This window comes from Rhodococcus sp. KRD197, assembly GCF_017168235.1.
GTDB lineage: Bacteria > Actinomycetota > Actinomycetes > Mycobacteriales > Mycobacteriaceae > Rhodococcoides.
Genome location: NZ_JABFAO010000001.1, coordinates 314,442 through 372,112 on the forward strand (window position 1 = coordinate 314,442; position 57,671 = coordinate 372,112).

At 64.9% G+C, this 57,671-nt stretch carries 50 protein-coding genes, 2 tRNA genes and 1 pseudogene (2 of these 53 cut by a window edge); 36 read left to right on the forward strand and 17 right to left on the reverse strand.

Annotated elements, in window-relative coordinates; genetic code table 11:
* A protein-coding gene (locus tag J1M86_RS01460) for a ribose-5-phosphate isomerase (protein ID WP_075839409.1) crosses the window boundary here: on the forward strand, positions 1-259 show its 3' portion. The gene continues 236 nt to the left of window position 1, outside the view; only the last 259 of its 495 coding nucleotides appear in the window; the start codon falls outside the window, past its left edge; it ends in the stop codon at positions 257-259.
* Positions 260-261: 2 nt separating this feature from the next.
* The gene (locus J1M86_RS01465; protein WP_206508553.1) at positions 262-1,059 is read left to right on the forward strand and encodes an Fpg/Nei family DNA glycosylase; all 798 of its coding nucleotides are present in this window, start codon (positions 262-264) and stop codon (positions 1,057-1,059) included.
* Between the two features lie 13 nt (positions 1,060-1,072).
* Here J1M86_RS01465 and J1M86_RS01470 read toward each other — a convergent pair whose 3' ends face one another.
* Complete coding sequence (locus tag J1M86_RS01470) at positions 1,073-1,789, reverse strand: DUF1542 domain-containing protein (RefSeq protein ID WP_206508658.1); 717 nt, start codon at positions 1,787-1,789, stop codon at positions 1,073-1,075.
* A 210-nt stretch (positions 1,790-1,999) separates the two neighbouring features.
* Positions 2,000-2,073 (reverse strand) — tRNA-Gly (locus J1M86_RS01475).
* A 231-nt stretch (positions 2,074-2,304) separates the two neighbouring features.
* Between J1M86_RS01475 and J1M86_RS01480 the strand changes: the two genes are divergently transcribed.
* The 6 genes from J1M86_RS01480 (at position 2,305) to J1M86_RS01505 (ending at position 7,333) form a co-directional block, all read left to right on the forward strand.
* Positions 2,305-2,378: transfer RNA gene (locus J1M86_RS01480), tRNA-Pro, on the forward strand.
* Between the two features lie 151 nt (positions 2,379-2,529).
* Positions 2,530-3,906, forward strand: a complete 1,377-nt coding sequence (tig, locus tag J1M86_RS01485) for a trigger factor (protein WP_075839374.1) — start codon at positions 2,530-2,532, stop codon at positions 3,904-3,906.
* A gap of 81 nt (positions 3,907-3,987) precedes the next feature.
* Positions 3,988-4,638 carry an ATP-dependent Clp protease proteolytic subunit gene (locus J1M86_RS01490; RefSeq protein WP_075839373.1) on the forward strand — a complete coding sequence of 217 codons (651 nt, stop codon included), beginning with the start codon at positions 3,988-3,990 and terminating at the stop codon, positions 4,636-4,638.
* 46 nt (positions 4,639-4,684) lie between these two features.
* A complete protein-coding gene (locus J1M86_RS01495) occupies positions 4,685-5,326 on the forward strand; it encodes an ATP-dependent Clp protease proteolytic subunit (RefSeq protein WP_075839372.1) in 642 nt (213 codons plus the stop codon).
* Between the two features lie 334 nt (positions 5,327-5,660).
* Positions 5,661-6,941, forward strand: a complete 1,281-nt coding sequence (clpX, locus tag J1M86_RS01500) for an ATP-dependent Clp protease ATP-binding subunit ClpX (RefSeq protein WP_075839371.1) — start codon at positions 5,661-5,663, stop codon at positions 6,939-6,941.
* A 110-nt stretch (positions 6,942-7,051) separates the two neighbouring features.
* Positions 7,052-7,333, forward strand: coding sequence for a SelT/SelW/SelH family protein (locus tag J1M86_RS01505; protein ID WP_206508554.1), 282 nt, complete (start codon positions 7,052-7,054; stop codon positions 7,331-7,333).
* On the opposite strand, the gene J1M86_RS01510 is transcribed toward J1M86_RS01505, so the two are convergent.
* Genes J1M86_RS01510 through pcaH form a run of 6 tightly spaced genes read right to left on the reverse strand, consistent with a single transcriptional unit; the run spans position 7,330 to position 13,309 of the window.
* Positions 7,330-8,547 carry an acetyl-CoA C-acetyltransferase gene (locus tag J1M86_RS01510; RefSeq protein ID WP_206508555.1) on the reverse strand — a complete coding sequence of 406 codons (1,218 nt, stop codon included), beginning with the start codon at positions 8,545-8,547 and terminating at the stop codon, positions 7,330-7,332. The genes J1M86_RS01505 and J1M86_RS01510 overlap by 4 nt on opposite strands.
* Positions 8,540-9,385: an IclR family transcriptional regulator gene (locus J1M86_RS01515; RefSeq protein WP_206508556.1), complete on the reverse strand. Its 846-nt coding sequence runs from the start codon at positions 9,383-9,385 to the stop codon at positions 8,540-8,542. Before J1M86_RS01515 ends, J1M86_RS01510 begins: the two co-directional genes overlap by 8 nt.
* The gene (pcaD, locus tag J1M86_RS01520; protein ID WP_206508557.1) at positions 9,382-10,566 is read right to left on the reverse strand and encodes a 3-oxoadipate enol-lactonase; all 1,185 of its coding nucleotides are present in this window, start codon (positions 10,564-10,566) and stop codon (positions 9,382-9,384) included. The genes J1M86_RS01515 and pcaD overlap by 4 nt, the downstream gene beginning before the upstream one ends.
* Entirely contained in the window at positions 10,566-11,912 is a 1,347-nt protein-coding gene (locus J1M86_RS01525) for a lyase family protein (RefSeq protein WP_206508558.1), read from the reverse strand. Before J1M86_RS01525 ends, pcaD begins: the two co-directional genes overlap by 1 nt.
* A 16-nt stretch (positions 11,913-11,928) precedes the next feature.
* Positions 11,929-12,567, reverse strand: coding sequence for a protocatechuate 3,4-dioxygenase subunit alpha (gene pcaG, locus J1M86_RS01530; protein ID WP_075839406.1), 639 nt, complete (start codon positions 12,565-12,567; stop codon positions 11,929-11,931).
* Positions 12,560-13,309 carry a protocatechuate 3,4-dioxygenase subunit beta gene (pcaH, locus tag J1M86_RS01535; RefSeq protein ID WP_241259403.1) on the reverse strand — a complete coding sequence of 250 codons (750 nt, stop codon included), beginning with the start codon at positions 13,307-13,309 and terminating at the stop codon, positions 12,560-12,562. The genes pcaG and pcaH overlap by 8 nt, the downstream gene beginning before the upstream one ends.
* A gap of 93 nt (positions 13,310-13,402) precedes the next feature.
* On the opposite strand from pcaH, the gene J1M86_RS01540 reads away from it, so the two are divergent.
* Both J1M86_RS01540 and J1M86_RS01545 read left to right on the forward strand, forming a co-directional pair.
* Positions 13,403-14,149, forward strand: coding sequence for a CoA transferase subunit A (locus J1M86_RS01540; protein ID WP_206508660.1), 747 nt, complete (start codon positions 13,403-13,405; stop codon positions 14,147-14,149).
* Positions 14,146-14,826, forward strand: coding sequence for a CoA transferase subunit B (locus tag J1M86_RS01545; RefSeq protein WP_206508559.1), 681 nt, complete (start codon positions 14,146-14,148; stop codon positions 14,824-14,826). The genes J1M86_RS01540 and J1M86_RS01545 overlap by 4 nt, the downstream gene beginning before the upstream one ends.
* On the opposite strand, the gene fdhD is transcribed toward J1M86_RS01545, so the two are convergent.
* Complete coding sequence (fdhD, locus tag J1M86_RS01550; protein WP_206508560.1) at positions 14,820-15,647, reverse strand: formate dehydrogenase accessory sulfurtransferase FdhD; 828 nt, start codon at positions 15,645-15,647, stop codon at positions 14,820-14,822. The genes J1M86_RS01545 and fdhD overlap by 7 nt on opposite strands.
* A gap of 23 nt (positions 15,648-15,670) precedes the next feature.
* The gene (gene malQ / locus J1M86_RS01555; protein ID WP_206508561.1) at positions 15,671-17,800 is read right to left on the reverse strand and encodes a 4-alpha-glucanotransferase; all 2,130 of its coding nucleotides are present in this window, start codon (positions 17,798-17,800) and stop codon (positions 15,671-15,673) included.
* Positions 17,801-18,062: 262 nt separating this feature from the next.
* Between malQ and J1M86_RS01560 the strand changes: the two genes are divergently transcribed.
* The 12 genes from J1M86_RS01560 (at position 18,063) to proB (ending at position 34,081) form a co-directional block, all read left to right on the forward strand.
* The gene (locus J1M86_RS01560) at positions 18,063-18,485 is read left to right on the forward strand and encodes an anti-sigma factor (protein WP_075839364.1); all 423 of its coding nucleotides are present in this window, start codon (positions 18,063-18,065) and stop codon (positions 18,483-18,485) included.
* Positions 18,486-18,559: 74 nt separating this feature from the next.
* Entirely contained in the window at positions 18,560-19,270 is a 711-nt protein-coding gene (locus tag J1M86_RS01565) for a SigB/SigF/SigG family RNA polymerase sigma factor (protein WP_241259404.1), read from the forward strand.
* Between the two features lie 79 nt (positions 19,271-19,349).
* Positions 19,350-21,359 (forward strand): prolyl oligopeptidase family serine peptidase, encoded by a 2,010-nt coding sequence (locus J1M86_RS01570; protein ID WP_206508661.1) that lies wholly within the window; start codon positions 19,350-19,352, stop codon positions 21,357-21,359.
* 56 nt (positions 21,360-21,415) lie between these two features.
* Positions 21,416-24,088 carry a valine--tRNA ligase gene (locus tag J1M86_RS01575; RefSeq protein WP_206508563.1) on the forward strand — a complete coding sequence of 891 codons (2,673 nt, stop codon included), beginning with the start codon at positions 21,416-21,418 and terminating at the stop codon, positions 24,086-24,088.
* On the forward strand, positions 24,085-25,482 hold the full coding sequence (locus tag J1M86_RS01580; RefSeq protein ID WP_206508564.1) for a folylpolyglutamate synthase/dihydrofolate synthase family protein: 1,398 nt from the start codon (positions 24,085-24,087) through the stop codon (positions 25,480-25,482). Before J1M86_RS01575 ends, J1M86_RS01580 begins: the two co-directional genes overlap by 4 nt.
* Complete coding sequence (locus J1M86_RS01585; protein ID WP_075839361.1) at positions 25,479-25,898, forward strand: DUF4233 domain-containing protein; 420 nt, start codon at positions 25,479-25,481, stop codon at positions 25,896-25,898. The genes J1M86_RS01580 and J1M86_RS01585 overlap by 4 nt, the downstream gene beginning before the upstream one ends.
* A 55-nt stretch (positions 25,899-25,953) precedes the next feature.
* The gene (ndk, locus tag J1M86_RS01590) at positions 25,954-26,367 is read left to right on the forward strand and encodes a nucleoside-diphosphate kinase (RefSeq protein WP_075839404.1); all 414 of its coding nucleotides are present in this window, start codon (positions 25,954-25,956) and stop codon (positions 26,365-26,367) included.
* A gap of 515 nt (positions 26,368-26,882) precedes the next feature.
* A complete protein-coding gene (locus J1M86_RS01595; protein WP_307786498.1) occupies positions 26,883-30,446 on the forward strand; it encodes a translation initiation factor IF-2 N-terminal domain-containing protein in 3,564 nt (1,187 codons plus the stop codon).
* Between the two features lie 215 nt (positions 30,447-30,661).
* Complete coding sequence (gene rplU, locus J1M86_RS01600; RefSeq protein ID WP_075839359.1) at positions 30,662-30,973, forward strand: 50S ribosomal protein L21; 312 nt, start codon at positions 30,662-30,664, stop codon at positions 30,971-30,973.
* A gap of 78 nt (positions 30,974-31,051) precedes the next feature.
* Entirely contained in the window at positions 31,052-31,315 is a 264-nt protein-coding gene (gene rpmA, locus J1M86_RS01605; RefSeq protein WP_072802495.1) for a 50S ribosomal protein L27, read from the forward strand.
* Positions 31,316-31,489: 174 nt separating this feature from the next.
* Positions 31,490-32,938 (forward strand): GTPase ObgE, encoded by a 1,449-nt coding sequence (gene obgE / locus J1M86_RS01610; RefSeq protein ID WP_075839358.1) that lies wholly within the window; start codon positions 31,490-31,492, stop codon positions 32,936-32,938.
* 33 nt (positions 32,939-32,971) lie between these two features.
* Positions 32,972-34,081 (forward strand): glutamate 5-kinase, encoded by a 1,110-nt coding sequence (proB, locus tag J1M86_RS01615; protein ID WP_206508565.1) that lies wholly within the window; start codon positions 32,972-32,974, stop codon positions 34,079-34,081.
* A gap of 1 nt (position 34,082) precedes the next feature.
* Here proB and J1M86_RS01620 read toward each other — a convergent pair whose 3' ends face one another.
* From J1M86_RS01620 to J1M86_RS01635, 5 genes and pseudogenes are all read right to left on the reverse strand, one after another.
* Entirely contained in the window at positions 34,083-34,925 is an 843-nt protein-coding gene (locus J1M86_RS01620) for a Sir2 family NAD-dependent protein deacetylase (RefSeq protein WP_230555584.1), read from the reverse strand.
* A gap of 95 nt (positions 34,926-35,020) precedes the next feature.
* Positions 35,021-35,419 carry an ectoine synthase gene (locus J1M86_RS01625; protein WP_075839356.1) on the reverse strand — a complete coding sequence of 133 codons (399 nt, stop codon included), beginning with the start codon at positions 35,417-35,419 and terminating at the stop codon, positions 35,021-35,023.
* 43 nt (positions 35,420-35,462) lie between these two features.
* A complete protein-coding gene (gene ectB / locus J1M86_RS01630) occupies positions 35,463-36,737 on the reverse strand; it encodes a diaminobutyrate--2-oxoglutarate transaminase (RefSeq protein ID WP_241259491.1) in 1,275 nt (424 codons plus the stop codon).
* A gap of 48 nt (positions 36,738-36,785) precedes the next feature.
* Positions 36,786-37,286: pseudogene (gene ectA, locus J1M86_RS26195) on the reverse strand (diaminobutyrate acetyltransferase); the annotation flags it as partial.
* A 196-nt stretch (positions 37,287-37,482) separates the two neighbouring features.
* Positions 37,483-39,606 (reverse strand): RecQ family ATP-dependent DNA helicase, encoded by a 2,124-nt coding sequence (locus J1M86_RS01635; RefSeq protein ID WP_241259405.1) that lies wholly within the window; start codon positions 39,604-39,606, stop codon positions 37,483-37,485.
* Between the two features lie 83 nt (positions 39,607-39,689).
* On the opposite strand from J1M86_RS01635, the gene crcB (J1M86_RS01640) reads away from it, so the two are divergent.
* Together crcB (J1M86_RS01640) and crcB (J1M86_RS01645) are read left to right on the forward strand one after the other, a co-directional pair.
* Positions 39,690-40,214 (forward strand): fluoride efflux transporter CrcB, encoded by a 525-nt coding sequence (gene crcB, locus J1M86_RS01640; protein WP_241259406.1) that lies wholly within the window; start codon positions 39,690-39,692, stop codon positions 40,212-40,214.
* Positions 40,211-40,582 (forward strand): fluoride efflux transporter CrcB, encoded by a 372-nt coding sequence (gene crcB, locus J1M86_RS01645; protein WP_075839355.1) that lies wholly within the window; start codon positions 40,211-40,213, stop codon positions 40,580-40,582. Before crcB (J1M86_RS01640) ends, crcB (J1M86_RS01645) begins: the two co-directional genes overlap by 4 nt.
* 8 nt (positions 40,583-40,590) lie before the next feature.
* Here the strand turns inward: crcB (J1M86_RS01645) and J1M86_RS01650 are convergent, their stop codons facing one another.
* The gene (locus J1M86_RS01650) at positions 40,591-41,487 is read right to left on the reverse strand and encodes a LysR family transcriptional regulator (protein ID WP_075839354.1); all 897 of its coding nucleotides are present in this window, start codon (positions 41,485-41,487) and stop codon (positions 40,591-40,593) included.
* A 48-nt stretch (positions 41,488-41,535) separates the two neighbouring features.
* Complete coding sequence (locus tag J1M86_RS01655; protein WP_206508566.1) at positions 41,536-42,399, reverse strand: ribokinase; 864 nt, start codon at positions 42,397-42,399, stop codon at positions 41,536-41,538.
* Between the two features lie 78 nt (positions 42,400-42,477).
* On the opposite strand from J1M86_RS01655, the gene J1M86_RS01660 reads away from it, so the two are divergent.
* The 12 genes from J1M86_RS01660 to J1M86_RS01715 all read left to right on the forward strand — a co-directional run.
* Positions 42,478-43,743, forward strand: a complete 1,266-nt coding sequence (locus tag J1M86_RS01660) for an aspartate aminotransferase family protein (RefSeq protein ID WP_075839353.1) — start codon at positions 42,478-42,480, stop codon at positions 43,741-43,743.
* The gene (locus tag J1M86_RS01665; RefSeq protein ID WP_206508567.1) at positions 43,740-46,670 is read left to right on the forward strand and encodes an FAD-binding and (Fe-S)-binding domain-containing protein; all 2,931 of its coding nucleotides are present in this window, start codon (positions 43,740-43,742) and stop codon (positions 46,668-46,670) included. Before J1M86_RS01660 ends, J1M86_RS01665 begins: the two co-directional genes overlap by 4 nt.
* A complete protein-coding gene (locus J1M86_RS01670) occupies positions 46,667-48,130 on the forward strand; it encodes an NAD-dependent succinate-semialdehyde dehydrogenase (RefSeq protein ID WP_206508568.1) in 1,464 nt (487 codons plus the stop codon). Before J1M86_RS01665 ends, J1M86_RS01670 begins: the two co-directional genes overlap by 4 nt.
* A 68-nt stretch (positions 48,131-48,198) precedes the next feature.
* A complete protein-coding gene (locus J1M86_RS01675) occupies positions 48,199-48,918 on the forward strand; it encodes a GntR family transcriptional regulator (RefSeq protein WP_241259407.1) in 720 nt (239 codons plus the stop codon).
* Between the two features lie 229 nt (positions 48,919-49,147).
* A complete protein-coding gene (locus tag J1M86_RS01680; protein ID WP_294634568.1) occupies positions 49,148-50,326 on the forward strand; it encodes a Xaa-Pro peptidase family protein in 1,179 nt (392 codons plus the stop codon).
* A 3-nt stretch (positions 50,327-50,329) separates the two neighbouring features.
* Positions 50,330-51,559: a PLP-dependent aminotransferase family protein gene (locus J1M86_RS01685; RefSeq protein WP_075840382.1), complete on the forward strand. Its 1,230-nt coding sequence runs from the start codon at positions 50,330-50,332 to the stop codon at positions 51,557-51,559.
* Entirely contained in the window at positions 51,556-52,779 is a 1,224-nt protein-coding gene (locus tag J1M86_RS01690) for a M20 family metallopeptidase (protein WP_206508570.1), read from the forward strand. The genes J1M86_RS01685 and J1M86_RS01690 overlap by 4 nt, the downstream gene beginning before the upstream one ends.
* Before the next feature lie 94 nt (positions 52,780-52,873).
* A complete protein-coding gene (locus J1M86_RS01695; RefSeq protein WP_307786499.1) occupies positions 52,874-54,331 on the forward strand; it encodes an MFS transporter in 1,458 nt (485 codons plus the stop codon).
* Positions 54,328-55,290: a D-2-hydroxyacid dehydrogenase gene (locus J1M86_RS01700; RefSeq protein WP_075840383.1), complete on the forward strand. Its 963-nt coding sequence runs from the start codon at positions 54,328-54,330 to the stop codon at positions 55,288-55,290. Before J1M86_RS01695 ends, J1M86_RS01700 begins: the two co-directional genes overlap by 4 nt.
* A gap of 44 nt (positions 55,291-55,334) precedes the next feature.
* Positions 55,335-56,618, forward strand: coding sequence for a glutamate-5-semialdehyde dehydrogenase (locus tag J1M86_RS01705; RefSeq protein ID WP_206508571.1), 1,284 nt, complete (start codon positions 55,335-55,337; stop codon positions 56,616-56,618).
* A 47-nt stretch (positions 56,619-56,665) separates the two neighbouring features.
* Positions 56,666-57,553: a MoxR family ATPase gene (locus J1M86_RS01710; RefSeq protein WP_206508668.1), complete on the forward strand. Its 888-nt coding sequence runs from the start codon at positions 56,666-56,668 to the stop codon at positions 57,551-57,553.
* Between the two features lies 1 nt (position 57,554).
* Positions 57,555-57,671 carry the 5' end (the start) of a VWA domain-containing protein gene (locus J1M86_RS01715; RefSeq protein ID WP_206508572.1) on the forward strand. 1,299 nt of this gene lie beyond the right edge of the window, so 117 of the gene's 1,416 nt are visible here — the first part of the coding sequence; its start codon is at positions 57,555-57,557; the stop codon falls past the right edge of the window.

Consider the following 57,671-nt stretch of genomic DNA (forward strand, 5'->3'; position numbering starts at 1 on the left):
GCCCGGTGCCCGGTGCGCGTTGGCGTGGAGCGTCGAGACCGCCACGCTGGCCCGGGAGCACAACGACGCCCAGCTCATCGGCATCGGCGGCCGCATGCACACCCTGCCGGAGGCGCTGGCAATCGTCGACGCTTTTCTCGGCACACCCTTCTCGGGCGAGGAGCGCCATCAGCGGCGCATCGACATCCTGTCCGAGTACGAGCGCACCGGCGACGCGCCGGCGGTGCCCGGTGCGCCGGCTGCAGACAACCCTGCCTGACGGTGCCCGAGGGCCACACTCTGCACCGGCTCGCGCGGTTGCATCAGCGCCGGTACGGCGGATCCGCTGTCGAAGTGAGCAGCCCGCAGGGGCGTTTCACCTCGGGTGCCGCGCTGATAGACGGCCTCGTACTGGAGACGGCAGAGGCGTGGGGTAAGCATCTGCTGCACCGCTACGAGAGCGATCTGATCGTGCACATCCACCTCGGGCTCTATGGCAAGTTCACCGAGCAGCAGGTGCCGATGGCCGATCCGGTCGGGGCGGTGCGGCTGCGGATGGTCGGTAGCGACTACGGCACCGACCTTCGCGGGCCGACAGCATGCGAGATCTACACCGAGCAGCAGGTCGATGCGCTGAAAGCCCGGCTGGGTCCGGATCCGATCCGGACAGATGCCGACCCCGAACGCGCGTGGGGACGAATCACGAAGTCCCGCACTGCTATCGGGACCCTACTGATGGACCAGAAGGTGCTGGCCGGGGTCGGAAACGTCTACCGGGCGGAGATTCTCTTTCGGCACGAGATCAATCCCATGCGGCCGGGCAAGGACCTCGATCACGCCGAGTGGGATGCGCTGTGGCTGGACCTGGTGGAACTGATGAAGATCGGTGTGCGCCGAGGCAAGATCATCACCGTTAGACCCGAGGATGATCACGGGGAAGCGAGCTACGGGCGCAATCGGCCCCGCACCTACGTCTATCGCAGGGCGGGGCGACCCTGTCGAATCTGCGGAACCGAGATCCAACACTCGGTGATGCAGGCGCGCAACCTCTTCTGGTGCCCGGTCTGCCAGCCAGCCTGAGTACCGCGCCAGTTCAGATGCCGAAGTCACCGAAGCCGCCGTCGAAGCCGCCCATGTCGCCACCGTCGTCGCCGCCGCCCATGTCGGAACCGTCACCGCCGCCTACATCGCCACCGTCGCCGCTGCCCTCGGAGCCGTCACCTGCACCGCTCTCGAAGCCCTGCTCGCCATAGGGCACGCCTGCCATTCCGGAGAACATCGCCGAGAACAGGAACATAGATCCGATGCCCCAGGCGCCTGCGACGAGTGCGGGCCGCCACCACGGCTCGGAATACCAACCGGCGGGAACGGGCCGGCCGGCCACCTTGCCACCCGGGTAGTAGTTGGGGGTGCGGTCCGACGGAGTGGGCGACGCCTCGACCTGGCGGCCTTCGAAGTCGACCGAACGGTGCTCGGTGACCTCGCCCGCGGACTTCTGCCCGTCGAGTCCGGCGATGGGTGGACCGGGGTCCATGCCCATCGCGATGCGGGCAGCACGGATGTAGTAGAGGCCTTCGAGCGCTGTCTGCTTCGCAAGACGTGCCTGCTCCACCGTGGTGGCCTGGTCGATTTGTGAGCCGGCGGCGATATTGCGCTCCGACGCGTCTGCCAGCGCCTGCCGGGATGCGGTGTCGGTGCCGAGCAGGTTGTAGATCTGGCCGCCGAGCCGCTCGATGGCTTGGCGAGCGTCCGCTTTTGCGTCGTCGACAGTGCTCGCCGACCGCGCCGCAGCGTTCTTCTGACTCCGCATCACCAAGAACACCACAGCGGCGATCACGACGATGACAAGTAGGAAAGCTTCCACTGCCTATCCCTCCCGGGGCTTCGAATATGTACGTCAGGTATCCGCCGTCAGGCGGACAAACCGGGCACTATCGAGGGTACGTGTCCAGCCGGCGGGGTGGGTCTGGCGCGAAACGAAAAAGGCCCGTTCCTGCAAGTGCAGGAACGGGCCTTTCGATGGAGCCGATGACGAGAATCGAACTCGCGTAGCCTGTTTGGAAGACAGGGGCTCTACCATTGAGCTACATCGGCATGCGAGCGACGAGTTGGGATCGCCAAGTGCGTCGCTTGCGTGTCGAAACTCTACATAACCTTCCGCGCGGATTACAAACCGCCTGCATGTAGAGTCTGCGGAGACGGACGCGGTGGCCCGCTCGCGGGGACCGGAGTCGTCTGCTGTTCAATGTTGCCTGTAGGTTGAACAGCGTCGGTACGGCACGAACGCGGGTTTTTTCGACGTGTACGCGTTCGGAAGGCGAATGACGGGGTGTGGCGCAGCTTGGTAGCGCATCCGCTTTGGGAGCGGAGGGTCGCAGGTTCAATTCCTGTCACCCCGACAAGATGAGTTCGGACCCGGATTACGGGTCCGAACTCGGACACGATTCGACCGCATCGCCAGCGATTGCGCCGACGATCACGCACGGTTCGCCGAGAGTGACGGCGATTCGAATCGACAGCAAGGTACGACCACCAGAAGGAGCATGTCCCGTGAAGAGCACCGTCGAGCAGCTCAGCCCGACGCGAGTCCGTATCAACGTTGAGGTGCCCTTCGAGGAGCTCAAGCCTGATTTCGACCGCGCCTACAAGGCACTCGCGAAGCAGATTCGTCTGCCTGGCTTCCGTCCGGGCAAGGCTCCGGCCAAGTTGCTCGAGGCGCGGGTCGGCCGCGGCGCCGTGCTCGAGCAGGTCGTCAACGACGCACTCCCGGCACGCTACTCGGAGGCTGTGACCTCGGAGAACATCAAGCCTATCGGCCAGCCGGAGATCGAGATCACCAAGATCGAGGACGGTGACGAGCTCACATTCACCGCCGAGGTCGACATTCGCCCCGAGATTGCACTTCCGGATTACTCGACCATCAATGTCACGGTCGATCCCCTGAAGGTCGATGACGCGGCCGTCGACGAGCAGCTGCAGTCGCTGCGTCAGCGGTTCGGCACGTTGACCGGTGTCGATCGCGCTGTGCAGGACGGCGACTTCGTCTCCATCGATCTCTCGGCAACTGTCGACGGTGAGACGGTCGAGGAAGCATCTGCAAACGGGCTCTCGCACGAGGTCGGCTCCGGTCAGCTGATCGAGGGACTCGACGACGCCATCGTCGGTGTCGCTGTCGAGGAGTCCAAGGAGTTCACCTCCACGCTGGTTGCCGGCGAGCACGCAGGCAAGGAAGCGGTCGTGACCGTCAAGGTCGTCTCGGTCAAGGAGCGCGAGCTTCCCGAGGCCGACGACGAGTTCGCGCAGCTCGCCAGCGAGTTCGACACGATGGACGAACTCCTCGCAGATCTGAAGACGCGTGCCGAACGAGTCGCGAAGGTCGAGCAGGCAGGCCAGATCCGCGACAAGGTGCTCGAGACACTCCTCGAGACCCTCGAGATCCCGGCCCCCGAAGCGATCGTCAAGGCCGAGGTCGACTCGCAGCTCCACGAAGCCATCCATGGCCTCGACCACGATGAGGAAAAGTTCGCCGCGCTGCTCGAAGAGCAGGGTTCGAGCCGCGAAGAGTTCGACAAGGACGTCAAGGAGACCGCCGAGAAGTCGGTGCGTACTCAGTTGCTCCTCGACGCGATCGCAGAAGCCGAGCAGACTCAGGTCGGTCAAGACGAGCTCACCGAGCGGATCATCTTCCAGGCGCAGCGCTACGGCATGTCCCCGGAGGACTTCATCGCGCAGGTTCAGCAGGCGAACCAGCTCGGTGCAGTCTTCGCTGACGTGCGCCGCGGTAAGGCCCTCGCCTCCGTCGTCGACCGTGTGAACGTCACCGACACGAGCGGCGCAGATGTGGATACGGCCGAGCTCTTCGGCAGCCCGGCGATCGAAGAAGAGCCTGCAGCAGGCGATTCTGCCGAGGGTGAACAAGAGAAGTAACGCTGACAGCGAACGACGGCGGTTCCGGGACTCCGGGGCCGCCGTTCTTCGTTAGTGTCTGTATCAGGAATCAACGATCGTATGGAAAAGGCAGGTACCGTGACTGTTCAGAATCCGGCGGCTTCGCACCAGCAGAGTCCCGTCATGACTTCGGCCGCTTCCGGCTTGAATCTCAGCGACTCCGTGTACGAGCGTCTGCTTCGCGAGCGCATCATCTTCCTCGGTACACAGGTCGACGATGACATCGCCAACAAGCTGTGCGCGCAGATCATCTTGCTCTCTGCTGAGGACGCCACCCGAGACATTCACCTGTACATCAACTCACCCGGTGGCTCGGTCACTGCGGGCATGGCCATCTTCGACACGATGGAATTCGCCGAGTGCGATGTCGCGACGTACGGCATGGGCCTGGCGGCCTCGATGGGCCAGTTCCTGCTCTCGGCAGGTGCCAAGGGAAAGCGCTATGCCCTCCCGCACGCACGCATCATGATGCACCAGCCGTCCGCCGGTATCGGCGGTAGTGCCAGCGATATCGCCATCATGGCCGAGCAGTTCGCGCACACCAAGCGTGAAATGGCCGAACTGATCGCGCTGCACACCGGTCAAACCGTCGAGCAGATCACCGAGGATTCTGATCGTGACCGCTGGTTCACCGCGACCGCGGCCAAGGAGTACGGCTTCGTGGACCACGTCGTCTCACGCGCGCGGCAGGCAGGTGGCACAGGCGTATAGACCGCCTGTAGCCGACACCCACGATCATTCACATCTTGGAGAAACGATGACCAACCTGTTCGATCCCAATCAGATGCCGTCCTCCCGGTACATTCTGCCGTCCTTCGTGGAGCACTCGAGCTACGGCGTCAAGGAGTCCAACCCGTACAACAAGCTCTTCGAGGAGCGCATCATCTTCCTCGGCGTGCAGGTTGACGACGCCTCCGCCAACGACGTCATGGCGCAGCTGCTGGTGCTCGAGGGGCTCGATCCGGACCGCGACATCACCATGTACATCAACTCGCCCGGCGGCTCGTTCACCTCGCTGATGGCGATCTACGACACGATGCAGTACGTGCGAGCCGACGTCGCCACGGTGTGCCTCGGTCAGGCCGCGTCCGCCGCGGCGGTACTGCTCGCAGCAGGAACCCCGGGCAAGCGAGCGGCGCTGCCCAACGCTCGCGTGCTCATTCACCAGCCCTCGAGCGGCGGCATCCAGGGCCAGGTTTCCGACCTGGAGATCCAGGCGGCCGAAATCGAGCGCATGCGACGGTTGATGGAGACCACGCTCGGGCGGCATACCGGCAAGGATCCCGATGTCATTCGCAAGGACACCGACCGTGACAAGATCCTGACCGCCGAGCAGGCAAAAGACTACGGAATCATCGACACCGTGTTCGAGTACCGCAAGTTGTCTGCGCAGAAGTAGCGTCACCAGGTATCGTCGCAGGACCGCTGACGTGGCGTCAGGTGAAGTTCGTCCACCGGGCGCCACGTCGGTCAGCGCAACGAGACACGCGGTGGGGTGCGGTCGGCACGGAGTGGGCCAGCACGAAACACAGTGATTCGAGAGGCTGTCGACAAATCGGACGGCGAATCACCGCAAAACAAGTCGCCCGGTTCTCCGGAACACGGGTACGGTCGGCTCAGGGCCCCATGGCCGTGGGGTGGCAAGGTGCACACGGTGGATCGGCACGGGCAGGGATCGACACGGGCAGGTTGCATGGCTGCCGGACGCGGACAAGGAAGTAGGAACCTCGAAGATGGCACGAATCGGTGACGGCGGCGATCTGCTGAAGTGCTCTTTTTGCGGTAAGAGCCAGAAGCAGGTCAAGAAGCTCATCGCGGGACCAGGGGTGTACATCTGCGACGAGTGCATCGACCTGTGCAACGAGATCATCGAGGAGGAGCTCGCGGAGTCGAGCGAGGTCAAGCTCGATGATCTGCCGAAGCCCTCCGAGATCAAGGACTTTCTCGAGAACTACGTGATCGGGCAGGACACTGCCAAACGAACTCTTGCCGTGGCGGTCTACAACCACTACAAGCGCATCCAGGCCGGCGACAAGACCCGTGACGCACGGGGCGAGAGCGTCGAGCTGGCCAAGTCCAACATCCTCATGCTCGGTCCCACGGGGTGCGGGAAGACCTACCTCGCGCAGACGCTGGCGAAGATGCTCAACGTTCCGTTCGCGATTGCTGATGCGACGGCTCTCACCGAAGCGGGCTATGTCGGCGAGGATGTCGAGAACATCCTGCTCAAGCTCATTCAGGCAGCGGATTACGACGTCAAGCGCGCCGAAACGGGCATCATCTACATCGACGAGGTCGACAAGATCGCTCGCAAGAGCGAGAACCCCTCCATCACGCGTGATGTATCCGGTGAGGGCGTCCAGCAGGCACTGCTGAAGATCCTCGAAGGGACGCAGGCCAGTGTTCCGCCGCAGGGCGGACGCAAGCACCCGCATCAGGAGTTCATCCAGATCGACACGACCAATGTGTTGTTCATCGTCGCGGGCGCATTCGCCGGGCTCGAGAAGATCGTCTCCGATCGCGTCGGTAAGCGAGGACTCGGATTCGGTGCCGAGGTGCGGTCCAAGGCAGAGATCGATACTCAGGACCACTTCGCCGAGGTCATGCCCGAGGACCTCATCAAGTTCGGTTTGATCCCCGAGTTCATCGGTCGTCTGCCGGTGCTGGCCTCGGTGACCAACCTGGACAAGGAATCGCTCGTGACGATCCTGTCCGAGCCGAAGAACGCACTGGTCAAGCAGTACAGCCGGTTGTTCGAGATGGACAATGTCGAGCTCGAGTTCTCCAAGGATGCACTCGAAGCCATCGCCGACCAGGCCATTCTGCGTGGAACCGGTGCACGTGGCCTGCGCGCGATCTTGGAAGAGGTCCTGAACCCGGTGATGTTCGACATCCCGAGTCGCGACGATGTCGCGAAGGTGGTCGTGACCTCCGAGACGGTCAACGACAACGTGCTACCGACCATCGTTCCGCGCAAGCCCGAACGGCCGGAGCGCCGCGACAAGTCCGCGTAGCAACGCCTCTGAAGGCAACCCACGAGACCCGGTCAGCGAGAATGCTGACCGGGTCTCGTGGGTTCGGTCCGGGGCGCGCGCGGCTCGACGGAGCGGGCACAATCTGCGTCATGGATTTCAATCGCGTCACCATCGAGTACTGCACGCAATGCCAGTGGCTGCTGCGGGCAAGCTGGATGGCGCAGGAACTGCTGAACACATTCGGTCAGGAGTTGGGTGAGGTTGCACTCGTTCCGGGTACTGGAGGCGTCTTTCGCGTCGAGGTCGACGGCGAGCTGATCTGGGATCGAAAGGAGCGCAACGGTTTTCCTGAGATCACCGTGCTCAAGCAGCTCGTGCGTGACCGGGTCGCACCGGAGCGCGATCTCGGCCACGTCGACCGCACGTCCTAGCTGCTCCCGAATCGCTCGAAGATCGCGGCCAGCCCTTGGCCGCCGCCGATGCACATGGTTTCGAGTCCGTAGCGAGCCTCACGCCGCTGCATCTCACGCAGCAGCGTCGCGAGTATGCGGCCGCCGGTGGCGCCGACGGGATGGCCCAGTGAAATCCCCGAACCGTTCGGGTTCAACCTCGGATCCTCCGGTTCGACTTTCCATGTGCGAAGTACGGCAAGAGTTTGTGCCGCGAAGGCTTCGTTCAACTCGATGACGTCCATATCTGCCAGCGTCAATCCAGCCCTGGACAGCGCCGCATCGCTCGCGGGTACAGGCCCGATGCCCATGGTGCGGGGCGGTACACCTGCGACAGCCCAGCTGACCAAGGTGGCGATCGGCCGAAGCCCGAGGGCTGCCGCCCGCTCCGGGGTCGTGACGATCGCCAGTGCGGCGCCGTCGTTCTGTCCGCTCGCATTGCCGGCCGTGACGGTCGACTCGGGGTCCACGCCAGCGCGAATGGCACGAAGCTTCGCCAGCGACTCGATGCTCGTATCGGCCCTGGGGTGCTCGTCGGTGTCGACGAGCAGTGGATCGGATTTGCGTTGTGGGACAGAGACTCCCACGATCTCCTCGGCGAAGATGCCGTTCTTCTGTGCGGCGACGGCTCGCTGGTGCGACTGCACTGCGAGCGCATCCTGATCCGCCCGGCTGATGGAGAATTCTGCCCGCAAGTTCTCCGCGGTTTCGATCATGCCACCGGGCACTGGGAAGTTCGCGCCGCCCGCGGTGACGCGCGCTCGCGCCAGTCGGTCGGACAAGGCGACGGCCTCGGCCTTGACGCCCCACCGCATGCCCGTCGCGTAGAACTCGGTTTGACTCATGCTTTCCACGCCGCCCGCCAGCACGAGGTCGTTGACCCCGGTCTGCACCTGCATGCAGGCCTGCAGCACCGCTTGGAGTCCGGATCCGCACCGCCGATCGACCTGCTGGCCGGGCACATCGACACCGAGACCGGCATCGAGAGCGGCGACGCGGCCGATCGCAGGTGCGTCGCCGTTGGGGGAGGCCTGGCCGAGAATGACGTCGCCGATATCGGATCCGGAGATGCCGGTGCGAGCGAGCAATTCGGTGATGACCGTCGCGGCCAGCGCTTGAGGAGAGATGTCGCGGAACACGCCACCGAACCGTCCGATGGGAGTGCGCAGCGGTTCGCAGATGACTGCGTCAGGCATGGAGGCGTCCTTTGTGATCGGTGGAATGCGAGTGCACGCGGTACAGGTCTTTTTCGATCGCCGAGGTTGCGTGCAGGAGGGCCGGCAGGAGGTGTTCGCGGGCATCGTCGGCGCTGTGACGCGCGGCCTGAGTGGACACGTTCGCGGCCGCGACGACAGCCCCGGACTCATCGTGAATCGGCGCCGCGATCGATCTCAGGCCTTCCTCGAGCTCCTGGTCCACCAGGCAATAGCCCTGTGCACGAACGAGATCGAGCTCATCCCGCAAGGCGGCGGTGTCGGTGATGGTCTTGCCGGTCAGTGCGGTGAGTTCGACACGCTGCAGGTACTCGTCGAGACGATCGGGTGGGAGCCCGGCAAGCAGAACGCGGCCCATCGACGTGGCGAAAGCCGGGAAGCGGGTTCCGATGGTGATCGAGACCGTCATGATTCTGCTGACGGGGACGCGAGCGACATAGACGACGTCGTCACCGTCGAGGATCGAGACCGACGAGGATTCTCGGACCCGCTCGGCCAGCGATTCGAGGTGTGGACCTGCGACATCGGGTAGCGACAGGCTCGACAGGTAGCTGTAGCCCAGTTCCAACACCCGCGGCGTGAGCCAGAACAACGACCCGTCACCGCGAACGTAACCGAGGTCGACGAGTGTGAGCAGGAACCGCCGGGCGGTCGCGCGGGTGAGGTCGGTGGCCTTGGCGACGTCGGAGAGCGTTCTACGTGGGTGTTCGGCGTCGAAGGCCCGGATCACCGCGAGTCCGCGCGCCAGGGACTGCACGTGATCGGGGGAGGGCACCTGCGACCCGGCCGCAGGTAGCTCGGTGGTGTGGGGGTCGGTCATGTGCTCTCCGCTTCCTTCGACTCGGCCAGCGCGGCGTCGGCCATGGCGAATGCTGCGTTGCTGTTGGGAACTCCCGCGTAGACGGCTGTATGCAGGAACACCTCGGAGAGTTCGTCTGCGCTCAGACCTGCTCGTAGAGCTGCCCTGATGTGCATGTCCAATTCGTGTCGATTGCCGACTGCGGTGAGGATCGCCAGCGTCAACAAACGGCGGGTTCGATGATCGAGTCCCGCACGCGCCCAGACATCACCCCAAGCCGTTCGGGTGATGAAGTCCTGAAACGGCGCAGTGAACTCGGTTGTGCGTTCGATGCTGCGATCGACATGAGCGTCGCCGAGCACGGAACGCCGCACGCGCATCCCCGCCTCGTGCGCCGCCCTCCTACCGCTTTCGTAGGCATCGTCGTCGATGCGGGGAGAAATGTGATCGAGGATCAGGCGGCTCACTTCGCCTGCCTGCTCGACGTTCGCTAGGTGCGCGGCAGGGGAGAGCACATGCATTGTCGAGCGAGCGATGCCGTCGGCCAGGATTCTCGCCTCCGCAGGTGGTGTCGCCGGATCCTGTTCTCCCGCGACGATGAGCGTGCGGGCAGTGATGCGCCCGAGGTCGGCGCGGTTGTCCCAACCGGCGAGTGCCTCGCAGCAGGATGCGTATCCCTCGTCCGGGGTGTCGGCGATCATCCGTCGGTGGCGAGCGAGGAGATCGGGATCGCGCACTGCGAGAGCAGAGGTGAACCACCGGCTCGTCACGGCGTCGGCCAGAGATTCGGTACCATCCGCGCGGGCAGCTTCGGCACGGTCTCGCCACGCCTGCGGTTCGCCGAAGCGTGCCGAGGTACACAGCAGCGTGAGGCTGCGCACGCGCAACGGTCGATGCACAGCGAGCCACTGAGCGATCGCGCCGCCGATCGAAAGACCGACCACGTGGGCGGAGTCGATCGAACGGGCGTCGAGGACTGCGAGAACGTCCGCGGCGAGATCACCGACCGAGTAGGGGCCGGGCGGCACCGGTGAGTCACCGTGCCCGCGGAGATCGACAGCGATGACGTCGGCGACGGCAGCCAGCGCGCCGATCTGTGGATCCCACATCGACCGGTCGGAACCGAGCGAACCGATCAGCACCACTGTCGGCGCCGAGGGCGTCGGGGCGGCAGTGAAATCGTAGGACAGTTCGATACTCATCAGTGCCTTTCGGGCCGGGTGTCGGCGGCGGCGAGGACACGGTCGACGATGTCGTCGGCGTGCCCCAGATAACGGCCGGGCTCGAGCAGTTCCCGCACGGCGGCGGGCTCGAGGTATCGGATGACGTCGGGATGGGAGTCCAGTGCGGTGCCCGAGGCGCAAGCTGCGGTGACGATCTCGCGCGCCCGGTCGGTGTGCGTGGACAGAGCAGAGGTGACCCGCTCGGCAAGCAGAAGACCCCTGGTGATGGACAGATTGTGGGCCATGGCCTCGGGTTGGACCTGCAGGCCGGCGAGGCTTGCTGCCAGTCGGTGGGTGCCGCCACCGACTAGTCGGAGGATCTCGGTCAGTGTCTCCCACTCGGCATGCCAGGCGCCTGCGGCGCGTTGATGTTCGTGCTCCATCGATGCCAGCGCAGTCGCGACCAGGCCCGGCACCCGTCGGACGGCAGCCCGAGCGGTGATGGCCGCGACCGGATTTCGCTTGTGGGGCATCGCCGAGGAACCGCCCGGACTGTCCTCGTCGACCTCGCCGACCTCGGTCGAGGCGAGCAGGGTGATGTCGAGCGCCGGTTTGCCGATGGCTCCGGCAGCGATTCCCAGCGCGCCGACGATCTCGGCGATTCGGGTTCGATCCGTGTGCCAGGGAATTCCCTGCCGCGCCAGCCCCAATTCGTCGGCGAGTGCGTCGGCGATGTCGAGTCCGTGCGGATGCAATGCGGCCAGTGTGCCGGCGGCACCGCCGAACTGGACCGCGACCGCGCTCTGGGCTCGAGCGAGTGCGTCGTCGGCGCGCATGAGGCCCTCGGTCCATCCCGCGGCGACGACGCCGAATGTCGTCGGCAGGGCCTGCTGGCCGAGGGTGCGAGCTGCGGTGAGGGTGCCGCGATGTTGTCGAGCGAGCCGAGTACTCGAATCGATCGCGTCGCCGATGGAGGCGCGGACATCGACCAATGCCCGCCCGGTCAGCAGCATCAGTGCCGAGTCCAGGATGTCCTGACTGGTTGCTCCCGGATGGACCGCGCTTGCCGGAACTCCCAGTCGCGCAACCGCGGTTCGAAGGATCGTCACCAGCGGAATGACGGGATTGCCGCCTGCGGCCGCAGCGGCGCCCAGCGCGGTGATGTCCACGGCGCCGGGTTCGGCGAGGTCGCCGACAACGGCACTGACGATCTCCGCGTGCCGGGTGTCGACCTGTCCGTATTTTGCGGCGACGCGCGTCAAGGCTGCCTCGACCTCGAGCATCGCTGCGACCCATGCGTGATCGGATAGATCGGCGGCGTTGTCGCCGCCGAAAATCGGATCGAAGAGCGGTCCACGGGTGTTCGGCTCGGGGGCGTTCGTCATTGGCTGGCTCCGTTCGTCACAGTTCGAAGAACGGGGTTTCGGCGCCGTCCGGGTCACTGTCCTGGACTACCACATCGAGGTGGTAGCCGGTGGCAGTAGCTCGCGCAATCAGCTTTTCGCGTGCTCCGGTGCCGAGCGAAGCCAGGACCGGGTCGCTCGCGTTGGCCTCGGTTTCGTCGGGGAAGTAGATGCGTGTGACGAGCCGGTCCAGCATCCCGCGGGCGAAGATGGCGAGATCGATGTGCGGGGCTTCGGTCGAATCGTTCTCGGCAGGTAGGGGGCCGGGCTTGACGGTCCGCACACACGCGGTGCCGGTGGCGTCGGCGACAGCGCGACCGAGGCCGCGAAAGCCGGTGGGAACGAGCGGGACCGGACCCCTCGGATCGTCGGGATGGTCGAATCGCCCGGCCGCGTCGGCCTGCCACGTCTCGATCATCGCATCGGCCATGGGGGTGCGCTGCCCGTCGACGATGGTGACCGAGACCTCGATCGCTCCGTCAGCGTTCTCGGGTACGACGTCCGGGCCGTCGGCCCAGGGCAGCCCGATGTGGAGATACGGACCGACGGTCTGGGACGGCGTCTGACCGAACGGCACCGTGGTGAAGTTGCTGCCCGGCACCACTGCGTACCGGGGTGCGAACTCGTGCTCAGTCATCGTGGTCGTCACCTTCGAACGGAGTTGCGTTGCGTCCGCGTAGGACGATGTCGAAGCGGAAGCCGAGCGCCCAGTTGTCCAGCGTCGCCTCGTAGTCGAACACGCTGATCATGCGTGCGCGGCTCTCCTCGGGTGCGGAATTGAAGATCGGGTCCTGGAAGAACATCGGATCGTCCGGGAAGTACATCTGCGTGACGAGGCGCTGTGTGAACGCGTGTCCGAACAGTGAGAAGTGGATGTGCGCCGGCCGCCAGGCGTTGTGGTGGTTTCCCCACGGATACGCGCCGGGCTTGATGGTGGTGAAGCGGTAGTTGCCCTGCGCGTCGGTCATGACGCGACCGACTCCGTCGAAATGGGGATCGAGGGGTGCGGGCCAGTTGTCGCCGGCGTGCCGGTAGCGGCCACCTGCGTTCGCCTGCCAGACCTCGACGAGGGTGTTCGGCACTGCTCGACCGTCGCTGTCGAGCACCCGGCCGTGCACGATGATGCGTTGGCCTTCGGCTTCGCCTCCGCGTGCGAGCGTGAGGTCGGCGTCGGCCTCGGTGACGCGGCCCTCGCCCAGAACCGGGCCGGTGATCTCGGTCAGGCGCTGGGGGAGGAGCAGTAGCGGTTGTTTCGGGTGTCGCAGCGAGGTGGTGCGATAGTCGGCGAAGTCGCGTGGCGCGTGGATGCCGGTCTGGTCTCGGTAGGGGCCGGCGGTGGCGGTTCGCGCCGGCGCAGGGATCGGTGGTGGACGAAGCATCGGGTGTTCCTCCCGGGGTGACGGTACGCAGTCTGTTCGTATGACGGCGGTATGTTCACAATACGCACATTCTTCGGTAGTGTGGTCGACATGATGAACAAAGTCGTGGCGAGTGCCGCCGAAGCAGTAGCCGACTTGCCGGACGGCGTCTCCGTCGCCGTCGGAGGCTTCGGGCTGGTCGGCGTGCCGGAGATCCTGATCGCGGCGGTGCTCGATCAGGGCGCCACCGATCTCGAGATCATCAGCAACAACTGCGGCACCGATGGTGTCGGGCTCGGCGTGCTGCTGGAGAAGCGTCGAATTCGGCGCACCATCAGCTCCTATGTCGGATCGAACAAGGAATTCGCCCGGCAGTACCTGTCCGGTGAGCTGGAAGTGGAACTCACCCCGCAGGGAACTCTTGCCGAGCGCCTCCGCGCCGGTGGTGCGGGTATCCCCGCCTTCTTCACGCCCGCCGGGGTCGGCACACAAGTCGCCGACGGCGGTCTCCCGCTTCGGTACGACGGATCGGGGGGTATTGCCGTGGCGAGTCCACCCAAGGAAACACGCGAATTCGACGGCACCACCTACGTGATGGAACGCGGCATCGTCGCCGATTACGCCCTCGTGCACGCCTGGAAAGGCGACCGCCATGGCAACCTCGTCTTCCGCGCCAGCGCACGCAACTTCAACCCGCCAGCGGCGGCATCCGGGCGAATCACCATCGCCCAGGTCGAGCACCTCGTCGAACCCGGTGACATCGGGCCCGACGACGTACACACCCCCGGCATTCACGTCCAGCGTGTGGTCCACGTCGGCAAGGTCACCGCAGGAATCGAACAACGAAGGGTGCGTTCATGATCGAGCACGATGCGGCCGTCGACGAGCGAAAACTGACTCGCGAACAGATGGCAGCCCGCGTTGCCGCCGAACTGAACGACGGTGAATACGTCAACCTCGGGATCGGCATGCCGACACTCGTCCCCAACTTCATTCCGACCGACATCACCGTGGCGCTGCACTCGGAGAACGGCGTCCTCGGCGTGGGTCCGTACCCGACCGAGGACGAACTCGACCCCGAGGTGATCAACGCCGGAAAAGAGACCATCACCGTGCTGCCAGGGGCGTCGTACTTCGATTCCTCGCAGTCCTTCGGAATGATCCGCGGTGGGCAGGTCGACGTCGCAGTCCTCGGCGCCATGCAGGTCAGCGCCACCGGCGATCTCGCCAACTGGATGATCCCCGGCCACATGGTCAAGGGGATGGGTGGAGCGATGGATCTCGTCCACGGCGCTCGGCGCGTCATCGTGATGATGGAGCACGTGTCCAAGAAGGGCGAGCCGAAGATCCTCGAGCGCTGCACCTTGCCGCTCACCGGCGTGGGCTGTGTACAGCGCATCATCACCGACATGGCAGTACTCGACGTCACGGCCGACGGTCTCGTACTCGTAGAGACGGCGCCGGGCATCGGAGCGGACGAGGTACGCGCCGCGACGGGCGCAACACTCCTTGACGCTCCTGGTGTTCGAAACTACTGATGCTTGACGCGCTGCGTGTGTGAATAGAGGTTCATGTTCGCGCCGCGGAGGAAGCCGACGACCGTCAAACCCGACTCCTCTGCCAAGTCGACGGCGAGCGAGGACGGCGCCGACACAGCCGCGAGAACTGGAATGCCGGACATCACCGCCTTCTGCGCCAGTTCGAACGAAGCACGTCCGCTGACCATCAACACCGCCCCGCGTAGCGGAATTAGGCTCTCGCCGGCCGCCCATCCGATCACTTTGTCGACCGCGTTGTGGCGGCCGATGTCCTCTCTCAGCACCAGCATGCGGCCGTCCGCGGTGAACAGTGCCGCGGCGTGCAGACCGCCGGTGGAGTCGAACACCTTCTGAGACCGGCGCAGAGTGTCCGGCAGTGTTGCCAGCACCGACGTCGTGACCACCACATCGTCCGCGGCCGGCGAATGTGACGTCTTCGAACGGATTGCGTCGAGCGAGCCCTTGCCGCAGACACCGCACGAGGACGTGGTGTAGAAATTGCGTGCGATACCGGCCTCCGGTGCGGCGACGCCCGGCGCCAAGGTGATGTCGAGGACGTTGTACGTGTTCTGGCCGTTCTCGTCCACGCCGTCGCAGAACCGCGCGAGAGCGATGTCCTCGCGGCTGGTGATCATTCCTTCGGTGAGCAGGAAGCCGTGCGCAAGCTCAACGTCGTGTCCGGGTGTGCGCATCGTGACCGCCAGAGCTGCGCCGTTCACCCTGATCTCGAGTGGTTCCTCGACGACGAGCGTGTCCGGCCGAGTCGTCACGTGCGGACCACGGATCCTGACGACCGGTCGCCGAGCGGTTATTCGTCCCATGAATTCGATTATGCCGCTGCGCGCTAGCGGCGCAGCGCCGCCACCAGAGACAGCATCCGCGGATGACCGACGAGATCGTCGACCCACACCGCCTTGCCATGGTCATCGGCCAACGGCACCTGCCAGTTCGAGTACTGGGTCTCGTCGGTACCCGGTTGATTCTGGATGCGATTTTCCCCGACCGCATCGACAAGGGCGACACCGATCAACACCGACGGGCTGCGCCGAATCAGGCGGTGCAAGGCCTCGACGGTGTCCTGCTCCGATGCCCGATCGGGCAACAGATCACGTTGGCGCGCGAGATCGAGCACCGACTCTCGGCCCTGAGCATCGTGTTCGGTCTCCGCCTCCAGATCGCGTTCCAACAGTCCGAGGCGAGAACGCAGTGCGATGTGTTCGCCGCGGAGGTAGCCGACCGTCGGCGGAAGGTCGTGGGTGGTGACCGATGTCAGACACTGCTGCCGGTAGGACTCGGGCGCGCGCGGTGCATCACCGTCGGTCTCGAACCACAGAATTGAGGTTCCGAACACGCCCCGCTGGCCGAGGTACTCCTGCACCTGGGGCTCGAACACCCCAAGGTCTTCTCCGACGACGACAGCGCCGGCGCGCTCGGCCTCCAGGACGAGGATGCCGATGAGGGCTTCATGGTCGTACGTCACGTAGGCGCCCTCACCTGGCGTCTCGGACTCCTCAGGTATCCACCACAGCCGGAACAAGCCCAGGATGTGGTCCACCCGCACACCCCCGGCGTGCCGCAGGATGGTCCGCAGCATGTCCCGGTACGGCCCGTAGCCCAACTCACGCAGGCGATCCGGATTCCAGGGCGGCTGGTTCCAATTCTGGCCCTGCTGGTTGAAGTTGTCGGGCGGTGCTCCGACGGTCACACCCTGGGTCAGGGCGTCGCCCAGGGACCACGCGTCGGCGCCGCGGCGGTGCACCCCGACGGCCAGGTCGTGCATGATCCCGATATCCATTCCGGCTGCCGTCGCCGCGTGCTGAGCGCGATCGAGCTGCTCGTCGCAGATCCATTGCAGCCACTTGTGAAACCGCACCCTGGCGGCCTCGGACTCGCGAAACTCGGTGACGAAATCGGTGTCGGGGTGTGCCGCCCGCTCGCGCCACACCTCGTGTTCCGGGTCGAATTTCTCGGCGAGGGCACACCACAGCGCGAAGTCCTCGAGGCCGCGTCCTTCACGATCGCAGAAGGCGTCGAACCGGGCCTGACGAGCCGGGGAGAGGGCGACTCGGTGAATGCGTCGTAGTGCGCGAAGTTTGGCGCGGAACGAGGGATCACGATCGATGCGTTTGGTGCGCTTGTTCGCCTTGTCGAAGCTCCGTGCCAGTCCCCGGATCTTCGCGTACTGATCACGGGGGAGGTACCCGATCTCGGGGATGTCCTCGACCCTGATGTACATCGGATCGAAGAATCGTCTCGTCGTCGGCAGATACGGCGACGCCTCGACCGGTGGCCGGGGGCGTTGAGCATGGAGCGGGTTGACGAGGAGGTAGTCGAAGCCGTGCGCGGCCCCGGTGACGTCCGCGAGGTCGGCGAGGTCGGCGTAGTCGCCCACCCCCCAGGATCGATCGGATCGGATCGAGTAGAGCTGAGCTGCCAGGCCTATTCGTTGACGGTCCAGCAGGGCATCGTTCGCCGAGAGTCGACGCGGAGTGACCACCAGCTGGCATGTCGATTGGCTGCGGTGCACCGAGTCGGGCGCGCTGGTGGCGGTGATGGTGTGCCAGCCGACGGGGATGTCACCGGGAATGTCGAACGTGGCGCGCCCTACGAGAATGCCGTCGACCTCTCGGGGATCGATCCAGATCTGCAGCTGCGCCAAAGGCAGGCTCTCGCCCGATTCGTGAGTCAGGTGGACGGCCACCGGATCTCCGTGCGCGACGTGAACGGAGACCTGAGCGCCATCGCCCGCCACTGTGACGACGACCGGCGGTAGCATCCGCCGCCACGGTGCATTTTCGAGATCGGCAGTCGACGAGGCCACCTCGGCCTCCGTGTCCGCAGCTATCCCGCGTGCCCGAAGGATGCGTTGCAGAGTCGTGTCGGACACTTCGTTCTCCGACTGGTCCCATCCCCGGTACGCCGTCGAGATACCGCATTTCCTGGCGAGCTCGCGCAACTGCGTCGTGTAGTCCACACTGCGATCGTGCCAGCACTGATCGCTCTCGTCACCCGGTGCGGCCGGCGTGGATGGGGGCGCATGTGCGCCGAACCGAACCGCGAGCACGCGCGGGATTGAATTTCGGTGCCCTGGGTACCCTGTTCGCGGTCGAGACGGGCTCGTCGTAGTAAGACATAAGCGCTATCAGCGGAAAATGGATCGGTATCAGCAACAAACGTAGTAGTTCGGACAATAGTGACATGACCGAAGATCTCGAGACGACGGATAGGGAGCGCGAATGACTGGCGTTGGCAAGATCGAAGAGCTGGAACGAAATTCCGGCGCACCGGTCGAGCTGCGCGTGATCGCGGACGCCGATCAGTTACCGGTGGTTCGCGCAGTTGCGGAGACTCTGGCCGTGCTGGGCGATTTCACCCTCGACGACATCGCGGATATCAAGCTGGCCGTGGACGAGGTGTGCTCCCAGCTCATCGCGGGTGCGGTTCCGAGTGCCGAGCTGACGTGCTCCTTCGTTGTCGGCGAAAGCGGCATGCAGATCACGACGACCTCGGTTGTGCACGAGGGGCGCGTACCCAAGTCCGACAGCTTCGGATGGCATGTTCTGCAGACGCTCACCGATTCCATCTCGCTGAGCGCGTCCTCGGTCCCGAACGGGTCGTCCGTGGCGGTGGACGTGGTCAAGCGGAGGAGCAACAACTAGTGCCCGTGCCGTACGAAAAATCGACGCGGCGTCAGTCGGACGATTACAGCGAAGTCGTACCCCTCATTCAGCAAATGCAGACACTGGACGCGGACTCACCGGAGCGCCAGGTCCTACGAGATCGCATCATCACGCGCTGTCTGCCTCTCGCCGAACACATCGCGCGTCGCTTCGGCGGACGCGGCGAAGCACACGAGGATCTCCTCCAGGTGGCACGGCTCGGTCTGGTCAACGCCGTCGACCGTTTCGACATCGAGCGCGGCTCCGACTTCGTCTCGTTCGCCGTTCCCACCATCATGGGCGAGGCACGTCGTTACTTCCGTGACGCGGGCTGGTCGGTACGGGTGCCGCGAAGGATGAAGGAGCTCAACTCCTTGATCTCGGGGGCGGTGGGGACGCTGTCGCAGAAGTTGGGGCGGGCACCCACCGCGAGTGAAATCGCTGCCGAACTGGGCATCGACGTCAAAGAGGCCTCGCAGGCCCTGCTCGCGCGCAGTGCCTATCAGACGGTGTCGGTGGATTCTGTCGTCAGCGACGACCGGCTGCCGCTGATGGACACGTTGGGCGCGAACGATCCTGAACTCGAAAAGATGGAGAGTTTTCTCACGGTCCGACCCGCTCTGGAGAAGTTGCCCGAGCGTGAGCGTCAAATCGTGATCCTGCGCTTCTTCGGATCGATGACGCAGACCCAGATCGCAGACAGGATGGGCATCTCGCAGATGCACGTGTCCAGAATTCTCTCCCGCACGCTCATTCAATTGCGGGAAGAACTCGGACAGGGCTGAGCGGCGCCGGCCCGTGTCGCAAGTAGCATCGGCTGACCCCGATGAACGAGATCTCCCAGGAGCGCCGCCAGTGCCGACTATGCCGCCAGTGCCGACCACGATCTTCGACGACCTCGACGACTACGTGGCCGCGCCGCGGGTGACCGATCTCGCTGTCGCTCCGAACGGGTCCCGTGCGATCGTTGCGCTCTCGCAGCTGGCCTCGGACAAGACCAGCTACGTCAGTGCACTGTGGGATATCGACGTTGCGGGAACGCGTCCGGCTCAGCGTTTGACCTGGAGCGATGACGCGGCAACGGGGCCGGCTGTCACCGCCACAGGTGATCTGCTCTTCCTGCGGCGGAAGTCCTCGGACGACGAGGCGTTGTCGGTCTGGACTCTGCCCGGCAGCGGCGGCGAGGCGCACGTGCTCGCCACTCGCGGCGCGTCCTGCACCGGGATTCGAGCCGCCCTGTCCGCGGACTCGTTCGTTCTCGCATCCGATGTCCATCCGTCGGCAGACACCGAGGCCGAGGACGACCGAATTCGACTGTTGCGCAACGAACGTAAGGTCGGCGCGATCCTGCATACCGGCTATCCGATTCGGCACTGGGATCACGATCTCGGACCGGCGACCCCGCACCTGTTCACCGGCCGGACCTCCCACGAGGCAGCCGACCCGCAGTTGCGGCGGATCACCGCCAGAGCTGAATCAGCCCTGCACGAGGCGTCGTACGCGCTCTCCGCGGACGGGTCGTTCGTCGTGACGACTTGGACCGTGCCCGGCGTACTCGCGGCCTCGAGAACGGTGCTGGTGCGCATCGATATCGCCTCCTCGACTTCCACGATCCTGGTCGACGACGATGCGGCAGATCTCGGCTCGCCGGCCATCTCGCCCGACGGCACCCACGTCGCGTTCCTCCGCGAATCACTGTCCACTCCCGAGGACGCACCTCGAACGACGTTGCAGCTGTACTCCTTCGGCGACGGCACCGTCACGGATGCGGCTCCCGGATGGGACCTGTGGCCGGCCGCTCCCACGTTCTCCGCCGACGGACGCGGTGTCCTCGTCGTGGCAGACGAGAACGGACGGGCGCCGATCTTCGAGGTTCGCGACGGCACGGCAAGACGAATCACACACACCGACTCGGCCTACAGCCACGTCCACGCGACCAGCGACGGCTCCATCTTCGCGCTCGAGGCGTCGTACTTGCAGCCGCCGCACCCCGTGCGTATCGACGCCGCTACCGGAGCGGTGACCTCGCTGCCTCTCGGCGAGGATGCGCCCCAACTTCCGGGCGTCCTCACCGAGATCGACACGACCGCCGCGGACGGTCGAGGTGTGCGCGCCTGGGTGGCCCAGCCGTCCGAGGCCTCGGAATCGGCGCGGGTACCGCTGGTGCTCTGGGTGCACGGTGGCCCGCTGGCCTCGTGGAATACCTGGTCTTGGCGCTGGAACCCGTGGCTACTGGTGGCCAAAGGGTACGCGGTTCTGCTGCCGGATCCGGCACTGTCCACCGGCTACGGCCAGGACTTCGTGCAGCGAGGGTGGGGGAGGTGGGGCAAGGAACCGTTCACCGATCTGATGGCCATCACCGACGCCGCGTGCGCGCTGCCCCAGATCGACGAGTCGCGGACCGCCGCAATGGGCGGCTCGTTCGGCGGATACATGGCCAACTGGATCGCCGGGCACACCGACCGATTCGACGCCATCGTCAGCCACGCCGGTTTGTGGGCGCTCGATCAGTTCGGCCCGACCACCGACGTCGCCTACTACTGGCAGCGGGAGATGTCACCGGAGATGGCCGTGGAGAACTCGCCGCATCTCTTCGTGGCCGATATCTCCACTCCCATGCTCGTCATTCACGGTGACAAGGACTATCGAGTCCCCGTCGGCGAGGGTGTGCGACTGTGGTTCGAGCTGCTCAGCGAGTCGGGACTGCCCGCCGACGACGAGGGCAAGACCGATCATCGGTTCCTTCTTTTCCCCTCGGAGAACCACTGGGTGCTGGCGCCCGAGCACGCGAAAATCTGGTATCAGGTCGTCTTCGCGTTCCTCTCCGAACACGTTCTCGGTGAGACGGTCGCCCTACCGGAGACGCTCGGCTGACGAGGCACCGAAAAGGGCGTGTCGGAGCGCTCGTACCGGACCACTAGAATCGACCGGTGACCAGTTCAGCGCCGAAGACCCCAGACACCCCCGCCGATGCATTGCCGAAAAGCTGGGATCCCAGCGCGGTAGAGGCAGATCTGTATCAGGGCTGGGTGGACGCCGGTTACTTCGAGGCCGACCCGAAATCCGACAAGCCCGCGTACTCGATCGTGCTGCCCCCACCGAACGTGACCGGCAGCCTGCATATGGGGCATGCGCTCGACCACACCCTGATGGACGCGTTGAGTCGCCGCAAGCGGATGCTCGGATTCGAGGTGCTGTGGCTTCCGGGAATGGATCACGCCGGGATCGCGACGCAAACCCTGGTCGAGAAGAAGCTCGCCGGCGAGGGCAAGACGAAGGAAGACTTCGGTCGCGAGAAGTTCATCGAGAAAGTCTGGGACTGGAAACGTGAATCCGGTGGCACCATCGGTGATCAGATGCGTCGGATCGGCGACGGTGTGGACTGGAGTCGCGAGCGCTTCACCATGGACGACGGACTCTCGCGTGCCGTGCAGACCATCTTCAAGCGGATGTACGACGACGGCCTGATCTACCGGGCCGAGCGTCTGGTGAACTGGTCTCCGGTTCTGCAGACTGCGATCTCGGACATCGAAGTCAAGTTCGAGGACGTCGAGGGCGAGCTCGTTTCGTTGCGGTACGGATCGCTGAACGACGATGAGCCGCATCTTGTCGTGGCCACCACCCGGGTGGAGACGATGCTCGGTGACACCGCTGTAGCGGTCCACCCCGACGACGAGCGCTACCGCCATCTCGTCGGAACCACACTCGAACTGCCGTTGACCGGCAGAACAATCCCGATCATCGCCGACGAGTACGTCGATCCCGAGTTCGGTACGGGCGCAGTCAAGATCACGCCCGCGCACGACCCCAACGACTTCGAGATGGGGCTTCGGCACAACCTTCCGATGCCCACCATCATGGACAAGGCGGGCCGAATCACCGGCACGGGAACCGAATTCGATGGTCTCGACCGTTTCGAAGCCCGCGTGAAGGTCCGTGAAGCCTTGGCTGCTCAGGGCCGCGTCGTCGCGGAGAAGCGTCCGTATTTACACAGCGTCGGGCATTCCGAGCGCAGCGGCGAGTCCATCGAACCGCGGTTGTCGCTGCAATGGTGGGTCAAGGTCGACGGTTTGTCGAAGGCGGCAGGCGACGCGGTGCGGGGTGGCGACACGGTCATTCATCCCACGTCCCAGGAACCACGATGGTTCGCCTGGATCGACAACATGCACGACTGGTGCATTTCCCGTCAGCTGTGGTGGGGCCATCGGATACCGATCTGGTACGGCCCCGACGGCGAGACGATGTGTCTCGGCCCCGACGAGAGCGCCCCCGAGGGTTGGGAGCAGGATCCGGATGTTCTCGACACCTGGTTCTCCTCGGGTCTCTGGCCGTTCTCGACGATGGGTTGGCCGGACGCGACCGAAGACCTGGCCAAGTTCTATCCGACGAGCGTGCTCGTCACCGGCTACGACATCCTGTTCTTCTGGGTCGCTCGGATGATGATGTTCGGCACCTACGTCTCGTCGGACGCCTCGGTGGCAGCTGGTGAGAACGGTGGGAAGGTGCCCTTTCAGGACATCTTCCTGCACGGCCTCGTCCGCGACCAGTTCGGCAAGAAGATGTCGAAGTCACGTGGAAACGGGATCGACCCGCTGGACTGGGTCGACCGTTTCGGTGCGGATGCGCTGCGGTTCACCTTGGCGCGCGGCGCGAATCCGGGCGCCGACCTGTCGGTGGGCGAGGACCATGCGCAGTCGTCCCGCAACTTCGCGAACAAGCTGTTCAACGCCACCAAGTTCGCTCTGATGAATGGTGCTGCGCCCGCTGAACTTCCGGCGCGCGCAGAACTCACCGACGCCGACCGGTGGATCCTCGATCGCCTCGATCGTGTTCGGGGAGAGGTGGACTCGGCGTTCGAGCGTTACGAGTTCAGCAAGGCCTGCGAGACGCTGTATCACTTCGCGTGGGACGAGGTGTGCGACTGGTATCTCGAAATCGCCAAGGTGCAGTTCTCGGACGAGGCGCAGGCGGCGTCCACACGCGGTGTGCTGGGCAACGTGCTCGATGCTCTTCTTCGGCTGCTGCACCCGGTCGTCCCGTTCGTCACCGAGACGCTGTGGAAGGTGCTCACCGGCAACGAGTCCGTCGTCGTCGCGGCGTGGCCACAGGCCTCGGGTGAGGAGCCGGATCCCATTGCCACGCAACGAATCGTCGACATGCAGAAGCTCGTCACCGAGGTCCGGCGCTTCCGTAGCGACCAGGGGCTCAAGCCGTCGCAGAAGGTCGCAGCCAAGATCGTCGGCATCGATGAAGCGGACCTGCTCACGCAGGTGCCGGTGATCCGATCGCTCGCGCGTCTGACCGACCCGGAGGGCGAGTTCGACGCGACGGCCTCGGTCGAGGTGCGGCTGTCGGGAGCGACGGTGACCGTCGAACTCGATACGTCCGGCACGGTCGATCTCGTCGCCGAACGCGCTCGGTTGGTGAAGGATCTGGCGGCCGCGGAGAAGGAGCTGTCCCAGACCACCGGGAAGTTGAGCAACGAGGCTTTCATTGCGAAGGCCCCGGACGCTGTTGTCGACAAGATTCGGACGCGTCAGCAGATCGCGATCGAGGAGATTGCTCGCATCAAGGCTCGGCTCGAAACGATGGGTGAGCAGTGAGCGACCCGGTCGATCTGGCCGAACTGGCGCTCGTGGAAGCCGAGCTCGACAAACGGTGGCCGGAAACGAAGCTCGAACCGAGCACCGCCCGCATCGCCGCTCTGATGGATCTGCTCGGGTCCCCGGAAAAGGCGTATCCGTCGATTCACGTGGCCGGCACCAACGGCAAGACGTCGGTGACCCGCATGATCGATGCACTGCTGACGCACTTCCATCGCCGGACAGGTCGCACCACCAGTCCGCACCTGCAGATGGCCACCGAGCGCATCGCCATCGACGGTGCGCCGATCACACCGCGGCTCTACGTGGACACCTACAACGAGATTGCCCCGTTCATCGAGATGGTCGACGCACAGTCCGAGGCTTCCGGCGGGCCGAGGATGAGCAAGTTCGAGGTCACGACCGCGATGGCATTCGCGGCGTTCGCCGAGGCCCCCGTCGAAGTTGCCGTCGTCGAGGTCGGGTTGGGTGGGCGCTGGGACGCGACCAACATCATCTACGGCGAGGTCGCGGTGGTGACACCGATCGACGTCGATCACGTGGAGTTCCTCGGTACGGATCTCGCGGGTATCGCCGCAGAGAAGTCCGGGATCATCAAGAAGGCTCCGGAGATGCTGGTGCCGCGTGACACGGTTGCGATCATCGCCGAACAGAAGCCGGAGGTGGCGGACGTTCTGTTGCGCGCAGCGGTGGAGGCCGATGCCGCTGTTGCACGCCAGGGTTCGGAATTCCGCGTTCTCGCGCGCCGGATCGCCGTGGGTGGCCAACAGATCGAGCTGCAAGGCCTCGGCGGGGTCTACACCGACATCTTTCTCCCGCTGCACGGCGAGCATCAAGCGCACAACGCATCGCTCGCGCTCGCGGCGGTGGAAGCGTTCTTCGGGGCGGGAGCCGACCGCCAGCTCGATGTCGACATCGTTCGCGCCGCATTCGCTTCCATCGTCAACCCCGGACGCCTCGAACGGGTCCGGAGTGCCCCCACCGTGTTCCTTGATGCGGCACACAACCCCCATGGCGTGAAAGCACTGGCAGCGACGCTGGCCGACGAGTTCGATTTCCGAAAACTGGTGGGTGTCGTCAGCGTCATGGGTGACAAGGACGTCGATGCCATGCTCACGGCCCTCGAGCCGGTGTTCGACGAGATCGTGGTCACCCACAACGGGTCACCGCGCGCAATGGACGTCGATGAGTTGGCCAATCTGGCCGTCGCGAAGTTCGGCGACGAACGTGTCGTCGTCGCACCTACCCTGCCGGACGCCCTCGAAACCGCCATCGGTCTGGCCGAGGAGGTCGCCGACCCAGGTGAGGCCGTCTCCGGTGCCGGCGTCATCGTCACCGGCTCGGTCGTGACTGCAGGCGCCGCCAGAACGATGTTCGGAAAGGAACCCGCATGAGCGAGGAAGACCAGGATCGCGCGCGCCCCGATCGGCAGCGCTTCAGACCGCCGACCACAGACCCGTGGAAAGGGTTCCGCGGCGTGGTCGCGGGCACACTGGTCCTCGAGGCGATCGTGGTGTTGCTGGCACTGCCGGTGGTGGCGAAGGTAGGTGGCGGACTCGGCTGGTTCTCCACCATCTATATCGTCGGTGTCGCCGTCGCTCTCATCGTCGCTGCGGGAATGCAGGGCCGGCCGTCGGCAATGCAGATCAACATCGCCCTCCAGGTGTTCGTGCTGCTGGGCGTATTCCTGCACATCTCGATCGGCATAGTGGGGCTGATCTTCGGCTGCGTCTGGGCCTACCTCCTCTACCTGCGTAGAGACATCACCAGGCGCATCGAGAAGGGGATGCTGTACGGCCAGCGGGACTGACCGGCTCTATCCCTGACCGTCGCATCACCTCGGCCGTCCACTACTGTCAGTGGTCGTGACTGAGCGCACCCTTGTACTTATCAAGCCAGACGGAGTAGCCCGCCGATTCGTGGGGGAGATTCTCGGCCGCGTCGAGAAGAAGGGACTCAGCATCGTTGCACTCGAGCTGAAGTCCGTTCCCCTCGACTTGGCCAGCGCCCACTATGCCGAGCACGAGGGAAAGCCGTTCTTTCCCGACCTGCTCGAATTCATCACCTCGGGGCCTGTTGTCGCGGCCGTCCTCGAAGGCCCGCGTGCCATCGCTGCGTTCCGTCAGATCGCAGGCGGCACCGACCCCGTCGCGAAGGCTGTTCCCGGCACCATTCGAGCTGATCTGGCCCTCGACGGGCAACAGAATCTCGTGCATGGATCCGATTCGGTCGAATCGGCCGATCGCGAGATCGCACTGTGGTTCCCGGCCCTTTCCTGACCTAGCTGCATAGTCCGCCCGGACGACGTTTTCCTCCCGCCCGCCACGCCGCCGATGATGCGTTCTTGTGCGGTGTGGCGGGTTCGCTTCCCCCGGTATGGGATACTCGGAACGGTTGCTTTCACAGTTCGAGTTCCACCGACGACAAGTTTGCAGTACCTCACGACCCGCAGCACGCGAAGGACGTCACCGTGATGTTCTTCGTGAAGTGTCTTTCGTGAAGGCGACCGGATGACAACCGCGGTTCGATGCCCGTCATCGCTCCCGACGGTGTGGGATCCACTTTCACACCGACGGCTTGCTTGATGATCAGGCGCTCGGACTCGGCAACACCAAAGCCATCCAGCCAGGCTTTGCGCTCGGAGCGCCGACCACGTGGTGGGCAGTGCACCGAATGCAGAGCAAGACCCGATCAACTGACGTCACACCGGCGTCAGCACACAAGGATTGCCCTCGCGTGGCCGCGTCACACCAGTTCGACGGGTGGACGCGCCCGGGGGCCCGAGGAGACATACGTGGCCGATCAAGCCCCGCCAGAAGATGTACAGAATTCGAACACGGGAAGTCCAGCAGGCGGCGACACCGCGTCTGCCGGTGAAACACCCACGTTCCCCAACCGTCTGCGTGTGCACGCGCTGGCAAAGATCATCGGTGTCACCAGCAAGCAGGTTCTCGCGAAGCTGAGCGAACTCGGCATCGAGGCGCGCAGCGCGCAGTCCAGCCTCGGCCGCGACGACGCACAGACGGTGCACTCGTCCTTCACCGCACCGGGCACATCCGTTCCCGACGTCCCTGTTGCGGTCACCCCGGACGTGGCGGACGAGCAGCCTCCCGCTCCCGATCAGGCTCCCGTTCCCGATCAGACTGCCGACCAACGTGCGGAGACACTGTTCTCCAGAACACCGGAACCGTTGAGCACCGATACGGATCCCGAGTCGGCACAGACTCGGCCATCGATCGCGACCCCGCTCTTTCTGCAGCCCGAGGTTGCGGCCGAGCCGCCTCGCGCGCGCAGGCGCAGCCGCAAAGCTGCCGGCCCAGCCGAGGAGGCGGCGTCCGAGCGCACTCAGCCGACCGATCCCACCGCGACAACCCAGGCGACAGTCACCGACGCGGTCGAGTCCCCGGTGGTCGAGTCCCCGGTGGCCCTGGTCGACACAGCCGAGAAGACGGAAACCGGTGGCGGCAACGACACCGACGAGGCCGGTACGTCACCGGGCTCGGACGACGACGACCAGTCGCAGCCGAGGCGTCGCAGGCGTGGGCGCCGCGGTCGCGGGCGTGGACGTGGTGACCAGTCCGGCGAGGACAACTCGGGCGAGGAGAACGCGGGCGAGGATGCCGACGAGTCCACCGCTCGAGACACCGACTCGGACTTCGAGGACACGGACTCGGCGTCCGAGGGTACGGACTCGACCTCCGAGGACGCGGAGTCCGGTGAGGACGACAAGCCGACCGGTGAGCGTCGATCGCGTCGTCGCAGTCGTTCGCGCGGGGGAGCCAAGGCCGCCGACGCCACCGAGGACGCCGACGCGAGCGCAACGACCGATTCATCGGAATCGGACAGCGACCAGGACGAGTCCGCGGCAGAGGATTCTTCTGCCGATGCCTCTGCAGAAGACTCGGACGACGATCAGGACGGTTCCGACGGCTCGAGCCGTCGTCGCCGTCGTCGCCGTCGTCGGCGCAGCTCCGGTGAATCCTCCTCGGATGGTGCCGCCTCCGAGGACGATCCCCCCAATACCGTCGTGCACGAGCGCGAACCGCGGAACAAGTCGCGCGGCAGTGGCAGTGGCAGTGGCAGTGGCAGTGGCAAGGACGAGGTTCAGGGCATCACCGGCTCGACCCGTCTCGAAGCCAAGCGGCAGCGACGTCGGGACGGCCGCGACGCAGGGCGCAGGCGTCCACCGATTCTGACCGAATCCGAGTTCCTGGCACGGCGCGAATCCGTCGACCGCGTGATGGTCGTTCGCGAGAAGTCGCTCCCGGACCACGGCGACACCACGCAGGTCGCAGTGCTCGAAGACGGTGTTCTGGTGGAGCACTTCGTCACGAGCAGCGCCTCTGCGTCGATGGTCGGCAATGTCTACCTCGGACGCGTGCAGAACGTTCTGCCCAGCATGGAGGCAGCGTTCATCGACATCGGTCGCGGTCGAAACGGTGTGCTCTACGCCGGTGAAGTGAACTGGGATGCGGCAGGTCTGGGCGGCAACTCGCGCAAGATCGAGCAGGCACTCAAGCCAGGCGATCAGGTACTGGTCCAGGTCAGCAAGGACCCGGTCGGTCACAAGGGTGCCCGCCTGACAACGCAGCTCTCGCTCGCCGGCCGCTACCTCGTCTACGTTCCCGGCGGAAGTTCGACGGGGATCAGCCGCAAGCTACCCGACACCGAACGCAAACGACTCAAGGAAATCCTCCGCGACATCGTGCCCGCCGAGGCCGGTGTCATCATCCGAACGGCCGCCGAAGGTGTCAGTGAGGAAGAGCTTGCACGGGATGTCTCGCGGCTGCAATCTCAGTGGGCGACGATCGAGGAAGCGTCCGCGAAGGCCGAATCGGGCAAGGGCAGCCAGCCGCAGACGCTCTACGAGGAGCCAGACCTGCTGGTCAAGGTCATCCGCGACTTGTTCAACGAGGATTTCGTCAAACTCGTCATCGAGGGCGAGAAGGCCTGGACCACCACGTCGAACTACATCGAGTCGGTCGCGGCCGACATGTTGTCGAAGCTCGAGCGGCACGAAGCGGAGCCGGGTCGGCCGGACGTGTTCGAGGCACACCGCATCGACGAACAACTCGCCAAGGCACTCGACCGCAAGGTCTGGCTGCCGTCGGGCGGCACCCTGGTGATCGACCGCACCGAGGCGATGACCGTCGTCGACGTGAACACCGGGAAGTTCACCGGTTCCGGTGGCAACCTCGAGGAGACGGTGACGCGCAACAATCTCGAAGCTGCCGAGGAAGTCGTTCGGCAGATGCGTCTGCGCGATATCGGCGGCATGATCGTCGTCGACTTCATCGACATGGTGCTCGAGCAGAATCGCGATCTCGTACTGCGTCGGCTCACCGAGGCTCTCGGGCGCGACCGCACCCGGCACCAGGTCTCCGAGGTCACCTCGCTCGGTCTGGTGCAGATGACTCGTAAGAAGCTCGGAACTGGACTGGTCGAGGCGTTTTCCACCACGTGTGAGCACTGCCAGGGCCGGGGCATCCACGTTCATCCGTTCCCGGTCGAGACCAAGCCGGACGACGGCTCGCGGTCGGGCCCAGCGCGGGGTGAGTCGGGCGCGCCACGTAAGCGTCGCGGACGTGACAAGTCGGACAATGTGAATTCGACTTCGACAGTGGCCGAAACTCACGAGCCCGTGGTGGATCCGTCCATCAAACGTGCGCATCCGGTCGCACTCGCCATGGCGGCGCATCACGACGAGGTCGTCGACGATGTCACGCCCGCCGATGTCGTAGACACCATGCCGCAGGACGGGGTGCCGCAGGACGGTCCTGCTTCCGACGGAAGCGGGGCAGTCGAGGCGAGTACCCGGGTCATCGACGCAGCCGAGGTCGCGGCAGCCGTGGGTGACGCGGACCCGACCCCGGTCGAAGAAGTCCGGACGCCGAGCCGCCGCGTGCGTCGCAAGGCATCGCGGCCCACGACCTCGCCGTCTGTGGAACCCGAGCCCAGTTCGGGAGACGAGAGCAGCCCCGGCGAGGTTGCTCCCGAGTCGGAACCGGCACCCGAGCCGCAGCCGACACCCGAGCCGGCAGCGGCACCGGAGCCGGAGCCGGAGACGGCCGAGGACGCCGTTCCTGTGGTGAAGGCCCGTCGTACCCGCCGCGTTGCCCGCAAGGCTGCGGCGCCTACTGCGGATACCCCGGATGCGGCTGCGGTGTTCGTCATCCCGGCGTCCTCGGACGGCGGGGGTGAGCCCGAGGAGTCGGGTCCGCCACCAGTCACGGCACCGGCGTTTGCGCAGGTCGATCCCCAGGTTGATGCCCCCGCGGTCGAACAGGAAGTCCCGGTCGGCAAGCCGCGTCGTCGGCGTGCGGCGGCGCGACCGGCTGGGCCGCCGGTCGACGCATAGGGCGCAGCAGACGGGCGGTTTGACCACGGCCGCCCGTCTGCCGTAACCTTGATAAGTCGCTTCCGGTGACACTGTTCTGCTGTGCCTAGACGCACATGGCCGCTTGCGGCCCGAGCGGACGCATCTACCCGGAAGCAAGAAACAAGCTAGATCAGACCAGTCGTGTTGCCATGGGCAGCGCGAGCAAGTTCGAAGAAGCAAGGGGTAGCCCTCCGATGGCAACGTACGCGATCGTCAAGACCGGCGGAAAGCAGTACAAGGTCGCTGTTGGTGACCTCGTCAAGGTCGAGAAGATCGAGGGAGCGCCCGGCACTGCTGTCTCGCTTGCTCCGGTCCTCGTCGTTGACGGATCCGATCTGACCACCGACGCCGACAAGCTGGCGAAGATCTCGGTCACCGGTGAGGTCGTCGAGCACACCAAGGGTCCGAAGATCCGCATCCACAAGTTCAAGAACAAGACCGGCTACCACAAGCGCCAGGGACACAGGCAGAAGCTGACTGTCCTCAAGGTCACCGGTATCAAGTAACCAGGACTTTCGCAGGTAGTCGGCCTGAGTGGGTCGGCGTTCTTCTCTCAAACACCTCACCCGAGGAGGGTATGCAACATGGCACACAAGAAGGGTGCATCGAGCTCCCGTAACGGTCGCGACTCGAATGCTCAGCGCCTCGGCGTCAAGCGATTCGGCGGCCAGACCGTCAGCGCAGGCGAGATCCTGGTTCGTCAGCGCGGAACGCACTTCCACCCCGGCGTCAACGTCGGCCGTGGCGGCGACGACACGCTGTTCGCGCTCTCTGCCGGTGCAGTCGAGTTCGGCGCAAAGCGTGGACGCAAGACCGTGAACATCGTTCCGGTCGCAGTAGAGGCCTAGTCCGAAGCTGCATCATCTGCGACGGCAGACCCCCGGAAACCTCTGGGAGTCGCTGAAGCGCCCAAAGCGAGTCGTCAAGGGCGGACCAGGGTCACCACCCGGTCCGCCCTTGATGCGTTTTGGCACCGAACACATTCGATCGAGTACTCGATCGAGAAAGGATCGAAGGCAGCTATGTCGCGATTCATCGACCGCGTGGTCTTGCACGTGACCGCAGGCAAAGGTGGCAACGGCTGCTCTTCCGTCCATCGTGAGAAGTTCAAGCCGCTCGGCGGACCGGACGGCGGCAACGGTGGCCGTGGCGGTGACGTCGTGTTCGTCGTCGACCGCAGTGTTCACACGCTCCTCGACTTCCACTTCCAGTCCCATGCCAAGGCCACCAACGGAACCCAGGGGATGGGCAGCAACCGTGAGGGCGCCAACGGTGAGGATCTGATACTCCGGGTCCCCGACGGCACCGTCGTACTCGACAAGGACGGACGCATCCTCGCCGACATGGTGGGGGAGGGCACGCGTTTCGACGCCGCCCCCGGTGGTCGCGGCGGACTCGGCAACGCCGCATTGGCGTCGAAGGCCCGCAAGGCCCCTGGCTTCGCCCTGCTCGGTGAAGATGGCGTCGAGCGTGACCTGGTCCTCGAACTCAAATCCGTTGCCGATGTCGGACTCGTCGGATTCCCCTCCGCCGGAAAGTCCTCGCTCGTATCGGTGCTCTCGGCAGCAAAACCAAAGATTGCCGACTACCCGTTCACTACACTCGTCCCCAATCTGGGTGTTGTGTCCAGTGGTGACACCACATTCACCGTCGCCGATGTGCCCGGTCTGATCCCCGGTGCCAGCGACGGCCGCGGACTCGGTCTCGAGTTTCTTCGCCATCTCGAGCGTTGCGCGGTACTGGCGCACGTCGTGGACTGCGCGACACTCGATCCCGGGCGCGACCCGGTTTCGGATGTCGATGCACTCGAAGCCGAACTCTCGGCCTACAAACCGGCATTGTCGGGCGATGCAAGCCTCGGTGATCTCGCGGATCGCCCACGGATCGTCGTGCTGAACAAGGCAGACGTCCCCGAGGCAGCGGAACTGGCCGAGATGGTGACCCCGGACTTTCAGGCGCGAGGATGGCCCGTCTTCACTATCTCCGCCGTCAGCCGAGAAGGCCTCAAGCCGCTGATTTTCGCGCTGGCGAAAATGGTCGAGGATTACCGTGTTGCGCACCCGCCTGCCGAGCCGCGTCGACCGGTGCTGCGGCCGATTGCGCGCAACGAGGAGGGATTCGAGGTCATCAAGGATCCCCATATACCGGGTGGATTCATCGTTCGCGGAACGCGCCCGGAACGGTGGGTTGCTCAGACTCAGTTCAGCAACGACGAAGCTGTCGGCTACTTGGCCGACAGACTGGCCCGACTCGGCGTCGAGGATGCGTTGATCAAGCAGGGCGCAGTACCCGGTGCCTCCGTCACGATCGGTGACGTCTCGTTCGACTGGGAACCTCAGACCCCTGCCGGTGTCGAGGTGACCATGACCGGGCGTGGCAGCGACGCACGGCTCGATCAGGTCGAACGTATCGGCGCCGACGAACGCAAGCATGCTCGTCGGGTCCGGCGCGGACTCGACACCGAAGAGTGAGGGAACGTGTCGGCTGAATCCGGCTCTGTCGCAATGACTTCGGCGACGCGATCGAAAGTTGCCGAAGCGCGTCGAATCGTGGTCAAGATCGGGTCCTCGGCGCTGACATCGCTTGTCGGTGGGCTCGACGTCGACCGGCTCGATCTGCTGGCCGACGCCGTGGAAGCACGGATGCGCGCGGGCACCGATGTCGTCGTAGTCTCGTCGGGGGCCATCGGCGCGGGGATCGCACCGCTGGGGCTGACCAAGCGGCCGCGAGACCTTGCGACGAAGCAGGCCGCAGCCAGCGTCGGGCAACTTGCACTTGCGCACGCATGGGGCACATCGTTCGCGCGGTACGACCGTACCGTCGGGCAGGTGTTGCTCACCGCCGAGGACATCGCGCGGCGCACCAATCATCGCAATGCTCAACGCACCCTCGATCGGTTGCGGTCACTGGGGGCAGTGGCCGTCGTCAACGAGAACGACACTGTGGCAACGGCGGAGATTCGATTCGGCGACAACGATCGGCTCGCAGCGCTCGTCGCGCATCTCGTCGGCGCCGACGCATTGGTGCTGCTCTCGGATGTGGACGGGCTCTACGACGGCGACCCGCGAAAGGGAAACGCGACACTGATCCCCGAGGTCGAGAGCCCCGAGGACCTCGACGGTGTGGTCGCGGGATCCGGGGGAGCGCTCGGAACGGGCGGAATGGCATCGAAGCTTTCTGCGGCTCGCCTGGCAGCGGATGCTGGTGTACCGGTGTTGCTCGCCGCCGCGGCCGATGTGCAAGCAGCCCTGACGGACGCTGGAGTAGGCACCGCCTTCGCCGCACGCCCAACGCGTTTGTCGGCGCGCAAATTCTGGGTACGTCATGCCGCCGACGTGCAGGGCGACCTGCATCTCGACGCCGGTGCTGTGGGCGCCGTGGTGAACAGGCGTCGATCGTTGCTCTCTGCAGGGGTCACCGGCGTCAGCGGACGCTTCTACGGCGGTGACGTCGTAGCGTTGCGTGCACCCGATGGTGAAGTCGTCGCTCGTGGCGTGGTCGCGTTCGACGCGGCCGAGTTGACGGGGATGCTCGGAAAGTCTCGTGGCGACCTCTCACAGGAGCTGCAACGACCTGTGGTGCATGCCGACGACCTGGTGCCCGTCACCCCGTAGTTCACTCCCGGTGGATCGAGGGAAGCGCGTCGACGAGTGCGGTCAGCGTTTCCGAGCAGCCGTCGTGGCTGATGGCCGATGCGAACTGGTCGCCCCTGGTGGCCCCGCGGTTGACGATGACAATCGGTATCGAAGCTTTCGCGGCGCGTCGAACGAAGCGCAGTCCGGACATGACGGTCAGCGATGAGCCGAGCACCATCAGGGCGTCGGCGTTGTCCACCAGATCGAATGCCTCGGCCACCCGTGGTTTGGGCACACTCTCGCCGAAGTAGACGATATCGGGCTTGAGTACTCCGCCGCACTGCTCGCAGTCGACCATCCGGAAGTGCGCGGTGCTGGTGATGACGGCGTCGGCGTCCGGTGCGATCTCGACGCCCTTTGCGGGCGAGACGCTGTCGAGAAAGGCAGGATTGCGTTCGTCCAGACGTCGAGCAAGCGTGAATCGCGACACCAACTGTTCGCAACTCAAGCAGCGGACTCGGGCGTACACACCGTGCAGGTCGATGACGCGGCGGCTTCCCGCCTTGGTGTGCAGCATGTCCACGTTCTGCGTGATGATCCCGGTGACGATGCCGCGCCGTTCCAGTTCCGCAAGCGCACGATGCCCGGCGTTGGGGCGAGCGGCGTCCATGTGGCGCCACCCGACATGATTGCGGGCCCAGTAGTGGCGGCGGAACTCGTCGTCACCGATGAACTGCTGGTAGGTCATCGGATTGCGCGGTGGTGAGTCGGGTCCGCGGTAATCGGGAATCCCGGAGTCGGTGGACATCCCGGCTCCCGACACGACGACGATCCGCCGACGCGAGAGCAACTCGACGATGCGGGGTCGAACACGTGCAGCCACGTAGTCCAGGTTAACTCGCGCCTCGGATACACCTCCGCCCCGCTCGGTTCACGAAAGCGTGTCCGAGCGGGGCGGAATCGGTTGAGCGTGGGCTGTTAAGCCGGTACCTCCACGAGGGGGTAGACGCCGTGTTCATCGTGTACTTCGCTGCCCACGACCGGCGGATTGAAAACGCACATCATGCGCATCTGTGTACGTGGCGCCACGGTGTGGCGCTCATTGCCGTCGAGCAGGTACATCGACCCGGGTCCGATCTCGTACTCTTCCCCGGTTTCGCGGTCGGTGAGCGTGCCTTCACCTTCGATGAGCCACACGGCTTCGATGTGATTGGCGTAGTGGAAATTGTTCACCGTTCCGGCCTTGATGGTGGTCTCGTGGAACGAGAAGCCAACCCGGTCGCCGCCGAGGACGATGCGCTTGCTTCGCCAGCTGCCGTCCTCGCTCTCGATATCGCGCTCGGTGCCGGTGATTTCCTGCGTGCTACGTACGATCACGTCGTTCTCCCTTCAGCTGGCCTGCAGTGCTCGTGTGCGATCTTCAGGAGCACACTTTAGCGGTCATGGCCTCGAGAATGTCCAGGCCACGGTCCAGTTCCTCGACTGTGGTTGTCAACGGCGGCAGCAACTTGACGACCTCGTCGGAGGGGCCGGCCGTCTCCACGAGCAGCGCCTCGTCGTAGCAGAGTGCGGCGACCTTGCCCGCCTTCTCTGCATCGTCGAACACCAACGCCTGGACCATGCCGCGACCGCGGGTGGAAACGCCGTCGTACTTGGCGCACATCTTGATGAAGCGGTCTCGGATGTGCTCGCCCTTGGCGATGATCTCCTTCTCGAATGCGTCATCGGTCCAGTAGGTGTCGATGGCGGTCTTCGCGGTGACGAAGGACGGGTTGAAGCCGCGGAATGTTCCGTTGTGCTCACCGGGTGACCACACGTCGAGTTCCGGCTTGAACAGCGTCAGTGCCATAGGCATGCCGTATCCACCGATCGACTTCGACAGTGTGACGATGTCGGGAACGATGCCTGCCTCTTCGAACGAGAAGAACTGGCCGGTGCGTCCACAGCCCATCTGGACGTCGTCGACGATCAACAAGATCTCACGGCGCGAGCACAGCTCAGCCAGAGCGCGCAACCATTCGGGACGCGCGACGTTGATGCCGCCCTCACCCTGGATGGTTTCCACGATCACTGCGGCGGGGCGATTGAACCCGCTACCCGAGTCGTCGAGCACGCGCTCGAACCACTGGAAGTCCTCTGTCACGCCGCCGAAGTAGTTGTCGTACGGCATCGGCGTGGTGTGCACCAACGGAATTCCGGCGCCAGCTCGCTTCATCGAGTTGCCGGTGACCGACAGCGCGCCGAGTGTCATGCCGTGGAATGCGTTGGTGAAGTTGATGATCGCCTCGCGGCCGGTCACCTTGCGGGCCAGCTTGAGTGCAGCCTCGACAGTGTTGGTACCGGTGGGGCCGGGGAACTGAACCTTGTAGTTCAGTCCGCGCGGATCGAGGATGTTCTTTTTGAACGACTCCAGGAACTCGCGCTTGGCGACGGTTGCCATATCCAGGCTGTGCGTAACGCCGTCGCTCTGGATGTAGTCGACGAGGGCATCCTTGAGGATCTGATTGTTGTGCCCGTAGTTCAACGCGCCTGCGCCACCGAAGAAATCGAGGTACTCACGGCCGTTCTCGTCCACCATGGTCGAGTTCTTCGCGGTCTTGAACACTGCCGGCCACTGGCGGCTGTAGCTGCGGACTGCGGACTCGACGGTCTCGAAGACGTCGGGCTTGCTTGTGGTGTTCGGTTTCTCGGTCATGTTCTGCTTGTTCCTTTCGTATGTGCGCACGGCGGCGGGCCCCACTGTGTAGAGCTCTTCTGCCTCGTGGCTATCAGGGAAATCGTTGGGCGCGAACAGAGCTGACTTTGTGATCTCGGTTCCCCGCTTACGTGCCAGGGCCGTGAACAATGCGATCGACGCCTCGTTGTCGGGGCTGATCGTCGTTTCCAAGTGTGTAATACCCTGCGGCGTAAGCCGGTCCAACAAACTGTTGAGCATGCGTCCGGCGAGGCCTTTGCCGCGCTGATCGGCGTCGACTGCGACCTGCCACACGAAAAATGTTGTGGGCGAGTCCTGGCGGATGTAGCCGGTGACGAAGCCTACGGCTCGACCGTCCACATCGGACACCACCGATGTCTGTGCAAAGTCTCTGCACCACAGAATGTACGAGTAGCTCGAGTTCAGATCGAGCACTTTCGAATCTCTTGCAATTTCCCAGAGCCGGACTCCGTCGGAAATCTTGGGGCTACGGAAAGTCACTGCGTCCGGCGCAGTGATTGGGGTCGCTCTCAGCTGTGCTGGCTTCATAGGAAATACAAACTTAACAAGCTGGCGAGGGCATTTCACGTGCGTCGCAATATTGGTGTCCAAAACGGACACTCTTGCGCAGGTGACGGGGTGAATGTGACTTTGGTCACACTTGCCGCCTCGGGGGCGACATCGTGAGGTAAAAGGGGCAATGATCGTGCTGTTTGCCTCAGGCTGCCCTCACCGGCGCCGGCGGCTACTTGGGGGTGGCCAACGCGAATGGAAGCACTGCATCGGCGCCTGCCCCGCGCAGCGCCACCGCCGCGCACGTGAGCGTCCACCCGGTGTCGGTCGACAGGTCGACCAGCAGAATCGGCCCGTCGACACCGGACAGATCGGGTACCTCCCACGAACCCACGAGCCCGGCCACTCGAAACGCCGAGTTCGCGGCAGTCACCACGGGGTGCCCTGGTACCTTGCGCAGGACGCCCAGGTCGTCGAGACGTCCGATGCGGGCCAACTCGCTCGCGATCGACCGAACCAGAACAGGGTGAGAACTCGATTCGAGCGCGATCACCGCGACGGGCCGTTTCTTCCAGTCCCACGACGCCAGCACCTTGATGCAGCCGTCCACCAGCGCCGAAGGCGCGGGCCCGTCCGGTCCGTCGAGCAGTGTGCGCAGACGCCCACCCCAAGCGAGGTCGGTGAGCCGCCCCAGGACGCGCCCGGGCTCCGGGCCGTCAGTGATCTTGCCCGACAGCGTGACGCCCAGCTTCTTCATGCCGGTGGGCCACTGCTTGCGGGGAGCCAGATCGAAACCGGGACGGTCCAGCCGAGCCCGGGTGGTCTCGACAGCGTTCGCGTCCACCTCGACGTCGTACCTCTGCCCGGTGCAGTTGTCACAGCGCCCACAACGGTCGGAGCCGTCAGTGAGCTCAGGATCGTCGAGTTGGCGGCGCAAGAACTCCATCCGACAGCCCTCGGTGCGCTGATAGTCGATCATCGCCTGCTGTTCGGCGTCCCTGGCTTGCTCGAGGCGCTCGTACCGCTCGGCGTCGTACACCCAAGGTTGGCCGGTGGAGATCCAACCGCCTCGGACGCGCTGAACGGCGCCGTCGACATCGAGCACCTTGAGCACCATCTCCAGTCGGCTCCGCCCAAGGTCGACGAGCGGTTCGAGCGCCGGTGTCGACTGCGGCTTTGCCGGATCCAGTGCGTCGATGACCTGCCTGACGACGTGTTCTCGCGGGAAGGCGACCGATGCGAAATAGCTCCATATCTGCTTGTCCTCGTGGCCGGGCAGCAGAATGACATCGGCTCGCTCGGTGGCACGGCCTGCACGACCGACCTGCTGGTAGTACGAGATCGGCGAGGACGGTGCGCCCATGTGCACAACGAAGCCAAGATCCGGCTTGTCGAATCCCATTCCGAGCGCCGAGGTCGCAACCAAAGCTTTGACCTCGTTGTTCAGCAACTCGGACTCGAGCGATTCACGTTCGGTGGTGTCGGTCTGGCCCGTGTATGCCGCGACCGCCAACCCTTGATCGGACAACAGTCCCGCCAGATCTCGAGCCGCGGCGACGGTCAGGGTGTAGATGATGCCGGACCCGGGCAGCGACGCAAGGTGGGAGGCGAGCCAGGCTGCGCGCTCGGTGGCGTTGTCGATCTTCACCACCGACAGGTGCAGTGATTCGCGCTCGAGGCCGCCGCGTAGGACCAACGTGTCGCCGCCGCCGACGCCGAGCTGCGCAGCAACATCGGCGACGACGCGGTCGTTGGCCGTGGCAGTGGTGGCGAGAACCGGAATCCCCTCCCGCAACTCGGATACGAGGGTCCTGATCCGCCGATAGTCCGGACGGAAATCATGACCCCAGTCGGAAACGCAATGCGCCTCGTCGACCACGACGAGCCCGGCGTCGGCGGCCAGCGACGGCAGTACCTGATCGCGGAAGTCGGGGTTGTTGAGCCGCTCGGGGCTCACGAGGAGCACGTCGAGTTCGCCTGCGGTGACGGCCGCGTGAACGTCCTCCCACTCGGTCATGTTGCCGGAGTTGATGGTGGCCGCGCGAACGCCGGCGCGCTCGGCCGATGCCACCTGGTTTCGCATGAGCGCCAACAGAGGCGAGACGATGACCGTCGGGCCGAGACCCTGCGCGCGCAATAGTTTCGCGGCGATGAAGTACACGGCGGACTTGCCCCAGCCCGTGCGCTGCACCACGAGTGCGCGTCTGCGCTGAACCACGAGGGCTTCGATGGCAACCCACTGATCCTCGCGCAGGCTCGCCTCCGGCCCGGCAAGTTCGCGGAGCAGATGCTCGGCGTCTGCGCGCAGATCGGTGGATGCTGTCAGCGAACTGGGTGTGTCGCCGTCGATGCTCATGGCCCCATCCTGCCGCACGGGTCCGACACGACGACCGCCCTCGTTGGAGCGCTAAGCTGATCGCGCACATCGAGGGAGGTGGCATGGTCGACGGTCCGAGCTCCGGTGATCCGCGCGGCGAGCTGCCGATGGACCCCGACGTCGATGATGCTTCGTCCGTTCGCCGCGCCAGCTACGCGTATCTGCGACCGTCGGTGCTGGCTCTGGTGTTCGTCGGGGGAGTGTTCGGCACTCTGGCTCGATACAGCGTGGAGGAAGCGGTTCCACATCGCAGCCCGGACTGGCCGATCGGCACGTTCGCAGTCAACGTCCTCGGCGCCTTTTTGCTGGGTCTGCTGTTGGAAATCCTCATGCGGCGCGGAGCCGACGTCGGGGTACGCAAGAGGGCTCGGTTGCTGCTCGGTACCGGATTCTGCGGCGCATTCACCACCTACAGCACGTTCGCGTTGGAGGCTGTGCTGCTCACCAGGGACGGTCATGCGACTACGGCCCTCGCGTACGGCGTCGCGACCGTCGTACTCGGTGCGGCGGCTGCCTGGCTGGGCATCGTTGCCGGTGCCTCGATGCACCGGAAGGCCTCGATGCACCGGAAGACAGAGGCGCGATGATCGTCGCTCTCCTCGCAGTCGCCGGCGCACTCGGAGCGCTCACTCGGTTCGTGGTCGACTCCTACGTGAAGTCGAAGTTCGCGAACAGTGCGTTCCCGTTCGCAACCGTGGGCATCAACATTTCCGGATCGCTACTACTCGGCTTTCTCGCCGGACTCGTCATGGTGCAAGGCGGCTCGATCGACTTGCAGACTGTCGTCGGCACCGGATTCTGCGGTGGGTACACGACATTCAGCACGGCAAGCTTCGAGACCGTTCGGCTCGTGCAATCGGGAAAGCGCTCGTATGCCCTTGCCAATGCGGTCGGAACACTGGTGCTGTCGGTCGGTGCCTGCGCGGCAGGTTTCGCCCTCGCCGGTTTGCTCTGAGAACTCCGCTATCCGCTGTGTGAGACGGCGATGTCGAGGAAGTCGCGTCGCGGACCACGTAGTGGCTCCTGTTTGTTCCAGACGGCACGAAGTCGGCGGCGCATGGACACGCCGTCGACGTCGATCCGGACGAGGCGTCCGTCCCGCACGTCTGCTTCGACAGCGAGTGAGGATAGTACGGTGGGGGCGTTAGCAGTGATCACGGCGGACTTGATGGCCGTCACCGAATTGAGTTCGAGTAGAGGCGGTTCGGACGGACGGACGGCGCTCTCGTAGGTCGTTCGGGTACCTGAACCCGGCTCGCGTTGCACCAGCGCGGTGCGGGCGAGCTCATCCACCTCGACCGAAGCCCTGCGCGCCCACTCGTGTTCGGGCCCGGTGACCACCACCAACTCGTCGGTCGCGACGACGCGGACGCCGAGACCCGACGGGATGTCCGGGCCCTCGATGAAACCGATGTCGGCTCGACCGTCGAGTACCTGCTGGGCGACCTCGGCGGAGTTCATCAATCTCATCAGAATGTGGACGTCGGGGTGGGAGGTGCGCATGCGCACGATCCAGCCGGGTACCAGGTGCTCGGCGACCGTCATCGATGCCGCGACGGTGAGGTTGGCGCGTTCTTCACGCAGCAGCGACCGCACGCCTGTTGCGAACTTCTCGGCGGCGACGAGTACGTTCTGCGCCCATTCGAGGACGGCTACGCCCTCCGGAGTGAGTGCGACACCGCTGCTGGTGCGCTCGAACACGCGCAGCCCCACATCGCGTTCGGCTGCGCGCACGCGTGCGCTGACTGCCTGCTGACTGAGTCCGAGCTCGCGGCCGGCGGCACTCATGCTGCCCAGGCGCGCAACCGAGACCATCACATCGAGCGCAGCGAGGTCGGGCACCCGGGGTGAGAGCGTCATGCTCAGTACCGTAGCCGCAGATCCCGACCCCGATGATCGATGAATTGTTCAGGCGTCGAACAGGGCCGAGATCGCCTCGCGTGTGCCCGAGGACGCACCGGCGCCGACCCGGGTGGCGGCCACCGCCCCTGCTGCGCAGGCCCAGCGCAGGGCGGGTTTCGGTCCGCGTGCCCATTCCGCTGCGAGTGCCCCGGTGAATGCATCGCCCGCGCCGGTCGTGTCGATCGGGTCGATCTGCGGCGCCGGCACCCGCACACTTTCGTGCGGCCCGGTGTAGTGCGCACCCGATGCGCCCAGCGTGGTGACGACGTGGGGAACAGTCGCCAGGACCGTGGCCCCGAGTGCCTGCGCCTCGGACTCGTTGACGACGAGGATGTCGACTGCGGCGAGGAGGGCGTCCGGCACCGCTTGCACAGGGGAGGGGTTGAGCACCACGAGTGTGTTGTTCGCCCTTGCGTGCACGGCGCCGGACACGACCGTGGACATCGGAATCTCGAACTGGCACAGGAGCAGGTCGGCTTCGGCGATCGCCGCCAGCTCGTCCTCGCTCAGGTCGGTGACCGCGCTGTTCGCGCCGGGGACAACCACGATGGTGTTCTCGCCGTTCGCGTCGACGGTGATGGCCGCGATTCCGCTGGGGCCGGATGCTCGACGAGTCCACCGGGTGTCCACCCCAGCCTCGTCCAGCCGTTGCAGCAGCTCGTCCGCGAAGGGGTCGTCGCCGACAGCGCCCAGGAACGTCGTGATCGCCCCGGAGCGAGCCGAGGCGATGGCCTGGTTCGCGCCCTTGCCTCCCTGGGATGTGTCGAAGGAGCTACCCAGGACGGTCTGTCCCGGCTCCGGCAAGCGTTCGGTGACGGTGGTCAGATCCATGTTGGCACTGCCCAGAACAGCCACGCGGGTCGCAGTCATGGCACGACGATATGCGGTCTTGAAATCCGCGGTTGCAGATTGTTGACAATGTGCAATTTCTCGTCCACCATTGCTCGCATGACAGCGTCGACTCGCCCTCGCCTCAGCCCCGCCCTCAAGCAAGCCACCCCGGTGGTCGTCGACCATGCACTCGGCAGCTGGATCTTCGGCACCGACGGCAAGAAGTACCTCGACTTCACCACCGGCATCGGCGTCACGAGCACCGGCCACTGCCACCCGCGCGTGGTCGAGGCAGCTCGCGAGCAGGTGGGCAAGATCATCCACGCGCAATACACCACCGTGATGCACAAGCCGCTCCTCGAACTCACCGACAAGCTCGGTGACTTCCTGCCCACCGGGCTCGACAGCATCTTCTACGCGAACTCCGGATCGGAGGCCGTCGAAGCCTCCATCCGCCTGGCCCGAATGGCCACCGGCAGGCCGAACATCATCGCCTTCCACGGCGGCTTCCATGGCCGCACCGTCGCCGCCGCATCGCTGACAACCGCGGGGACGAAGTTCCGCTCCGGTTTCTCACCCATCATGGGCGGCGTGCACATCGCGCCGTTCCCGTACGCATTTCGCTACGGGTGGGACATGGAGACGGCCGTGAAATTCGCACTCGACGAACTCGACTACCTGCTCGCGACGATCTCGAGCCCGGCCGATACGGCGGCGTTCATCATCGAGCCGGTCCTGGGCGACGGTGGTTACCTGCCGACGCCGCCGGCATTCCTCGAAGGACTTCGCCGACGCGCCGACGAGCACGACATCCTGCTGATCATCGACGAGGTCCAGGCAGGCGTCGGTCGTACCGGAAAATTCTGGGGCCACGAGCACTCCACGGCGAAACCCGACATCGTCATCACTGCAAAGGGCCTGGCGTCGGGGTTCCCGATCTCTGCGATCGCGGCGTCGACAGAGTTGATGTCCAAGGCATGGCCAGGTTCGCAGGGTGGGACGTACGGCGGTAACGCGGTCGCCGCCGCTGCCGCTGTTGCGACGCTGGACGTCGTGCGTGACGAGGGCCTGGTGGAGAACGCGGCCGTCCAAGGCGCCGTCCTTCTCGACGGCTTGAAGGCGCTGAAGGAGCAGTACTGGGCGATCGGAGACGCGCGCGGTCTGGGACTGATGCAGGCCCTCGAGTTCGTCGACGAAAACGGCAAGCCCGACGCTGCGGCGGCTGCGCGGGTGCAGCAGACTGCCATCTCGGAGGGCCTGCTCCTGCTGACCTGCGGTGCCTTCGGCAACGTCGTTCGCGTCATTCCCGCGCTCGTGGTGACCGAGGCCGAGATCGCGGAGGGTGTGGATGCGATCGCGCGAACCCTGAAGCGGTCGCTGTGACGGTTGTAGGGGCCGAGCACCCGATACTCCACGCACTGCGCGGCACGGGAGCGGAGGTCGACTTCTCCTCGCGCCGCCGTTCGGAGTATTCCTACGATGCCTCCAACTACCGTGTCCCGCCGGTGGCGGTGGTGTTCCCGCGCTCTGCTGAGGACGTGCAGGCGACGATGCGCGTGTGTGCCGCTGCGGGCGTCCCGGTGATCAGCCGTGGAGGTGGGACGTCGATGGCAGGCAACGCAATCGGCGCAGGTGTCGTCCTGGACTTCTCGCGGCACATGAACCGGGTGCTGGCCGTCGACGAGGTCTCGCGAACCGCCGTCGTGCAACCCGGTGTCGTGATCTCCGAACTGGCGGAGTCGGTTTCGGCTGCTACGTCCGGAACCCTGACCTACGCCCCGGATCCATCGAGCAAATCGCGGGCGACGGTCGGCGGAGCCGTGGGAAACGATGCCTGCGGCAATCACTCCGTTCGCTACGGCCGCACTGCCGATCACACGGTATCTCTCGATGTGGTCACGGCAGACGGATACCTTTTGCGCGCAACGCGTTCCGGTCTCGAAGCTGTTGATCCGACCGACTCGGCCGCGACGTCGTCGGCGGCCCGAATCACCGCTGAGCTCGAGGCGCTCGTGGCGCAGAACCTTGCAGGTTTCCGGCTCGAGCTCGGCCGCATCGCGCGGCAGGTGTCCGGGTTTCACCTGTCGACCTTACTGCCGGAGAACGGGTTCGACGTCGCGCGCGCACTCGTCGGGAGTGAAGGCACGTGTGCCGTCGTGGTGGCGGTTACCGTCGCCCTGGTTCCGGTACCTCCTGCGGCACTGCTGCTCTGCCTCGGTTACGAGGACGTCGTCGAGGCCGCCGAGGACGTGATGACCATTCTGGAGTTCGCGCCCGCCGCGGTGGAAGGTATCGACGAGAAGATCGTCGAGACGATGCAGTTTCGCCGTGGGGCGGATGCGGTTCGCGGACTGCCGTCCGGCAACGCCTGGTTGTACGTCGACCTCGACGGCGAGAACGTGGCCGAGGTCGAGGGAAAGGCGAAGGATCTCCTCGCACGGCTGATCGAGCGCGGCAGGTTGAAGGACGGCCGGGTTGTAGCCGATGCGGCAGAGCGCAAATCGCTGTGGCGCGTGCGCGAAGACGGGGCGGGTCTGTCGGCACGGCTGGGCGGCGGAACCACCGCCCTCACCGAATCGTGGCCCGGTTGGGAGGATTCGGCTGTCGCACCGGAGAACCTCGCGGCCTATCTCGCCGATTTTCGTGATCTGCTTGCCGCACATTCGCTGACGGGAGTGATGTACGGGCACTTCGGGGCCGGATGCATGCACGTACGCATCACGTTCGATCAACGCACCGAAAGCGGCCGAACCGTCATGCGCGCGTTCCTACGCGAGGCGGCGGCGTTGGTGGTCCGACACGGCGGATCGTTGTCCGGTGAACACGGTGACGGACGTGCCCGCTCGGAACTGCTCCCGGTGATGTACTCGGAGGCGATGCTCGACGCGTTCGCGCGATTCAAGACGATCTGGGATCCCGCAGGAACGCTCAACCCCGGCAGCATCGTCGATCCCGTACCGATGATGGACAATCTGTCGCTGCAGGGGATCCCATCGCGGGAATGGAAGACGACCTTCGATCTCCATCAGATCGGAACCGGACCCGATCTCGACCCGTTCGTCCATGCGACGCAGGCGTGCGTCGGTGTCGGGCGCTGCCGATCGAGCAGTGGCGGCGTCATGTGTCCGAGCTTCCGCGCCACCGGTGACGAGAAGGACTCCACACGTGGACGTGCCCGCGTGCTGGCGGAGATGGTGCGTACTTCGCCGACCATTGCCGACGGCTGGGCCTCGGAGGATGTCAAGCAATCACTGGATCTGTGTCTGTCCTGCAAGGCGTGCTCGTCGGACTGCCCGGTCGGCGTCGACATGGCAACGTACAAGGCAGAATTCCTCGATCACCACTACGCCCGAAAGCTGCGGCCGCTCTCGCACTATTCGCTCGGATGGCTTCCTCGATGGCTGACGATCACCTCTCGAACGGCCCCGATCCTCAACCGCCTGCTCACACCGCGAATGGGAGTGCTCGCAGCCAAGCTGGGTGGTCTGACCACCGAGCGGTCACTGCCACGCTTCGCCTCACGCAAGCAATTGCGGGCCCAGACGGCGGAGTCGGTACCGGGCGGAGACGTCGTACTGTTCGTCGACTCGTTCACCAAGGGTTTCCGGCCCGAGGTGGTGGGCGCGGCGATTCGCGTGCTCGGTGATGCCGGCCGCTCGGCCGAGTGCAGCACCGACGCATGCTGCGGCCTGACCTGGATTTCGACAGGTCAGCTGGCCGCCGCCCGCACCCGACTCAGCGGCGCCGCCGAGGCACTCGACGACGGAACGGACCGCCCGATCGTCGTCCTGGAACCCAGTTGCGCGGCCGCAATGAAGAAGGACCTGCCGGAGCTGGTGAACTCCGATGCCGCCCGTCGTGTCGCCGCCCGGGTACAAAGTTTCGCCGGCGCGGTCATCGACCAGGCTCGCGGAGGGTGGACACCGTCCGCGCAGGTACCGACAGCGGTGACGGTGCAGACGCACTGTCACGAATATGCGGTGTTCGGCGAGGCGACGCAGCGAAAAGCCCTCGCCGCGGTCGGCATCGACACCGTCGACGAAGCTACCGGGTGCTGCGGCGTCGCAGGCAATTTCGGCTTCGAACCGAATCACTTCGAGATCAGCATGAAGGTAGCCGAGCAGGCTCTCGCTCCGGCGCTCCGACGGGCCGGTGACAACCCGATCCTCACCGACGGCTTCTCCTGCCACATGCAGGTGCGCGAACTGACCGGTGACCACACCGCGGGAGCCTCGACGCACCTGGCGCACATACTCGACCCCCGTACCGAATTCGAACCACGTACAGATGGAGAGGACGCACCCTCGTGACCACATCCTTGACGCCCACCGCAATCGAGACACCCACCGCACTGTTCATCGGCGGCAGTTGGCGGCCCGCCGAAAGCAGTGCCACGTTCGATGTCATCGACCCGGCGACGGGTGAGGTCATCGCAGAGGTCGCCGACGGCAGCGTCGTCGACGCCGAGGCTGCCCTGACCGCAGCCGCAGACGCTCAGCGGGCATGGGCTGCGACAGCACCGAGGGAACGCAGCGTGATTCTGCGCCGTGCGTTCGACGGGATCATCGAACGCACCGAGGAACTCGCCCGGATCATCACCGCCGAGATGGGCAAGCCACTCGCCGATGCTCGCGGGGAGGTCGCGTATGCAGCCGAGTTCTTCCGATGGTTTTCCGAGGAGGCAGTGCGCATTTCCGGCGACCACACGTTGACCGGCGACGGCAAGAACCGGATCATCGTGACACGCGAACCCGTCGGGCCGTGCATTCTGGTGACGCCCTGGAACTTTCCGCTGGCAATGGGTACTCGAAAGATCGGCCCGGCTCTGGCGGCAGGGTGCACGGTGGTGTTCAAGCCGGCCGAGCAGACACCGCTGACCGCCCTGGCGCTGGCAGAGATTCTTGCCGATGCCGGTGTTCCCGACGGTGTGGTCAATGTCGTCCCCACCACCGATGCAGCCGGTGTGGTCGGCTCGTGGATGGCCAGCGGACAGGCACGCAAGATCAGCTTCACCGGATCGACCGAAGTCGGGAAGATCCTGCTCGCGCAGGCTGCACCGACCGTGATGCGCACCTCGATGGAACTCGGCGGCAACGCACCCTTCATCGTCGCTTTCGATGCCGATATCGACAAGGCGGTGGACGGCGCCATGGTCGCGAAGATGCGGAACATGGGGGAGGCCTGCACCGCCGCCAACCGGTTCTTCGTGCATCGCAGTGTCGCCGTCGAGTTCGCCGAGAAGCTCGGGTCCAGGATGGGCGCGCTCGAGGTGGGTGCAGGTAGCGCCGACGGGGTGGAGGTCGGGCCTCTCATCGACCAGGACGGACGTGCCAAGGTACAGCGACTCGTCGACGACGCGGTCGAGCGCGGCGCACGCGCGGTTGTCGGAGGCAAGGAGGGTGCCGGACCCGGATACTTCTACCCGCCAACCGTGTTGGACTGCGTGAATCCGACATCCGAGCTGATGTCCACCGAGATCTTCGGGCCCGTGGCGGCCGTGGTGCCCTACGACACCGAGGACGAGGTCATCGCGTTGGCCAACGACACCGAGTGGGGCCTGGTCGGCTACGTGTTCACTCAGGACATCGACCGCGCCCTGCGGATGGGGGAGCGGCTCGAGGTGGGAATGGTCGGCATCAACACCGGCCTGGTATCGAATCCGGCTGCACCCTTCGGCGGCGTCAAGCAGTCCGGGTTGGGTCGCGAAGGTGGCAAAGTCGGTATCGACGAGTTCCTGGAGTACAAGTACTTCGCTATTCCCCGCTCATGACCGACTCTCGCTCGTGATCGAGTCTCGGGTTGTGCTGCAATCCGGGTTCACAGAAGGAGGTTCTTTCGATGGTTCATTCTCGAAGACTCACACCGCTCAATGCGCGCAACACCTCTATGGTGATCGCCGACCAGATTCGCGATCGCATCATCGACGGCTCGTATTCGCCGGGCGAGCAGATCAACGAAGCGAACGTTGCTGCTCAACTCGAGATTTCTCGCGGACCGGTGCGCGAGGCGCTGCAACGTCTCAACCAGGAGGGTCTGCTGGTGAGCTACCGCAATCGCGGTGTGTTCGTGGTGGAGCTCAGCAGCGATGACGTCGCCGAGATCTATGAGTCTCGTGCGGCCATCGAGGTGGGCGCCGCGTGGACGTTGGTGCACGGCGATCCGACGGTGTTGAAGGACACGGCCGTGGAACTGTCCGCGATCGTCACGCAGATGCAGCCGTTCATCGACAAGGCCGACTGGCTGGGACTGGCCGAACGCGATCTGGCGTTCCACACTGCTTTGGTGGCCGCGACAGGTAACAGTCGTATGTCACGCATGTATGCCACGCTCGCTGCGGAGGCGCGCATCTGTATGGCAAATCTCGAAACCGCGTACTTTCGGCCCGAAGCGCTGGTCGAGGAGCATCAGCTCCTGGTAGATCTGCTGGTCGGTGGCGACTGGGCCGCTATGGAAGCCGGTGTGCACGAGCACATGGACACCGCTATCGAAGACCTGACGCGCGCGATGCGCGACGAGGCCGCAAAACTCGCAGATTCCGTTCTCGCCGAACCGTCCTGACGCAACGCAGAAGTTACACGACTCGTCTTGCAGTAATACCGCCCTCCGCTTAGCCTGATTGTCAACAATCTGCAAAACGCATACGGGCTGGTCCTCCACACCCGCAATGCCTCGAGAGGGGGTACCAGTGAACGAGAACGACTACCACGAAGCGGCACTCACCAGCGCGGTCGGAGCCGATCACGCGCCAGGGCTTGCCGAATACTTCGATTCGCCCAACAGCACGCCGATCACGTTCACCGACAGCGAGTACTCCACCCGGCTTGCATCGGTACGAACGCGGATGGCGTTCCAGAATTTGACCGCGTTGATCGTCACGGACCCATCGAACCTGTACTACCTGACCGGCTACAACGCTCTGTCGTTCTACACGCCACAGATGCTGTACGTCCCGCTCGAGGGTGACCTCTACTTCTTCGCACGCGAGATGGATGCCAACGGCGCATTTCGCACGTCCTGGCTTCCCGACGAGCAGACGTTCGGGTACCCCGAGACATTCGTTCAACGAAAGGACACCCATCCCTTCGTGTGGGTGTCCCAGAAGCTCCGAGAACTGGGTGTGGTCAACAACTTCTCGCACGGTCAGGTCGGCCTCGAGATGGACTCCTACTACTTCAGCCCCAAGGCTTTCGAAGCACTCGTCAAATCACTCCCCGAGTACCGCTTCACCGACTCCTACGAGCTCATCAACTGGGTTCGAGTGGTCAAATCCCCGGCGGAGATCGATCTCATGCGCGGTGCCGCACTCGTCTGCAATTCGGCGATGACAGCGGCCTTCGAGTCGATCGCTGTGGGCGCGCGTCAGTGCGACGCCGCCGCTGCGATCACGAACGCGCAGATCAAAGGAACGTCCGATTTCGGCGGTGACCACCCCGCCATCGTGCCGATGCTGCCGACCGGCGCGGGTGCCGACACCCCGCATCTGACGTGGTCCGATCAGGTCTTCCTCGGCGGCGAGACCACGGTGGTGGAACTGGCCGGCGTGTTCCGCCGTTACCACGTTCCGATGGCGCGCACGATCGTGCTCGGTAAGCCGAGCGCGCGTCTGGACTACCTCGCAAAGTCCACCGGTGACGCGCTGAACGAAGTTCTCGCAGAGGTTCGACCAGGGGCGACCACCACCGAGTTGGCCCAGGTCTGGAATGTCAGCCTCGCCAAGCACGGACTGCACAAACCGTCGCGAATCGGCTACTCGATCGGCATCGCATACGCCCCCGACTGGGGCGAGCGGACGGTGAGCATCCGTACGGACGACGACACGGTCCTCACCGAGAACATGACATTCCACATCATCGGCGGAATGTGGATGGACGACTACGGATACGAGGTGTCCGAGGCCGTACGTGTGACCGACAGCGGTGTGGAGACCTTCACCGACTACCCGCGACACCTACTGACGAAGGAGTGAGACATGATCGCCACCACCATTCCATGGTCCCTGCGCACCGACAAGCTGGTGGGGTCGGTGATCGATTCGTCGACATCGCTGCTCGCCGCGCAGAAACATGACATCGTTCGCTTCGCGATGGGCTCACCGGCCGCAGAAACGGTTCCAGCAGCAGCATTTTCGGATATCGCATCGACGGTGATGACATCGGACGCGATGGATTACGGGGCCACCGAAGGAGATCCGCGCCTGCTCGATTCCTTGATCGGGTACCTCGACTCGGTGGGCGAGCCGTCCTCGGCCGATCGGATCGTGATCACCTCCGGTGGAATGCAGGGCCTCGATCTCGCCTGCAAGCTGTTCGTCGATCCAGGTGATCTCGTCATCGTCGAGAGCCCCACGTACACGAACGGGACTGCCACGGTGCTCAGTTACGGCGGCGACGTGCTGGAAGCGCCGATGGACGCCGACGGGCTGGTCGTCGAGGCTCTCGAAGACCTCGTCGAGCAGGCCGGCCGTCGGCCGAAGATGATCTACGTCATCCCCAACTTCCAGAATCCCTCGGGCACAACGATGTCGCAGGCTCGGCGTGTACTCCTGCTTGAGCTGGCGCACAAATGGGGCTCGATCATTCTCGACGACGATCCATACGGTCTCTTGCGGTTCGAGGGTGAGCACATTCCGAGTTTCGCCGCGCTGAGTCCGAACGACCCACTGCTCTTTTCGGTCCGAACCTTCTCCAAGATGATTGCGCCCGGCCTGCGAGTCGGCTGGGTGGACGCAGCTCCCGAGGCGCGACAGCTGTTGATCAACGCCAAGCAGGCGATGGACACGTGCACCAATCTTCCGGCTCAACGGATGATCGCCGAGTTCATCGACAGGGGCCACCTCGCAACACACATCACCTCCCTGGCCGGGGTGTATCGCCCGCGCAAGGTCGCGATGCAGCGGAGCCTGAAGAAGTACTTCGGGGACCTCGTGTCGACGACCGATCCGGAGGGTGGGTTCTTCCTCTGGGCAACGCTGCGCGGCAGTGCCGCATCGATATCGACGCAGGACCTCTTCGAGGTCGCGCTCGCCGAAGGGGTCGCCTACATTCCAGGACCGGCGCTGTCGGTCGGGGGTAAGTTTCACGACTCGCTTCGCCTGTGCTTCGCATCCTCGAGCCCGGAGCGGATCGACGAGGGCGTCAAGAGGCTTGCGGCGGCGGTGGACAAGGCGACTTCGATGCTCGCCAGCGACCCCACTCGATGACACGGCCCGACTCGAGTTCGCTGGAGCAGCTCCTGCTCGCCAGCATCGACGCCGACGACATCGTCTCGCTGGCGTCGGCGCTGATCGATGCCGGTGGCGAGAACCCCGGCGACACCGAGCAATCCGTGGCGAACGTTCTCGTCGACAGGTGTAGATCGCTGGGCTTCGACATCGAGATCGAGGAGATTGCGCCGAACCGCCCCAACGTGATCGTCAGTATCGGTGGCTCGGATCGGCCCGGCTTGCTGTTCGTCGGACACTCCGATGTCGTGCCCGCGGGCGGAGGCTGGACCACCGACCCTTTCGAGGCAGTGGTGCACGGCGGCCGACTGTACGGCCGCGGGGCCTGCGATATGAAAGGTGGGCTGGCCGCAGTCGTGATCGCGATGGCTGCGCTGAAACATTGTGGTGCAGTGGGTGATGCGCCGATTTCCCTGGCGTGTCTCGTCGACGAAGAGGAGACGGGAATCGGGATCCGCGCGTTCGTCCGCGCCCCCGCCCGGCGCCGGTACTCGCATTGCGTCGTCGCCGAACCGACCGACCTGGTGACCATCACCGGGTGCCGGGGCGCAGCTAATCTCGAGATTACGGTGACCGGCCGATCGGCACACGCCGGACGACCCAGCAACGGACGCAACGCCGTATCAGCGGCTGCGCGAATCGTCGTCCTCATCGACTCCCTTGCGTCGGAACTACGCGCGTGCGCTGATCCACTGCTCGGGCCCGCCACCTGGAATGTCGGGACGATCGAGGGCGGTACCGGTACATCGATGGTGGCCGACCGGTGCGTGCTCACGGCCGACCGCCGGCTCCTCCCGGGGGAGAACGCTGCGGACATCGCGGCGCAACTGAAAACCCGCATCGCTGCGGCAGGTATCGGCGGCGACGGGATCGAGGTGGAAGTAAGTGTGTCGATGGACATGCCTGGCTTCTCCACCAGCGACCGTGCCGAGCTCTGTATCGCGGCGGTAGAAGCGGTGACCGACGCAGTCTCACCCCGCGGGACCGACGTGTGGACGGCCTCGTGTGACGGCGGTTTCATCGCAAGGGACCTGGGTATGCCGACCATCGTGTTGGGGCCGGGAGAGATCGAAACTCAAGCGCACCAGCCCGACGAGTCGGTCTCGGTCGATCAATTGCGTGACAGCGCAAGGGCGTACGTACTTCTGGCGTCCAGACTCATCACGTCACCAGCAGTTATGGCACAAAGTACGGGGTAGCGCCAGAACGGCACAAGTGCGTTCCGTAAGGTCGAGCGCTGCACAGAACCAACCCGACGCTCCATATTTTCCCACGAAGCGAAAGGTATTGGACGTGACGCAGTCACCCAGCAACCTTGCCGGCAGTAAAGATTCCGACAATTCGACCACCGGATATCCGCCGAATCATCACGATCTGAGTCCAGACGAAAGCAAGATTCTCCACCGCGCCGTCGGGGGGTCCGCTCTCGGTAACGCTGTGGAGTGGTTCGACTACGCGGTCTACGGCTACCTGGCCGTGTACATCGCCGCCAACTTCTTCCCGTCGGAGGATGGTGGCGCGAGTCTGCTCTCGACATTCGCGGTGCTCGCGGCATCGTTCATCATCCGCCCGATCGGCGGAATCGTGCTCGGGCCACTGGGTGACCGGATCGGACGCCAAAAGGTTCTGGTGCTCACCATCACACTGATGTCGTTGGCCACCGCGACCATCGGGTTGTTGCCCACGTTCGACACCATCGGGATCCTGGCACCGATCTTGCTGCTGATGTGTCGTCTGGTGCAGGGGTTCTCCACCGGTGGCGAATACGGCGGCGCGGCGGTGTTCATGGCCGAATACGCGCCGGACAAGCGGCGCGGATTCTTCGGATCGTTCCTCGAATTCGGCACCCTGGCCGGCACAGTCGCCGGCGCCACACTGGTCACGCTGCTCAACCTCGGACTCGGAGACGAGACGATGGAAGCCTGGGGCTGGCGAATCCCGTTCCTGGTGACCCTCCCGCTCGGTATCGTGGCACTGTGGCTGCGCACCAGACTCGACGACCCACCGGTCTTCGCCGAAGCCAAAGCCGAGGGCGGCACCGTCTCCACCGAGGGCGCGGCAGGTGGCGCGATCGAGTCGCTGAAGTTCACCCTCACCTACTGGCAGCGAATCCTGATTCTCATGGGATTCGTTCTGCTGCTGAACATCGCCTACTACACGGTGCTGACGTTCCTGCCGACGTATCTCAGCGATACCCTCGGCCACAGCACAACTCAGTCCAACTTCACCCTGGTCGTCATCATGCTCATCATGATGGCAATCATCTCGCCGATCGGTGCCCTGTCGGACCGAATCGGGCGCAAGCCGCTGCTGCTCGCAGCCTGCATCGGGTTTTTCGTGTTCAGCGTCCCGCTGTTCCTGCTGATCATCAACACCGGTCTGGTCGGGCAGTCGATCGGACTGCTCGGACTCGGACTGCTGCTCGTGACGATGACCTCGTGCATTTCGTCCACCCTTCCGGCGTTGTTCCCCACCCAGGTTCGCTACGGCGGCTTCGCAATCGGGTACAACCTGTCCACATCGTTGTTCGGCGGGACAGCGCCGCTGATCCTGACCTTCCTGATCGACAAGACCGGATCGAATCTGATCCCGGGCTGGTACATGATGCTCGCCGCGGCGATCGCGTTCGTCCCGATTCTGCTCATGCCCGAGACGGCTGGTCGCTCGCTACGTGGCACCCAATGCCCGGGTGAGAACGACGACGAGGTTGCCGCTGCCGGATACGAACTAGTGGGGTACAAGCGCCGATGACGACGAAACCAGTGGTAGTGGTGCTGCACGCAGACAACCTTCCCGAGCACATGGACTCCGTCTCCGCAGTGGCCGAGGTGCGCTACGCCACGGCCGAGAACCTCGGCGACGCGATGCCCGGCGCGGACGTGCTACTGCTCTGGGACTTCTTTTCGCCCGCGGTGCGGCGCGTGTGGGATCGATGCGACTCGTTGAAGTGGATTCACATCGCCGCTGCGGGTGTCGATTCGCTGATGTTCGACGAGCTCGTGCAATCCGAGGTCATGGTGACCAACTCGCGCGGAATCTTCGACCGCCCCATAGCGGAATTCGTCCTCGGGCAGATCCTCGCGTTCGCGAAGGACTCGGCACGCTCGGCCGATCTGCAACAGAGGAAGGTCTGGAAGCACCGCGAGACCGAGCGCATCGATACCGCGCACGCGATGATCCTCGGCACCGGAGCCATCGGGCGTGAGATCGCACGGTTGTTGTCGGCGGTGGGAATGTCGGTATCCGGGGTGGGACGCACCGCACGCGGCGGCGATACGGACTTCGGGGTCGTGCACGCCAGTTCCGAACTGTCCCAGGTCGTTCACGACGTGGACTACCTCGTACTGGTCGCGCCGCTGACGGATGCGACCAGAGGGGTGGTCGACTCCGAGGTTCTCGGCGCAGCGAAACCCGGTGTGCGCGTGATCAATGTGGGACGGGGTGAACTGCTCGATACCGAAGCGCTCCTGACACACATGCGCTCCGGGCAGGTCGCCGGCGCGGCGCTCGACGTGTTCGAGCAGGAGCCGGTGCCGGAGGACAGCCCGGTGTGGACCACCGAGAACCTCGTGATGACGCCGCACATGTGTGGAGACGCGCTCGGCTGGCGCACACGGCTGGCTGAATTGTTCGTGGAGAATTTCGAACGGTTCGGACGCGGCGAGGACCTGAAGAACGTCGTCGACAAGCGACTCGGGTTCGTGCCGTAGCGGTGACTCGGGTGCGTCCCGTACCACTGACTAGTGTGTAGAGCATGACCGCAGCACAAGTTTCTGCCGAATCGGCGCCGGGTTCGTCGGACGGACGTGAGGATGTTCACTCCGCCGCGCGCCGCGCCCGAGTCGCCGCTCGATCGTTGGCTCTGCTGACCACGGCCGAGAAGGATGCCGCCCTGCACGCCGCCGCCGAGGCAGTACTGGCTGCAGCACCACAGGTTCTCGCCGCCAACGTCGCCGACGTGGAGGCAGCTCGCGCCGCCGGGACCGACGAAGGTCTGCTCGACCGGCTCAGGCTCACCGAGGACCGCATCGACGGGATCGCGTCCGGTCTCCGTCAGGTAGCGGGCCTACCGGATCCGATCGGCGAGGTGGTACGTGGTTCCACCCTGCCGAACGGTCTGGAGATCCGGCAGTTGCGTGTGCCGCTCGGTGTCGTCGGAATGGTCTACGAGGCTCGACCGAACGTCACCGTCGATGCTTTCGGGCTGGCGTTCAAGTCCGGCAATGCTGCGCTGCTGCGCGGTTCCTCGAGTGCCGCGCAGACCAACGCGGCACTGGTGGACGCTATCCGCAGCTCGCTCGGTAGCGAGGATCTCCCGATCGACGCAGTTCAGCTGCTCTCCAGCACCGACCGCTCCTCCGTCACACACCTGATCCAGGCCAGAGGGCTGGTCGACGTCGTCATACCGCGCGGCGGCGCCGGACTGATCTCTGCGGTGGTCCGTGACGCGACGGTTCCGACCATCGAGACCGGTGTCGGAAACTGCCACATCTACGTGCATTCGGCCGCCGATCTCGAGATGGCCGAGAAGATCGTGCTGAACTCGAAGACTCGGCGGGTGAGTGTCTGCAATGCTGCCGAGACGATCCTGGTCGACGCCGCGGTGGCCGAGACCGCGGTGCCACGGTTGCTGCAGGCATTTCAGGCCCACAGCGTCGTCGTGCACGGCGACCTGCCAGGCCTCGTCCCCGCCACCGACAGAGACTGGTCGGAGGAGTACCTCTCGCTCGACGTCGCACTCAAGGTCGTCGAGGACATCGACGCCGCAATCTCCCACATCGATACCTACGGCACCGGCCACACCGAGGCAATCGTGACCAGCGACCTCCGCGCCGCCCGCGAGTTCAGCACCCGCGTCGACGCCGCCGCGGTGATGGTCAACGCCTCGACCGCCTTCACCGACGGTGAACAGTTCGGCTTCGGTGCGGAGATCGGCATCTCGACGCAGAAGCTGCATGCACGCGGACCAATGGGGCTTCCCGAATTGACCTCCACCAAGTGGATCGTGTGGGGCGAAGGGCACACGCGCACACTCTGATCGCGATGGCAGATTCCTGGCACGCGCACCGAAACAAGGGAGTTCACGTGGACCGAGCAGTACCGACGGCACCGCCGCTATTCGGCAGCGTCGACGATGTCCTCACGCGCCTCGCCGAAACCGGCTACCTGGCAGACAAGGCGACCGCGACATCGGTCTTCCTGGCCGATCGACTCGGCAAGCCACTGCTCATCGAGGGCCCGGCGGGCGTGGGCAAGACCGAGCTCGCCCGTGCCGTCGCACAGACGACGGACGCCGAGCTGGTTCGGCTGCAATGCTACGAGGGGGTGGACGAGGCCCGGGCGCTGTACGAGTGGAACCACGCCAAGCAGATCTTGCGTATCCAGTCGGGCTCGGCCGATCACCAGAACTGGGACGCGACCAAACTCGATGTGTTCTCCGAGGAATTCCTGCTCGCACGGCCGCTGCTCCACGCCATCCGCCGCGAGGATCCGACGGTGCTGCTGATCGACGAGACGGACAAGGCCGACGTCGAGATCGAGGGCTTGCTGCTCGAAGTACTGAGTGATTTCGCCGTGACCATCCCCGAGCTCGGCACCATCACCGCAACGCGAAAGCCTTTCGTGGTGCTGACCTCCAACGCCACCCGTGAGTTGTCCGAGGCGCTCAAACGTCGGTGCCTGTTTCTGCATCTCGATTTCCCCGACGCAGACCTCGAACTGAGAATCCTCGCGAGCCGCGTACCGGAACTACCGGAGGCAATTGCCGAGCAGATGGTCCGAACGGTGCGTGTGCTGCGTGGCATGCAGCTCAAGAAGCTGCCTTCGGTGGCCGAGACCATCGACTGGGGCCGAACACTGCTCGCCTTGGGCATGGACACCCTCGACGACGATGCAGTCCGCGCCACGCTCGGAGTGGTGCTCAAACACCGATCCGACCAGGACAAGGCCGCGGCCGAGCTCCGGTTGAACTGACGTGTACTCCCCGCGCGGTCTGCCCGGACACCTGGTCGACTTCGTCGAAGCACTCCGTCGGCGCGGAATCGACGTCGGGCCCTCGGAAACCGTCGACGCCGGCCGAGTGATGTCCGTG

Excerpts from the sequence above, each read along its gene's own strand:
- J1M86_RS01570 (WP_206508661.1), top strand. The coding sequence starts at position 19,350 with ATGCCGCCAGTGCCGACCACGATCTTCGACGACCTCGACGACTACGTG.
- ectB (WP_241259491.1), bottom strand. The coding sequence starts at position 36,737 with ATGACCGAGAAACCGAACACCACAAGCAAGCCCGACGTCTTCGAGACC.
- J1M86_RS01690 (WP_206508570.1), top strand. The coding sequence starts at position 51,556 with ATGACACGGCCCGACTCGAGTTCGCTGGAGCAGCTCCTGCTCGCCAGC.
- J1M86_RS01495 (WP_075839372.1), top strand. The coding sequence starts at position 4,685 with ATGACCAACCTGTTCGATCCCAATCAGATGCCGTCCTCCCGGTACATT.
- rpmA (WP_072802495.1), top strand. The coding sequence starts at position 31,052 with ATGGCACACAAGAAGGGTGCATCGAGCTCCCGTAACGGTCGCGACTCG.
- J1M86_RS01655 (WP_206508566.1), bottom strand. The coding sequence starts at position 42,399 with ATGACTGCGACCCGCGTGGCTGTTCTGGGCAGTGCCAACATGGATCTG.
- J1M86_RS01490 (WP_075839373.1), top strand. The coding sequence starts at position 3,988 with ATGGAAAAGGCAGGTACCGTGACTGTTCAGAATCCGGCGGCTTCGCAC.
- J1M86_RS01565 (WP_241259404.1), top strand. The coding sequence starts at position 18,560 with ATGCAGACACTGGACGCGGACTCACCGGAGCGCCAGGTCCTACGAGAT.
- J1M86_RS01540 (WP_206508660.1), top strand. The coding sequence starts at position 13,403 with ATGAACAAAGTCGTGGCGAGTGCCGCCGAAGCAGTAGCCGACTTGCCG.
- J1M86_RS01660 (WP_075839353.1), top strand. The coding sequence starts at position 42,478 with ATGACAGCGTCGACTCGCCCTCGCCTCAGCCCCGCCCTCAAGCAAGCC.
- pcaG (WP_075839406.1), bottom strand. The coding sequence starts at position 12,567 with ATGACTGAGCACGAGTTCGCACCCCGGTACGCAGTGGTGCCGGGCAGC.
- rplU (WP_075839359.1), top strand. The coding sequence starts at position 30,662 with ATGGCAACGTACGCGATCGTCAAGACCGGCGGAAAGCAGTACAAGGTC.
- fdhD (WP_206508560.1), bottom strand. The coding sequence starts at position 15,647 with ATGGGACGAATAACCGCTCGGCGACCGGTCGTCAGGATCCGTGGTCCG.
- J1M86_RS01705 (WP_206508571.1), top strand. The coding sequence starts at position 55,335 with ATGACCGCAGCACAAGTTTCTGCCGAATCGGCGCCGGGTTCGTCGGAC.
- clpX (WP_075839371.1), top strand. The coding sequence starts at position 5,661 with ATGGCACGAATCGGTGACGGCGGCGATCTGCTGAAGTGCTCTTTTTGC.
- J1M86_RS01560 (WP_075839364.1), top strand. The coding sequence starts at position 18,063 with ATGACTGGCGTTGGCAAGATCGAAGAGCTGGAACGAAATTCCGGCGCA.
- J1M86_RS01470 (WP_206508658.1), bottom strand. The coding sequence starts at position 1,789 with ATGCGGAGTCAGAAGAACGCTGCGGCGCGGTCGGCGAGCACTGTCGAC.
- J1M86_RS01675 (WP_241259407.1), top strand. The coding sequence starts at position 48,199 with ATGGTTCATTCTCGAAGACTCACACCGCTCAATGCGCGCAACACCTCT.
- J1M86_RS01585 (WP_075839361.1), top strand. The coding sequence starts at position 25,479 with ATGAGCGAGGAAGACCAGGATCGCGCGCGCCCCGATCGGCAGCGCTTC.
- J1M86_RS01700 (WP_075840383.1), top strand. The coding sequence starts at position 54,328 with ATGACGACGAAACCAGTGGTAGTGGTGCTGCACGCAGACAACCTTCCC.
- J1M86_RS01635 (WP_241259405.1), bottom strand. The coding sequence starts at position 39,606 with ATGAGCATCGACGGCGACACACCCAGTTCGCTGACAGCATCCACCGAT.
- J1M86_RS01515 (WP_206508556.1), bottom strand. The coding sequence starts at position 9,385 with ATGACCGACCCCCACACCACCGAGCTACCTGCGGCCGGGTCGCAGGTG.
- proB (WP_206508565.1), top strand. The coding sequence starts at position 32,972 with ATGACTTCGGCGACGCGATCGAAAGTTGCCGAAGCGCGTCGAATCGTG.
- crcB (WP_075839355.1), top strand. The coding sequence starts at position 40,211 with ATGATCGTCGCTCTCCTCGCAGTCGCCGGCGCACTCGGAGCGCTCACT.
- J1M86_RS01685 (WP_075840382.1), top strand. The coding sequence starts at position 50,330 with ATGATCGCCACCACCATTCCATGGTCCCTGCGCACCGACAAGCTGGTG.
- pcaH (WP_241259403.1), bottom strand. The coding sequence starts at position 13,309 with ATGCTTCGTCCACCACCGATCCCTGCGCCGGCGCGAACCGCCACCGCC.
- J1M86_RS01545 (WP_206508559.1), top strand. The coding sequence starts at position 14,146 with ATGATCGAGCACGATGCGGCCGTCGACGAGCGAAAACTGACTCGCGAA.
- J1M86_RS01525 (WP_206508558.1), bottom strand. The coding sequence starts at position 11,912 with ATGACGAACGCCCCCGAGCCGAACACCCGTGGACCGCTCTTCGATCCG.
- crcB (WP_241259406.1), top strand. The coding sequence starts at position 39,690 with ATGGTCGACGGTCCGAGCTCCGGTGATCCGCGCGGCGAGCTGCCGATG.
- J1M86_RS01510 (WP_206508555.1), bottom strand. The coding sequence starts at position 8,547 with ATGCCTGACGCAGTCATCTGCGAACCGCTGCGCACTCCCATCGGACGG.
- J1M86_RS01505 (WP_206508554.1), top strand. The coding sequence starts at position 7,052 with ATGGATTTCAATCGCGTCACCATCGAGTACTGCACGCAATGCCAGTGG.
- pcaD (WP_206508557.1), bottom strand. The coding sequence starts at position 10,566 with ATGAGTATCGAACTGTCCTACGATTTCACTGCCGCCCCGACGCCCTCG.
- J1M86_RS01650 (WP_075839354.1), bottom strand. The coding sequence starts at position 41,487 with ATGACGCTCTCACCCCGGGTGCCCGACCTCGCTGCGCTCGATGTGATG.
- obgE (WP_075839358.1), top strand. The coding sequence starts at position 31,490 with ATGTCGCGATTCATCGACCGCGTGGTCTTGCACGTGACCGCAGGCAAA.